The sequence below is a fragment of the Enterovibrio gelatinilyticus genome, from assembly GCF_028683095.1.
GTDB classification, from domain to species: Bacteria; Pseudomonadota; Gammaproteobacteria; order Enterobacterales; family Vibrionaceae; genus Enterovibrio; species Enterovibrio gelatinilyticus.
The window spans coordinates 115344-155909 of sequence record NZ_JAJUBC010000014.1 but is presented as its reverse complement, the minus strand read 5'-3'; the positions used below and the strand labels follow the sequence as shown (position 1 = coordinate 155909).

Here is a 40566-nt window from a genome sequence, read left to right as displayed (position 1 = left end):
TACGGTCAGGGCTTTTTTGCGTTTGCGTGAAAATAGATCACCATAAATGAATGGTTTGAATATCATGTATTCGCAAGGTCAATGCCACTAATTATTATTACTACTGTACTTCGTAAAGTTGCTTGCACTGTGATCATTCAGACAGTCAACTATTGAGTAGCGTGAAATGATATTGATGAAATTATTCTTGAGGGGGTTACATGAAGAAACTGTTTAGTATCTTGCTAGTTTCGCTTTTCGTAACTGCTTGCAGTTCATCACTACCACATCAGTATGCATGTGAAGGAGAGCAAACCTTTGATGCAATGGTGACGTCAGATTCGGCAGTTGTGCGTTTTAATGACGAAGAGTTATTTCTTCCGCGGATTCGATCTGCATCCGGTGCACAATGGGAGTCTGAAGATAAGCTGTTTGGGCTTTATACCAAAGCTGATGAAGCTATGTTGGTGTGGGGTGACAGTACGTTACGAGAGTGCGTATTGGTTAAATGAGTATTTTCATTAGCCCAAATAGTATTTTGGGGCGGTGAGCGGGAGTGATCACCGCGAAATATTAAACATTTAGAATGTATGCCTAGTTTTATTTTGGTTTAAAGCCCTAATCATATGACTAGGGCTTTATAAGCTCGATTGTTGCCTATTTGACCATCGATGCTCGGCTAGATCTTTCACCGGATACGGTGCGGATAAGCGCATTTGAGGTTGAAGGTGCTTGCGCAGCGTCATAAGCATGCCAGCTTTGACCATTGTCTACAGAGTATTCGATCGCAAGGCCAGGGAAGGCACTGTTTGCTTTCAGTACGCCAGCTTCAATGATCCCGCCAGGAACTGGCAGGTTAAAAGCAATGCCATTGGCTTCAAGGTTAGGCATGACGTTTTGAGCAACTAAGTTAGCAAACTTGTTATAGTCTGATGTTCGGGCTGCGTCATCAACTACCTTATCTCCTGTATCATGCGCTTCCCAAGATGCGGTGTGCCAAGCACGCTCAGCCAACGCAATAGCTCGTGGGAATGTCATTCCTTCAAATTGTGCTTCCGTTCGAATGGTTTCAGTCCATACCGAGCCTTGAAGGCCAAGTACGTTTTCAGGACGTTCTAGCGTTTTTACACCCGCGGCATTTAACACTTCTTCTTTGGTGATTGGCGCTCCTGCACGGGTAAAGTCTGCATTGGCGTACAGGTCATCAGGCATGAAGCCAAATGACTTACGTGTATCGGTAAAGCGGGGAGCCCAGTAGTAGCCACGCTCTTCTGGATCGGGCTCGTAAGGGTGGTCAAAGTAGAAATGCGTAGCTTGGTTGTAAATGACGCCATAGCCATTGTTCGCAAGGTTATAGGCTCGATCAGCTACGCCCCATTCCCAAATATTTTGCCACGCGTTGCCGCTGACTTTTGTATTGGCAACTTCGCCACGTGGGTAAACGACGTTGTTATGCATCAGGCCGTCTTCCCAGCCACCGAGGTCAAGGTTGTGATTGGCGGTGATGACAGAGATTCGCTCAACGAAGTACTGGCTGAGTTCATCGACCGTTTTAATACCGGCGCTATTGTTTGCTAGGAAAGCCTTACAAATCGGCGAGTCTGTCCATGCACCTGCAATTTCATCACCACCGAAATGAAATGTTTTTAGTGGCTGAATGTCTTGGTGTAGTTGAACCAGAGAGCTTACGACGGTATCAACAAAGTTGTAGGTTGAGTCCATACAAACGTTCATTGCATTGTCCGTGAACATTTGCACTGACAGGTACTCTGTCGTGTCATCTGGATCGCTCAACAGGTATTCGTTGGCTGCAACCATATCGCCTTGTGCTGCGAGCTTTTCATATCGCGCTTCCATGGCTTTAATAGCGGCATGTGCATGACCGGGCATGTCCACTTCAGGGATCACTTCAATGTTCAGGGCATTTGCAGCTTCAAGAATCTCTTTGTAGTCAGCTTGGGTGTAGTAGCCGTTTGACTCAGTAGTGCCGTCAGGACCCGCACCGAGGAATGGTAATACACATGTTGTTTCGCTTAGATCATGACAACGCTGAGAGCCAATATCCGCCAATTCTGGCAAGGCCGGAATTTCGATACGCCATGCTTCATCGTCACTTAAGCGAAGGTGCAGTTTGTTGAGTTTGACGGTAGCCATTTGGTCAAGCAACTCAAGGATAGAGTCTTTCGTTCTGAAGTTTCTTGCTGCATCTATCGAAAGCCCACGATACGCAAAACGTGGTGCATCCGAGATGTTAACCTCAGGAATGACATTGCCGTCGGTTAGCTGAAGAAGCGATTGCGCGGCATACAAAGCACCGGCTGGGTCAGCGGCATTAATGTCTACTCTTTCTGCCGAAGGCGATACAGTTAGGCTGTATGCTTCGTCCCACTTTGGTTGACCATCAATGCTGACTTGTCCCCAACCTATATGAATGACTTTAGATTGATTAGGCGCCCAAGGAACGGCTGTTAACCCAAATTGCTTGGCGATAAACTCGGCCTGACTTTGGTAACCATTGTCAAAAACCACAACCCAAGATGAATCAATGGTAATGTCGCTGTCACCCAAGACAATAGAGGCTGGCGTAGGAATAACCCCCTTCGCGTTTGCTAATTCGCTTAAGTCGCTGTTTCTGGCATAGCGATCAGCTGCAGTAAACGGGTCATAAAAATCTGTAATGCTACCGCCATAACGTTTCCATTTTAGCTCGCTGTCAAAATCTGCCACGAACGGGAGTTCTTCTCCGGGTTTAGTCGGCACTTTTCCATCGATGTTATTGCTAGTGCTCGCAATCAATGCAGTCTCACCGCTGTCAGACACTAGGTACCAGTTAGGCATGATGTCTGTTTTAGCGATTTGCCAGAACTCTGATTCGAACTCAATGGTCAGTGTCTTGCCTGGCTCCAGTGCGTTAAAGCTATCAGTAGGTTCAATTTTGAAGATATCTCCATTCACGTGAGAGACAGTCAGGCCGCTGTTTGTTAGTGGCTGCATCATGCGAATATGACTGAAGTAGATAGCCCACCCAGTGGCAGGTAATGCCGTTGAACTCCCATTTTGTAGCGTGATTTCGCCTTTAAACGTACGCCATTCATTTTGTTGGTTGTCTAAAACCGCGTACGTCAGATCGATTCCGTCACCCAACTGTGATAATGCTTGGGAGGAAATAGCATAGCTTGGTGACGCCAATGCACCTGAAATGGCTGTGGCGAGTAAAACGCGTTTCAACATCTGTAGCTCCTTAAATTCACTCTTCAAAATAAATCACTTGAAGCGTAGGATCTGAGGCTGTTGATAAATTACGCATTGAAATATCGAGCTTAGTTAATGGGATGCAAATCTTGTCGGCTTGTGAAATCGTAGTGTTGTTAAGGCGATAACTTCGAGGTATCTATCGTTATTGGGTGCGTTGGTTTTGATGTGTAGGATGGATTAGGTTTACAAATCGCAGTGAAAAATTAACAAACACAACTGAATAAGTGCCTGAATAATTAGGCTAGTGACCACGGTGGATTTAATGCTTTTTGCTGGATTGTAGATACGTATCGCCGTTCTGGTTCTCATGCGGAATCTGATGACAAACAGTTCGAATTTTGTCGTTAATTCAATGAAGAGGTAGCTGGCCGAGAACAGATAATGCAAGTGCTTCTAGCCTAAATAAGTATTTGTCAGTAGCGGTCAATGAAAAAAGGGTAGCAACGCTACCCTTTTTGAACAGTAATGCCCAAATGGCTGAACTGTCATCTAATCCACTCTCATGGATTCAACTGTTCGATGTGATGGGTTATACGTATAGAAAATCTTTGATCTGTCTAACTAACGCTTCCGCGGTTTCTTTGTCTTCCCACTCTACGAAGATACGCAGGAGTGGTTCAGTGCCTGAGAATCGAGCTAGCGCCCAGCCACCGTTTTTAAAGTAGACTTTTAAGCCATCAGCGTAGCTTACTTTTTCTATTTCATAAGCAAACTCTGGTAACTCTTTGTCGACATAGATTCGGTTGTAAAGGCTATCGCGTTGAGATGCCTTGAACGTGCAATCACCCTCAGCGGTATAGGCATAGCCATATTTACCGTAGATCTCATCAAGCATTTCAGACAATTTCTTGCCAGTGACACTGATCATCTCAACCAATAGGCTTGACGCGAATACGCCATCTTTGCCTTTGATATGACCGCGGATAGTTAGACCACCAGAGCTTTCACCGCCGATTAGAGAGTCATCTGCTTCCATCTGAGAACTGATGTGTTTGAAGCCAACAGGAACTTCAAAGCTATCCTCATCATGATCGGCAGCAACTTTATCAAGCAGGTGTGTAGTAGCGATGTTACGAACAACAGAGCCTTTTAAGCCCTTGTATTCCAACATGTAGTAATAGAGAAGCAGCAATACTTCGTTCGGATGAATGAAGTTGCCTTTTTCATCAATGATGCCCAGACGGTCAGCATCACCATCAGTACCGATACCAATGTCATAGCCTTCGTCAGCAACCATGTGCTTCAAGCGGTAAAGTGTTGCAGCGTTTGGTGAAGGCATGGTGCCACCAAACCCTGGGTTTTCGCCATCGTTGATCACGTCAACGTCACAACGGCCAGAAATCAGCACAGTTTGCAGAGCGTTTTTTGCAACACCGAACATTGGGTCGATCAGTACGCGAAGATTCGCTGCTTTAATCGCTTCCATATCAATGAAATCAATGATCGAATCTACGAATTCGTTCATAGGATTGATGATTTTAACCAGCCCTTGATTTTGCGCGTCTTCGAAATCTATCGATTTCACATCAGTCGCTTTTAGCTTGCTGACTTGCTCTTCGATTTTTGCAGTAATGATCTCATCTGCGTCACGACCGCCTTGGATAAAGACTTTAATGCCGTTGTAATCCGCTGGGTTGTGGGAGGCAGTGATACACGCTGAGTAATGCGTTTCCATCTGCTTCGCTTTGAACATGACGATAGGCGTTGGCACGTATTTGTCGATGAAGCTGACGGTGATGCCATTTGCAGCTAGCACTTCTGCAAACCATGCAGCTGCTTTATCTGATAGAAAACGACGGTCGTAACCAATCACAAAGCCTGGCTCACAAGCGTTTTCGTTGATCATTATATTGGCAAGAGATTGTGCCACTAAGCGTACGTTGTCTTTGGTGAACTCTTCACCAATGAAGGCTCGCCATCCGCCAGTACCGAATTGAATCATGGTAGAGCTCCTTTCTAAACAGCAATAAAAAGGGAGGGCAAAGTGCCCTCCCTTTTTTTATTAACCCATTACAACGTTAACAACGTTCACTGAGCCTTCAGCTTGCGCTGGAATCGCACCAGTGATGACTTCACCGTTCAAGGTGATAGTTTTCACGCCTTTGCTTACGCTATTCGGGTTTTCTACCTTGATTTGGTAAGTCGCACCACGCCATTCGCGGTTCACTTCAAATCCTGGCCATTCAGTAGGAATACATGGGTTAACAGTCAGGCCATCGAAGCCCACTTGTACGCCTAGAATGAAGTTGGTTACTGCGAAGTAAGCCCAACCTGATGTACCTGTTAGCCAAGGGTGGTTTGCACGACCATGGTTTTCGTGGTCACGACCCATGATGAACTGAACGTATGAATAGGGTTCAGCGACACGCTTTTCGATCATGTCGTTTTGATTGTACGGGTTTAGTGCATCATAGAACTTCATTGCACGGTCACCGCGACCTAGTTTCGCTTCGGCAACCCAAGCCCATGGGTTTGGATGCGAGAAGATTGCGCCGTTTTCTTTCACGCCTTGGTAAACGCGGGTAACGAAACCGATGTCATCGTTTGGTGTTGAGAACGACGGCGAGTTTAGGTGCAATCCGTATTCAGAGAACAAGTTCTCATCAACAGCGTCCATGGCTTTTTCGCCACGGTCTTGCGATGCCATACCAGAAAGAACTGCCAATGTGTTCGACTCAAGGTGAATACGACCTTCAGTTTGTTGAGCTGTACCGATCTTGTCGCCGTCTTTGGTTAGACCACGGATGTACCAGCCACCTTCGTCATCCCAAAGGTGTTTCTCACATGCTTCGCGTACGTTCGCTGCCATTTCAGTGTATGCCTGAACATCTGCATCCTGGCCTTTGTGCTTCGCTAGGGTAATGAATTCTTGCAGTGCCCAGAAGTGCAGGAATGAAACCATTGATGACTCACCGCCACCTAGGTTTAGACAGTCATTCCAGTCTGCGCGTAGACCTTTACAGATACCGGTTTGACCTACGTATTCTGCCGAGAAGTTCAATGCTGCTTTCATGTGCTCGTAAACGGTAGCGTTGCCGCCGTCAGCATATGGGATCACTTCATCGAGGAAGCTTTCTTCACCCGTTTCAGTCACATACTTGATGATGGTCGGCACGATCCATAGGTGATCATCTGAACAAGTGTCATCGATACCGTGGATTTTGTCTTCATCACTTGGCGTTGGAACAACGGTTGGCGATTTAGACGGTTTAACGTCAGCTTTAGCTGGATCAAACCAATCTGGATCGAATAGGTGTAGACCGTAACCTGCTTTCACTTGACCGCGCAGCAGATCGACAAGACGTTTACGTGTCATTTCAGGATTTGAGTGTGGAACAGAAATAGCATCTTGTGCCGTGTCACGGTAGCCAAGACCAGTACGACCACCCACTTCAATGAAAGAGGCAAAACGTGACCAAACCACACACGTTTCAGCTTGGTAAAGAGTCCAAGCATTGATCATGGTGTCTAGGCCTTCATTTGGTGACTTCACTTGGAACTTGTTACAACGCGATTCCCAATGACCTTTGATGTCTGCAAATGCTGCATCAACGTTGGCGAAGTCTTGGTACTTAGTACGTAGGCGCTGACCTTCACCTTTACCGATACCTAGAATGAATACGAAGCGAACTTCTTCACCTGGTTGGATAACGAACTGTTTGTGCAAAGAACCACAATGGTTGTAGCAAGTTTGAACATGGTTAGAACAGCGACCCTTTTCAACAGCAATTGGGTTTGCTTCATCGCGGTACATACCAAGGAAGCTGTCGCGTTGACCATCAAAGCTATCAGGATCGAAGCTTGATGCCATGTAATAGAAACCTTCGTAATCATTGGTGTTGTAGTACAAGTCGTACTCAAGAACGCCATCATTGTATGATGTGCCCGCTGAGTAGAGGCTCATTTGGTGGTTCTGATTATCAGACTGAATATGGCTGAAAGAGAACTCAACGAACGAGAATGCACTGATGGTGCGAGGTTTGTCGCCATCGTTCTTTAGCTTCACATCCCAAACTTGGGCGTCTTCACCTTTTGGTACAAACAGTGTTTTCTCAGCAGTGATGCCATTGTACTCACACTTGAACTTAGAGTAAGACAGGCCATGACGAACTTCGTACGACGCTTCTTCAAGGCTTTTTGCCACAGGTTGCCAAGAGATTGACCAGTAATCACCTGTTTCATCGTCACGCAGATATACGTAGTGTCCAGGACGGTCAAATGTGCCGTTTGGACGGAATTTAGTGACACGATTGTATTCAGGACTGTTGTAGAACGAATAGCCACCTGCGTTATGTGAAATCACGGTACAGAATTTTTCTGTACCTAAGTAGTTCGTCCATGGCGCCGGTACGTCAGGGCGGGTAATGACATATTCTCGGTTATCATTATCAAAATAGCCGTATTTCATGGAATGTTTCCTCTACAAATCTCAAAAAATTAAAGTTATTACCGACGATAGTTGATACCTAGACGATCTAGGTATTGCAGTTGTCCGCTAAGACGGGCTTGAAAGTCTGCCCAATCTCTTTGTTCCTTGGCGCTCCAGCACACCTCTGCAATCGCTAGAAGGCGAGGGAAGATCATGTACTCAAAGCGGCTTTGGGTGTTTGTCACTTCGCACCAAAGTGCGCATTGAATGCCTTTGATTTTTTCAAACTCACTGGGAGTGACGTCTGAGTTAGCAAAGGGTTCGTAGTGATAGGCTTTTTCAAGTGGTACTTTGCACGCCCAATCTGTTCCCGGTTCATCCGTAGAAAAGTCTTGAGCCATATCGAGATACGTTTCTTGTCCTGGTTGTAGAACGACGTTGTAGCCATTGCGAATACATTCAATGCCTGACTGTTCACTAACCCAAGAGAAGATGACGGTGTCCTTGCTGACCTTGTCGCCAAATACCGCTTCTTCCCAACCAAACATTTGTTTCCCTTTGGTGCTTAAGAAGTTTTCGGCATGGCGCAATATGTGGCCTTGCAGTTCTTTGGTATCGGTGTAGCCACATGCTTTCATCAATGCTTGGCATGAAGGACTGTCCGTCCAGACATTTTCGGGAACTTCATCGGCACCGATATGAACAAATGGGCCAGGGAATAGCTCGCAAACTTCCGCTAATACGGTTTCTAGGAAGGTGTAAGTCCCTTTTAGCCCAGGGTTCAATACGTTATCTGTGTAGTTTTGAATACTGCGATAAGCTGAAGCATCTGCATCTTCTACCAACATATGAGGTAGCGACTTGATGGCAGCACGGCAGTGACCTGGAATATCGATTTCAGGGATCACTGTGATGCCACGCTGAGCGGCATACGCTACAACGTCTCGGATTTCATCTTTGGTGTAGAACCCACCATGGATTTTTGACAGCGATGTGTATTGCGGTTCCAATGTTTCAAAAGGTCCACGCCAAGCACCGATCTCCGTAAGCTCAGGAAATGCATCAATTTGGATACGCCAGCCTTCGTCGTCGGTCAAGTGCCAATGGAAGTGGTTAAACTTGTAACGAGCCAATTGATTGATGAGATCTTTGACTCGGCGCACTGGGTGGAAGTGGCGAGCACAATCCAACATCATGCTGCGATAGCCAAAACGCGGGTGATCTTCAATCTCAACACACGGCAAGGTATAGGCCGCGTGGTGGCGATGGGACACTTGGGTTGGAATCAATTGCAGTACTGTTGCGACACCATGTGAAAAACCACACTCATCCGATGCACTGATAGTGATACCTTGTGGCTTCACACTTACTCTGTAGTGGGAGGGTGCTAGCTTTGTGTCCTGTTTAAGACGAATTTCCCCGTTCTTTTTCACGGTAACATCACTGCGTAAATGAGCAGAGAGCTCTTGAGCTAGCCATGTTGCGGCGAGCTGGCTGGCATCACTGTCACTAACAACAGCACACTCGTCGGTAAGCGCGAATTGTCCCTGCGTCACGACTAATGCTTTTGGCTGGGGGATCAAGTTGATCGCTTTTGGCTCTGGCAGTGTTAGCGGCGTGCGTTCTGGCGATTGCACCCCTAAGTTGATGAGTGTTGTTTCCACCGGTGTTGCTGTGATGCCTTGATCTGTGGTGATCATCAAACACGCGTCGCCAATCCCTTCATCGTGCATAGTAAAAGGTTTAGTGGTGTGGCTGAACTCGAGATACAAATGGTCATTCGCATTAAGTGGAGCGCCCGTTTCAAAGACGCATAGGCTACCCACCTGCTTCAATGTGCCATGAGAGACACTCGTAGGAATGACGTATCGGCTGACACTAAAAGTGAGTTGCCAATTTTCAATGTTATATTCAGACAAATTGTGCAGTACGAGCGCAAAGCGGCTCTCGTTTGGCTGAACGTCGATAACATTGAGATCTAAGCGAAAGTTCATGGCTTACCTCGGAAACGGATAAAGATTGTGGTCGCCGTAGGCCATCAAAATGGCTCCGGTCATGGCATCCGCCTTGGGTTGAACCAACAAAGCTTGAGTAGCAGGTGTTAACCAGGGAACGATACGTTCACCGATGCTGCCCATGAGTGCGACTTGTGAGGCGCCTTTTCGGTTTAGACCGAGAATCAAGCGTTCAACATCGTCGGCAGAGCCTTGCAGTAACTCCATGGCAAGTTCATCTCGCTGCATTGCCATTTCGAAAATGGTAGGGCAGAACTGTCCGTAGTCACGCGGTTTAGCTGTCTTAGACCAGCTAACAATGGCATCGAGATTGTGGTCAAAGTGAGCGAGCACATGCTGAGACAAAGCAGACGTTGGTCGCAGCCCATCATGCGCAAGCAATGTTTGTTGAATAAGGCGAAGACCCATGACGGCACCACCACCTTGATCGGAAATAGGAAACTCGCGGCCACCCAGAACATGCTGTTGACCGTTTTCAATATAGATTCCCACCGAGCCTGTACCGGCAATGACAATGGCACCGTTTTCACCGCTAAACGCACCCATACAAGCCCCGTAACCGTCAGTGTTCAGGGTGACGTGCTGATAAGGATGAGGGAGCGCCATAAAGGCCAGCCATGCAGACTTTTGCTCTGCAGCCGCCAACGCCATCCCAACTGATAGGGTTGATAAATCAGCAATGCCAGCTTGTTCAGCAGCCAAAGCTATCGCGGTTTGGATGTTTTCCATAGCAAGTTCAACACCCAAAAGGATGTTGGCAGAACCTGTTTTGGCCTCACCCAGAAGTTGACCATTTTCATCGACGATGCGGGCACGACAAGAAGTACCACCCCCATCGACACCACAGAAATACTTAGGCATCAACGAGGTCCTTCTTTTGCATAGCGATGGCGAGTAGGTACCAAGCGGCATGTGGGATCCACTGTTCTCCCCAACGCCAGTTTTGTAGCATGTCATCCTTTTGGCCTTGAGGATTGAACGCGATATCTCGCTCATTCTCGAAGCCTGCAGTAATGCCATTACAAACGCCGCCTTTTGCGTTGATGAAGCCAAGGTGAGGCAAATAGTCAGGGTTGTTTCGGCCGTGGCCATCAAGCATGCACATATCGTATGGGTTGAGACCCAAAATCCAGTTAAGTGCTTGCTGACCATACTGACGTAGTTGTTTTTTTAGTTCGGTATCAGAGACCACGTTAGTCGCCATATATGCCATGGTCGCAAGAGAGCCTAAACGGGCATTCTCTCCCTGCCACCAATAACCAGTTTCATTGCGCTGAGCGATGAAAAAGCTTGTTCGCTTATCAGCATCAATGTTCTTAATGTATTGGCGCGGATAGCCGAAAGGGTTGTTGACCTCATTGGTAATGCTTAATTCGAAATTAATTGCATTAACAAGCACTTGTTGAAATTTGTCTTTTAGAACGATATCCGACTCAATGGTCAAATATTGCATTAGCGCGATCGCAGGTAATCCGGCTTCTGCAGCATGAAAGTAAGGGCGAGAACCATCACCATTTGCAGACCAATAATTGGAAACTTGCTCATCACTCTGTTGCTGCTCGGATAGGCGAGCAGCCCAATAACGCGCTTCTTCAAGGTAGGTTGCGTTCTTGGTCAGCTTAAATAGCTCAGTCGCTGCGAGCAATGCGCAGTAGAAATCGATGGTGTTCTCACATCCATCATCCAAATAGGCTGCATTGTTTTCTTTAAGGTGCAGGTAACCTGCCTCTGCTGTTGATTGGTAGGTGGCAACATCAAAATCACCACTAATACCTAAACGTGCTGCTGCAGCTAGCGATGCGATAGCAACGCCCGCGCCTTGGCGAAAACCTGCTTGATACGCTGAAGTTTTGTTACCTAGCTGTGTTTCATAAGCGCAAATTTCGCGCTGTGCTGTGTCTTTGCTCCATTTGTCGAACACGGTGAGATAAAAATATCCGTCGGCATCGTGCATGCGAACAAGAAAATCTGCGCCGAATAAGGCTTCATCATGCAATCGTGTTTGAGTAAATGGGATTATTTCGGAAGACAATGTGTCGATAGATGTCAGCATATTCCAAACAACCATGGGAATTTGCTGCGGGTTTAGGTAGTTACCATATGAAAGGTGGCTGAAGTATTTACTGACGTCACCGGACGCATCATACCATCCGCCACGAACATCAACACGACGCTCAGAGCCTAAGATAGGAGCTTGACGATCGTATTGATCAAAAGTGCCTGTACAACGCTGGGATTTAAAGTAGTGGATCACATCGGAAAACGTACGATCGAAAAGAATACCGTCCGCGATCGTGAAGGCAGGAGATTGAGTATCTCCGACCTTGATGTGGAATTCACCGCTCTGTTCCAGAGCGGTAAAATCCAACTGATAAACGTCGCCGGTATGCCATTGGTCTACAGAACCACAAGCACAAACAGGCAGCTGCATCACGGATTGACCTGTTTGGTCATCCACAATATCGGCATGTGTCGTGATGACATCCTGCGTTGCAAGAATAAGCGCTACTTTATTGCCTAAGCGCTCATAGCCGATATGGTTGGTCAACAGCTGCATTTTACCTCCTAAAACGTGTACTCGAATAAATTATTCGTACAGATAACAGCGCACATAGTGGTTGTCTGCCAGCTTAGTAACGCTTGGCAATTTCTCACGGCATTTTTCTGTCGCATGTAGGCATCGACCTGCAAACGGACAGCCAGCGGAGTCAGGCGTCCAAAGTGGGATTTCCCCTTTGTTACCTTCCAGTTGCTGGTGGATCGACTTAGATGGATCTGGCACCGCTGAGACAAGAAGTCTTGTGTAAGGGTGTTGAGGACGGTGAATGATCTCTTCACAGTCGCCCCACTCAACCATGTGGCCCACGTACATAACAGCAAGATCTTCCGCGATGTAACGTGCGGTGGCGATGTCGTGTGTGATGTAAAGCAGTGCCATCTCTTTCTCGAACTTCATTTCTTCCATCAGGTTAAGTACACCTGCACGGATAGAAACGTCGAGCATGGAGGTTGGTTCGTCAGCCAATACCACTTCTGCGCCAACCGCTAGGTTACGTGCAAGGTTTACACGCTGACGCTGACCACCAGAAAGCTGGTGAGGGTATTTTTGTGCCGTTTCTTTTGGCGGTGTTAGACCAACTTGATTAAGCAGGTCATACACTTGTTCTTCTAGTTCTTTCGGATTGCTGCTCGCTTTTTTGTGGATCTTTAGCGGGCGTTCAATATGGTGAAAGATATTCTGCGTTGGGTTCAAAGAACCAAACGGGTCTTGCCAAACCATCTGGATGCCTTCGCGATAGGTCATCAGATCGCGGCTTTTTGTAATGGTGCTGATGTCGCGACCTTTGTACTCAATGCTTCCTGATGTTGGCGCATACATCTTCGCTATCATTTTTGCTGTGGTCGATTTACCGGAACCGGATTCACCAACCACAGATAGACCGCGGCTTTTATACAGTTTGAATGACACATCATTCAGTGCGCGCATCAAAGGCTTGTTTAGCGCGTTGCTGCTAATCGGGAAATCCTTTACTAGGTTTTTCCCTTCAACAATTGGTTGGCCTAATTCTTTAGTCATGCTCACTCCTACAAGTCGCAAATAGCCGAATTACTTACCTGTGAACAGGTGGCAGTTGGTGTAACGGGTCGGCTCGATTTGAGTCAAAGTGTTTGCTACGTTGAAACACTTGTCCGTCGCTTTGCTACAGCGAGCTTGGAAGCGACAACCTTGCGGTATTTCTAGCAGGTTCAATGGATTACCTGGAATACCTTTTAGGTGAGTTTTCGGACCGGTAAGTGCAGGGAAGGAGCTAGCCAGACCCTCGGTATATGGATGATATGGCGTTTTTAGGATCTCTTTTGACGGAGCCACTTCAATCAACTGACCGGCATACATGATGCCGATACGGTCGGTGAACTCGACCATCAATGATAAGTCATGCGTGATGAACAGAATCGAGAAGCCAAACTCTTCTTTCAGTGCGTGGATCTTTTGAAGGATCTCGCGCTGTACCACCACGTCTAGAGCTGTTGTTGGCTCATCCATGATGATCATTTTAGGGTTCAGTGCCAAAGCAATTGCTATAACCAAACGCTGGCGCATACCACCAGAGAATTGGTGTGGGTAATCGCTTAAACGGCTCGGGTGAATATCAACGATTTCCAGCAGACCCTCTGCGCGGTTTTTTGCTTGAGTGCGGGTCATGTTGGTGTGGCGCATAATCACGTCACAAAATTGCTCTTCCATTGTAAGAACAGGGTTCAAGGCATTCATTGCAGACTGGAACACCATTGATACTTCTTTCCAGCGGAAGCGGCTCATGCGCTCGTCGCTGTATTTCATGATGTCTTCGCCGTTGAAGTAGACCTGGCCACCGCTGATATAGGCAGGCGGCTTATGAAGGCGCATCAGAGAGAATGCTACGGTCGACTTACCACAGCCTGACTCACCAGCCAGACCAAATACTTCGCCTTTACCAATATCGAAACTTACATCGTTTACCGCGCGGACATCGCCCGCATCGGTAATATAGTCAACACAAAGGTTGCGGATTGATAGTTGTGCATCACTCATTATTTTTCTCCGCTCAATACTGCAGTTTGTGGAACAACGTCAGCCTGTTCGCGGGCTTTCTTTTCGTCTTCCTGCACTTTCTTCCAACGCTTCATGCCTTTTTGTGCACGTAGCTGTGGGTTGGCAATTTCATCAACCGCGAAGTTAACCAAAGCCAGTGACAATGAAAGTAGTGTTAGAGCAATACATGGTGCTAATACTTCCCACCAAATACCGAGCTGCATGGCTGATGAAGTACGTACGTTGTAGAGCATGCTGCCCCAGCTGACGGTACTAGCACTACCCATACCAATGAAAGACAGTACGGATTCGGCAAGGATTGCATACATCACTGAGCCGATGAAGCTTGCGCCTACAAGTGGAATCAGGTTTGGTAAAATCTCAACAAACAGGATACGTAGCTTGGATTCGCCAAGTACTTCTGCTGCTTTCACAAATTCTTTTTCACGAATGGCTAAGGTTTGGGAGCGGATTACCCTGGCGCCCCATGCCCAGGAGGTAAACGCGATGACCAAGGCGATGGTCAGTGGGCCTGCCTGTCCCACAAATGCTGCGATAACCATGATGACGGGAAGCTGTGGTACAACGAGCATGACGTTCATCGCACCTGACAAGATGTTGTCGACTCTGCCGCCAAAGTAGCCTGCCGAGATACCCATGATGGTTGCAACGACACAGACGAAAATACCTGCAGTGAAGCCAACCATTAGAGAAGTACGTGCACCATATGCAACTTGTGCCCAGATATCACGACCCAAACGTGTAGTACCCAGTACGTGGTCCGCATCTTTTGAGATACGAAGACGACGTGCGTTGTCAGTGACGTTTTCAGCAATCCAGCCATCTGGGCTAGCTTGTGCCATTTTCACAAGCGCTGATGGATACTCATGCGGGTTACCTGTTCTTTTTTGAGGTTCATGTTTCGAAAGAACAGGAGCAAATAGTGCCATTAGAATGAAAGTCACAATCAGGATGACACCAAAGAGTGCTTTCGTGTTTCCGCGAATAATTTTGAAGATATCTTTCATGATTATTTGCCTCCCTTACGCAGACGTGGGTCAAGCAAAACAATGAGAATGTCAGCCAAGAAGTTAAAGAACAGCATGACTAGGGTCAGGATGATCAATAGCCCTTGAAGAACTTGGTAGTCACGTCCGTTTACGGCATTTAGCATCGTTGTGCCAAGGCCTGGATACTGGAAAATCATTTCTACAACTAGCTGACCACCAACGGCCATACCTAGCGCCATTGAAAGTGCAGTAACGGTTGGCAGCATTGCGTTGCGAGCTGCGTAGTTGAAGACAACACGGTTTTCTGAGAGGCCTTTGCCTTTTGCCATAGTGATGTAGTCTTCACTTAGCAAGTTGATCATGTTGTTACGCATGTTGATAAGGAAACCACCGATTTGAGCGACGGTTGCACAAATCAATGGGAGCACGGCATGGTAAAGAATGCCGGTGTATGTATCCCAGCTTGTCCAATCTAGAATTGCGCCTTCTGGCATACCGTATGATGTTGGGAACCATTTAAGGCTGATACCAAAAATAAACAGAACCATCATACCGATAACTACAGGGGGGACTGCTTGGAGTGCCATGAACCCTGGAGATACGAATGAATCGAATCGGCTGCCACGTCGCCAAGCTGCAAAGATACCGAGCACTGAGCCGATACAGAAAGCAAGAACAACAGAACTACCTGCCAAAAAGAGTGTCCAACCAAGAGATTTGGCGATCAGCTCGTTGACTGTCATGGGATAGAACGTGGTAGAAATCCCTAGTTCCCATGTGAAGATACTTTTCACATAAGTCAGGAACTGTATGTACATTGGACCGTCAACAAAGCCCAGTAGTTCGCGCATTGCGGCAATACGCTCTGGTGTTACTTGGACGCTCGCATTTGCGAACATCATGGTCACTGGGTCGCCAGGCATCGCTCGCGGTAAAATAAAGTTCAGCGTGATTGCGATAAGCAATGCGCCAAAATAAAACATTAATCTATTAAGAAAAAATCCCATAACTCACACCTTAAGTGGCACGACAAAGCCGTGACCAAAGAAATAGAAACTCCGAGGTCAAAAGTACTGATAGCCTATCTTTGGAAAGAGGCGGTGCGAACGCACCGCCAGATTTTGAATGTTGTTACTTAGTTTCTAGGTCAAGGATATGCAGCAGACGCTCAGGGATACCTTGCCAAACCATTGGACGACCTTTAGCGTTGTCCGCACTCCACCAACCAGTAAAGCGGGTTTCGTTGAACTGGTACATTGACGCTGCAGACAGAACTGGGATTACCACTTGATTGTCAGAAAGGATCTTTTCAATCTTGTGTGCAACTTCCAATTGCTCTGACTTGTCAGCCGTTGCGTAGAAGCTTTCTAGCAACTGGTCAACTTCAGCACTTTGGAAACGGTGCATCGCGAAACGTGGGTTACCTTGTTTACCCATGAAACGTGAGTGGAAACCAGTGTCCCAAGTTTGGTGTGGATCTGGACCAGTGAAGTAGTTCGTTAGAGCTACATCAAAAGTACCACCAGCCATTTGCTCGTTGTATACAGAGAAGTCTGGAGTAACAGCTTTCACTTTGATACCAGCATCAGCCAAGTTCTCTGCTGCTAGTTGTGCTGTGTTGTTCCAGTCAGTCCAACCAGAAGGAGTTTGAACTTCTAGCTCAAAGCTCTTACCTGATGGAGTCTCAACGAAGCCGTCGCCGTTGGTATCTTTAAAGCCAGCTTTTTTCAGCAATGCTTTTGATTTTTCAACGCTGTAAGTGTTGTAAACTTTAGCGTTAGCGAAAGTGTCAACATCTGACCAGCTTTGGTAAAGCGCAGCAATACCAGCCGCTGAATGGTTAGGGCTACCTGCACCATAGAACGCGATATCGATGATTGATTGACGGTCGATAGCAGCAGACATTGCACGACGGAAGTCGATGTTAGTCAGAGCTTCGTTTTTCGCTGCATCTGGGTGTTCAAAGTTAACCAAAAGGTTTACTGAACTACCTACTGGCGCTGGCCAGTATTTGTGGTTCTTGTTTACAGAAGCATAAACAGCGTCGATGTCAGGAATGAACGATGAAGTCCAATCTAGCTCTGAAGCAACAATTTTAGACAGAAGACCGTCATTGTTAGTGATCAGAGGCATACGTAGACAGTCAATTTCTAGGTTTGCTGCATCCCAGTAGTTAGGGTTTTGGCACTGCACGTACAAGTTGCTAGTGAACGTATCAACTTCAGTGAAAGGACCAGTACCTACAGGGTTTTCGTTTGCAAACGCTTCTGGCTTATCAATCTTGCTCCAGATGTGTTTAGCAACGATTGGCGTTTGAACCAGTTTGAAAGGAGCTGAAGAGTTAGCTTCATTCAACGTGATTGCTACGCTGTTGCCTTTAACAGCAACGTCAGCGATTAGTGCTGCGTTACCTGCAAGGTCAATTGCTGCGTTTTCACGGATAAGGTTGTAAGTAAATGCAACATCTTGAGCAGTGAAAGGCGTGCCGTCAGACCACTTAACACCTTCACGGATATCAAAAGTAACCGTTTTCAGGTCATCCGAAATGGAGTAGTCCTTCGCTAGACGCATCACTGGAGTGTTACCGTCTAATTGGTTAAAGATAACCAATGGCTCGTACACGAAATCAAGAGTGGTCTTCAAGTTGTTCTGTAGGAACGGGTTGAAGTTACGAGTAAGTTGTTGGTAGAAGTCAGGTACGATAGTCAGTTCCGTTCTGTCAGCAGCGCTGACAGTTGGTACTGTCAATACAGACGCTGCGGCCGCGACGATGGCAACTGCTAGATGTTTCTTCTTTAGATTGGCAAGCATAGCTGTTCCTTACTAGTTGCTTTGTTTCACTTTATTCTGACCCTTTCAGTGTGGTCAGGCCGGACCCCGCTATGAATAACCAAACAAGTGAACTTAGTTATTCACATGGCCGTGCAGGCTCAGTGCAACGTTAGGAAACTCCGGTTCCAGTTTTGGGTCAATCGCAATGCCCGTTAAAAACGTTAAAAGACAAAGGTGGCGCGTCAAAAACGTTAAAATTAACGTTTTTGACGGCGAGAATTTACGTTTGACGCAGGTCAATTAATATCCTTTCTGTCCCAATTTATTATTCAACTGTTAGTGTTTACTAACCATGTGTGGCTTGTTTAAGAAGGGGTGTTCTGTCTGTTTGGATTGGCGTGATCCCGATCTCCATTTCTTTGGTAGGTTAATTTTTTGCTGAAATTTTCATTGCTTGGTTTGTTGTGATTATCTTCTCAGAAACAGAAATTACGTGGTTGCCTTTTTTGTTGCGACCGAATAATGACCACTTGTATGCGTCATTAATGGGGCGAGTGACAGATTTTTAAGTCCGTCATATTTGTGAGTTTCGCGTCATGAAATAAGTAAATAAAGAGCATGTTGTAAGGTTATGGCGAAGGGAGGGAGTGCCTAATCAACCTGAAAGGCGACTAACATGGGTATATCGACGTTTGATGTGAATAACGGTATTTGACTGCGATATTGGAGTGCAGTGACACTGGCTACAGAGCAGAGCAGAGCAGAGCAGAGCAGAGCAGACAAGGTATGAACGTCGGTCGAGAAGAAAGGTGTAAAGAGACTACTGAGACGGTGCCTTTTCAGTATCCGGAGAAGGTACGATATAGCCATAGGACAAATGATGAAAAAAGCCTCGTTTCCGAGGCTTTCTTAGGGGTTAGCGCGTGATAAGTGATTGCAACCTATCTCGTAACTGTATGACCTCATGCCTTTCTTTTGTTTCATCACCACAGCGTTCAAGCACAAAGTCGATAGTATTAATTACCGTACGCCAACGTGGTGACTTGGGTACGGTTTCTGCGTGTAGATATTTGTCTAACGTTCGTGTTTGCAACGTGCTGCGGTCTAGATATACGCGCCAGAGTCCACTTTCTTCCGCAAGGTCAAATTTGGTTTTTCCTGTCACGTTGTTCCAGTAGTTGAGCGTGACAAGCATGACTTTCACTAACGTGTCACGCAGTACATCGCTTTTGTCAGGTTTATCGCCAGAGAACTTGTCCGCCATTCTAGTGAACTCGCCACCTAATTCACGAAGCTGCTGTAATTGGTTTTGGTCGCCGTCAAAAGCATACTCAGACAAAGCTTCAACCGCACTTTCTAGCAATTGAACGCGATGAGAGGAGGCCTTCTCTCCCGAGTTCAAAATGAGCATCATTTGCAACCCAGATGTTTCGGGTAAGGTGAACACATCGGTATCAATGCTTACCAGATTGCCATCAATGTTAAACCGAAGTTGCCCACTGTAATGGCCACGACCTGTTTCAACGTCAGGTAACGCCATGGCTAGGAAATCGTCGAGATGGTGGCGCTCAAGTTGTTCCGCACTAAGTTTGAAAACGGAGCTGCAAGCATCATTGGCATAGCTAATCTTGCCGTTCTCTTGCACGCAAACAATGGCTTCTTGCGCAGAATCGAGCAAGCCTAACAAACGGTTTTGAACTTCACGTAACCCTGCTTCGACTTGCTCTCGGAAGTGGATTTCAGAGACCAACTTCCGATTGTTTTCACGCTCTTGCTCTGTGAGAGATGCGTTAATATAGGCACGGATACGCGCGCTGAGTTCGTCTTTGTTAAATGGTTTTGTTAGGTAGTCATTCGCACCTGCATCAAACCCCTTCACTTTGTCTTGAACCTGACCTAAGGCCGATAACATGATGATAGGAAGGTCTGCTCGTGAATAGCGTTCACGAAGGTGAGTACACACTTCGTAGCCACTGAGTTCGGGCATCATTACATCGAGTAGCATGAGAACAGGTTTTTCTTGTGTAACAGATTCAATGGCTTGACGCCCATTCTCGACAGCTTTAACGCGATACCCTTCAAGGCGTAGGAAGTTTTTTAATACCTGCAGGTTAACGGGTTCATCATCGACAACAAGTACCAATGGACCATTCGGGTTTTCGGGAGCTTGTGCCAACTCGTTGTGCACCAATTCCACGTTAGGTACTGCAAAATGGACGCTATTAGACAGGCGAGTCTTTGCTTTGTCTTCTTCTGTTGCAATTGGAAGTGTAAAGCTAAAGGTTGTACCTACCATTGGCTGGCTGCTGACGTAGAGTTGCCCACCCATAATGTCAATGAGCTGGCGGCTGATTGATAAGCCTAGGCCAGCACCTTGTCGATAGACAGCCGTTCCTGATCTCGCTTGTGTTAATGGTTCAAAGATATATTCCAGTTGATCTGAGGGGATACCTTGCCCGGTATCAACCACTTGGATGCGCAACTGTCCCTCTAAGACTGTTGCTGAGATGATGATTTTCCCTTCATCGGTATACTTGATGGCATTACCAATTAAGTTATATAGCACCTGCTCTAGGCGCTGCTCGTCTGCGCGAACCAATGGCAAGTCGATAGGTACCTGATTGATGATTCGCACGGGTTTACCGCCAAGAAGATGGCTTGAAAGTTCAATAACTAAACGCAGCGCGTTGGCGGTGTCTACGGCTTGAGGAGATATCTCAAGGCTGCCATAACGCATTTTGTGGTAGTCGAGAAGGTCGTCCACCAAATTTGAAAGACGTTCTCCACTGTTGATAATCATCTCGAGTTGATGCTTTTGGCGATCAGGGATAGGGCCTTCAGCACCTGCCAGCATTGATTCAGCAAGGCCAACCATTCCGTGAAGCGGCGTACGGAGCTCGTGAGACGTTGTTGCCAAAAAGTCATCTTTCATGCGATCGGCTTGTTGAAGCTCTTCGTTCTTTTGCTGAATCAACTTAATGTTTTGTTCTAATTCTTTGTTCTGCTCTCGAATCAGTGCCAACTTGTCACGGACAGATCGTTGCATTCGCGCGAAACTGACTGCAAGGCGCCCAATTTCGTCTTCGCGATCTGTACTGTTTATCTTCTGATCTAAATCGCCGGCTGAAACTTGTTCTGCTGCCCAGGTAAGGCGCAGAAGCGGAGCTGTAATGGAGTTTGAGAGTAAATGTGAGGCGAGCACAACTAAGAGTATGGCCACGACCATCACTACGATGAATATCTTCTCTAGCTGATAAATGCGTGCGAATGCTTCCTCTTCAGGCAACTCTAAAATAATGGCCCAAGTTTTATCCTGAATATGAACGGGTGCGTATGCACCAAGGACGCGTTGTTGGCTTGTACCAATAAAGTTCCCTACATCTCGTGCACCAGAAAGCGCCGTTTCTATTGCAGGGCTATTAATTGCAATAAGCGGTTCGCTGGACTCAATATTACGTGCGATATGGTCTGGGCCGACGAGTAGGGTACTGATATATCCCTTCTCATTGGGCGCTTTGGTAAGCATATCGACCAAGGCTTTGTTAGGCAGCTTCATCAACACATAGCTATGTAAATAGCCTTGCTGGGTGATGGGAGCTGCAAACCATGCGGCGATTTCACCATTGGATTGCTGGCTAAAGTCGGTAAATACGACAGGGTTTTTGTCTGTGTCAGCGATGGATGCTGTGACCTGACTTTTGATGTCTGAAAACGTCTTCCCCACAGGTGTATCGTGCCAGTGCTCTTCGAGTAAGTTGGCGCCAAAGGCTTCATCTTTTAACGCGGAATAGACGACGTTTCCGTCAATATCGACAAGAAGCAGGTCAGAAAAATCTGATCGTTTAAGGTGTTCTTTGTAAGCCCAATCATAACGTTTATGGAGTAACCGGTAGCGCTCACTGCCCACAAAATTACTGTCATCAACGCCTGAGGATGAAGACTTGTCGGGGGTGTCGACGTAGCGCAGCCGTGCGGTTTCGCGCGCTTCCTCTTTGGTTTTCCCTAGCTGGTGGAATGCGGCGACTAAGCCGTAAAATCGTCCACCACTAGCGGTGGCAAGTTCGGATCGTGAGAAGGAGTTAACTTCAGAGTAACGTGCATCAAAGTAACTGATGATTTGCTCTTTCTTGTTATCTCTAAGAAACGAAAGGTGAGTTGTGCTTTGCTGTTCTAAATCGCTGCTGTGTGATTCAAGAAAGAACATCGCCAGTAGGGTGAGAGGCGTAATACTTAGCACAAGAAAAGCTAACATCAGCGTATGCTGAAGCCGCTTGAACTTCTGTTTTTTTTGCATGTCTCTGCCTGACAAAATAGAAAATCAAAAAATGCTATATGACCTCGGTTTTGTCGAAATTGACGTTGTTTCACCCGAGTGCATATTAGTAAGTTCTACTGTCAGCCCTTATACGGACTTAATTATCGTTGGCAAGTAAGTTATCAATGAAGTTCGTGTTAAGACACAAATTTAACGTTTTTAACGAGGGGTTGAGAGCCAACCCCTAACAGAATTAAGCGGTTTTGACAGCGTGGTAAATGGCGAATTTGTTGTTTTTTGCCGGCGTGTCACAGTGACCAAAAGCGGTCTCAATAAATGGGGGGTAACGTAAGAAACTATTCGCCACGACGGTCAATTGACCTTGGCGATTCAAAAACTCGGGTGCGCGTTGTAAGAAGGTTTCCGTCGCGGCATAGTGCGTTTTCAGCCCAGCATGAAATGGAGGGTTACTCACAATGTGGTCGAACTTGGATGTCACTTCGCTATAAACATCAGAGGCATATACATTCCCTTCTAACTGGTTAAAGCGCAACGTCTCTCGAGCTGAAGCAACTGCCAAGGCACTAATATCGACCATGGTGATGCTTGCTTTTGGATATAGAAGCTTAATTGCCGCACCAATAACCCCTGCGCCACAGCCAAAATCGAATATTTCGCCGTTTAGGGAGGGCAGTGTTTCTAATAACAACTTACTGCCAACATCTAGCTCACCATGGCTAAATACGCCGGGCAATGAGCGGATAGTCAGTGTGTGCTCACCAAGGTGTAGAGGGTAACTTTTGTACCAGTCATCGAGAGTAAATGGTGCGGGCTCGTTGATACATTGACCCCAGTAGAATCCGCATCTTCTTGCTGAGTCAAACTTTGTCACTTTGCCATAAGGGGTAAACATCTTCTCGATGCTTCTAACACCGCTTCGGTTTTCGCCAACCACAACAATTTCAGTGCCTTGACCGAGTGAGGCCATGAGCATTGATAGTAAAAACTCAGCTTCTGCTTTGGCTTTTGGCCAGTACAGCAGAACCATGTCGACGTTAGGCATAGCAGTATAACTTTCGCCAAACTGCACTGTGATTGAGTCATAACGGCGCATTTGATTGGCGTATGCAAGGTTTGTGGTAAAGATGCTGACGCTCTTAGCTGTGCCTAACAGTTCTGTTGCGAAGGTGTCTTCTAGCTCTCCAGCAAGCAAAATATGTTTGCCTTCGAAGTAGGCAAGTTGACGAGCCACTACTTGGCTTGGGGTGCTGTATGACATGGCAGCCTCAGGGGTTACAACAAAATAGAGCGCGGATTCTCCCACAAAGCGCGGCTCGTGAAAATAACCGCGCAATATGGTGATGTTTAAATGTCTTAAGCCTGTGCCTCATTGTGCCCAAATGAGTTACAAACTAGGCGAGCAGGTGTCCACAACCATTGCATAGCCAAAGCTATGAGTTATCCTGCTTTTCGAGAAAATTGTGAAATTCTGCTTCGTACATGCGAAATAGTACCAATGTCAGAGAGAAAATGATTGGGCCATAAACAAGTCCCATTAAACCGTAAACTTGTAGACCACCGATGAGCGAGAAGAAGATGAGAAGGGTATTCATCCCAGAGTTACCTTGCATCAACAACGGTCGAAGTATGTTATCGACAGAGCCTACTACGATAACGCCCCAACCGACGAGAAATGCTGCCCACTCCCATTGCCCAATAATAAGCAGATAGCCGGCTGCGGGTAGCCATATCAGAGCGGTGCCTACCACCGGGATGAACGACGCAAAGCCCATCATTGTGCCCCAAAATAGACCCGCAAATCCGGCCATCCACATGGCAAAACCACCGACTAAGCCTTGCGCTAGTGCGGTGAGAAACGAGCCCATTACGGCAGACTTGGCCACTTTTTCGACTTCATCAAGCAAGGTGTCTTCTTGGCTACGAGAAAGAGGGCTGACATGGCGAAGCAATTGTATGATTTTGTCGTGGTCGCGTAATAAGAAAAACAGCACGAACAACATCAATAAGAAATTAACAAACATACCAGTAACATCGCCAAGAATTTGCGAGCTCATGCCAATCATCTCGGAACTCAACGTTGAGACGGTCGATGCTACACGAGAAATGATGTCTTGTGGGTCGATGGAATCAAACGGTAGCCATTTATCCACGGATTGCAGACTTGTTTGCACGATTGGCATTGAAAGTATGTCTTTTGCTCCGCCTGCACTTAGCCATTCATAGGCACCCGTAAAGAAGGTAATGCCTTGGCGTAAGATCGCACCAATAACAAAGATCATTGGAATGATGATCATTACCGTAAGAATGGTGCAAGACAGTGCTGCTGAAAGGTTTGGGTAAGATTTGAGCTTGTGATCAATGCGGTCATGCAAGGGGAAAAAAAGAAGCGATACAATGAAGGCGAGAACGATTGAGCCAATATAAGGAGCGATGAGTACGTAACACGCATACGCGGCAAGAGCCAGTGCGCCAATGAGTGTCCAATGTCTAGGTTCTATCTTGAAAGATGATGCCACTTGTAGGCTCCTTTGTATCGCGCCAGTCTGTCTGGTGAACAGTGTAGTGTGAACCCTATGATACGTTGTGACTAATTAACGAAAAAGCGTTAAATATTAATTAGGCATATTGTTAAGATTTTTGCGATAAATCGGTGTTTTCGACGGGAATGGGTTGCAACGTTAAAATGCGTATATAGACGAAGAAAGGAGACGATATGGGGTGCTGTGACCAGGAAAAACAATCAAAAAAGAAGCGAAAGGTTAGTCTTCCTATGATTTGTTGCGTTTTGCTCGTGCTATTGGTCTTTGTGTATTGGCAATAAAAAAGCGAAGCACTGAAGCTTCGCTTTTGAGCGGTCAATTGCTTTGCTGATTATTCAGCGGCAAGTTTTGCAAACGCGCGATCTGCTGCTTCTAAAGTTGCTTCGAGCTCTTTCTCGCCATGTGCCAAAGAAGTAAAGCTAGCTTCAAATGCTGATGGCGCCAAATAGATACCTTCTTCTAGCATCAGATGGAAGAAGCGCTTAAATTTCTCAATATCACATTGCTGAACGTCAGCGAAACAAGTGATACTTTCCTGCTCAGTAAAGAAGAAACCGAACATACCACCGACTTGGTTGGTGGTAAGAGCAACACCATGTTTTTGTGCTGCTGCTCTGAAGCCTTCCGCTAGACGTTGAGTGACGTCAGCCAGTTGTGCTTCATTGCCTTCTTGGCGCAATGCTGACAATGCCGCTTCACCTGCGGCCATCGCCACTGGATTACCTGAAAGTGTACCTGCTTGATACACAGGGCCTGTTGGCGCTATGTATTCCATCACGTCACGACGACCACCGAATGCGCCCACTGGCATACCACCACCAATCACTTTACCTAGGGTTGTTAGGTCAGGTTTGATGTTGTAATGCGCTTGCGCACCGCCAAGTGCAACACGGAATCCTGTCATCACTTCATCAAAAATCAACAATGCGCCAAATTCATCACATAAAGTGCGAAGGCCTTCTAGGAAACCAGCTTGCGGCGGAATGCAGTTCATATTCCCAGCCACAGGCTCGACAATGATGCAGGAAATATCTTCAGGATATTGCTCGAACGCCGCGCGTACTGAGTCAAGATCGTTAAATGTACAAGTCAGTGTGTGTTTGGCGAAATCAGCTGGAACACCGGGTGATGTTGGCTCACCCAGTGTCAGTGCACCTGAGCCAGCTTTAACGAGTAAGCAGTCAGCATGGCCATGGTAGCAGCCTTCGAATTTGATGAATTTGTCACGACGGGTGAAACCGCGCGCTAGACGAATAGCGCTCATGGTGGCTTCAGTTCCCGAGCTCACCATACGCACCATTTCCATAGAAGGAACGAGTTGGCTGACCAGTTCAGCAAGCGTAATTTCTCGCGCTGTAGGGGCACCAAAACTCAGGCCGTATTGCGCCGCTTCAATCACAGCGTCGCGAATGGCAGGGTGGTTGTGGCCTAAGATCATAGGGCCCCATGAGCCGACATAATCGATATATGCTTTGCCATCAGCATCATAGATATACGCACCGTCAGCGCGTTCGATGAAAATGGGGTCACCGCCCACGCCTGCGAATGCGCGTACAGGTGAATTGACACCACCAGGAATGGTTTTACGTGCTTGTTGGAACAACTCGGCTGATTTGGTCATGGGTTCTTTCCTAGGCCATATGATCGTTTGGTTTTACTTGCGCCGTATTGTAAGGGATGTGTGAAAAACTGGCGAGCCTGATGATGAGGTAAGCATCACATACAGATTAAACTTGGTGTATATTGCTGCATATAGGTTATCGCTGCGACGAATACTTGAACGAATTAGTCAGGTATTAGATAATGCGTTCAATATAAAAGAAGTAATGTGAGGTCGAAATGAGCGATACCAATTTGCCGCTGCAATTTACTGACACAGCGGCGACTAAGGTAAAGACGCTGATTCAGGAAGAAGAAAACCCGAACCTGAAACTGCGTGTGTATATTACTGGCGGCGGTTGTAGCGGCTTCCAGTACGGTTTCACGTTTGATGAAAACGTCAATGATGGCGACATGACGATTGAAAAATGTGGCGTTACTTTGGTAGTTGATCCCATGAGTTTGCAATATCTTATTGGTGGAGAAGTCGATTACACAGAAGGGTTAGAAGGATCACGTTTCTTCATCAACAACCCGAATGCCACTACAACATGTGGTTGCGGTGCCTCGTTCAGTGTATAAACTATGAGACACTCTCAGGGCTCGGGTTCTACTTAGCTAGAGAGACGACAAATCATTAGTTCAAAGACAGCCTGCACTCCCAGGCTGTTTTTGTCTTCGGACCGGAAGGATCAGTGTCCGATTTCTTTTACTGCAGTAACCACGTCGGGAAGGACTATTATGGCGAATGCAGGCGTAAAAGCGTCTTACTTATCACAGCGACCTTGGATCATCTCTTTGGTTCTTCTTATCGCATTAGTGTTCTGGGTCGGCAGTGGCTCAAGCAGTGCGAGTCCCTCTCCTGAACAAAGTGAACAACCCAAAGCGCCGCTGACCAAAGTGGCGGTAGATACGTATTATTCTGAGCCAGTTACCCGCTCGATTTCTTTGTACGGTCGCACTGCACCAGATCGCGATGCAACGATTTCGGCAGAAGCTGATGGTCGAGTGACCAAAGTGAACGTCAGAAAAGGCGCGGCGGTTAAGAAAGGTGATCTGCTCGTCTTTATTGATAAAGGCGATCGCGAAGCTCAGCTTAACCGTTCTAAGTCGTTGCTGCTTGTTCGTCAAAAAGAATTCAATGCGGCTAAATCACTGAAGAAAAAAGGCCTACAAGGCGAAGTCGCTTTTTCATTGGCAGAAGCCAATCTCGTTGAAGCAAAAGCCAATGTGGAAAATATTGAGTTGGCGCTATCACATACGCAAGTGCGAGCACCATTTGACGGGATTGTTGATGATGTCATGGTGGAAGTCGGGGATTATTTAGGGGTCGGCGATCCAATGGCTACCCTGATTGATCTTGATCCGCTTATTGTCACTGCTGATGTGTCTGAAAAGCACATTAGCCATATTGATGCCTCTTTGCCAGCGAGTGTGTTGCTCGTCAATGGTGAAAAGAAAGAAGGAAGGCTGCGTTATCAATCTAGCCTCGCTTCTCCAACTACCAATACCTTCGCGATCGAACTAGAAATTTCAAACCCTCAACAAGCGCTTCCTGCAGGGATCAGTGCTGAGGTGGATCTTGCTTTGGACTTGCAGCGCGCAGTGAAACTGAGTCCATCTGTGTTGGCTTTGGATGAGCAAGGTAATCTTGGCGTCAAAACGCTTCAGGGTAACAAAGTGGCGTTCGTTGCCGCTCGCATTGTGAAAGCAGAAAAAGACGGTGTTTGGTTGTCTGGGCTCGGTGAGCAAGTGGATGTGATCACCAAAGGTCAAGGTTTTGTGCGTGACGGTGATGTGGTTGATGCTGTGCGTCAAACACAACCTCAATAAGGAGAGCGCCGCATGAAAACCTTGATTGATGCGTCGCTAGCGCGAACGCGTACCATGGTCACACTGCTACTTTTTCTCTTTGTAGCAGGTGTTTATACCTATCAAACGATTCCTAAAGAATCTGATCCTGACATCACCATACCTGTCATCTACGTGTCCGTCAGTCATGAAGGGATCTCGCCAGAAGATGCAGAGCGTCTTCTTGTTCGCCCAATAGAGCAAGAGTTACGCTCTATTGAAGGCATTAAAGAGATGACTGCAATTGCGTCCGAAGGCCATGCGTCAGTGACGATGGAGTTCAATGTCGGTGTCGATCTTGATTTGGCAATGACGGATGTGCGAGAAGCGGTTGATTTGGTCAAACCTCGCTTGCCTGATGACAGTGATGAACCCACAGTGAACGAAGTCACGTTCGCTAATCAGCAACCTGTTTTATCTGTTGCCTTATATGGTGATGTCTCTGAACGTGCCATCGTTAAGATAGCGCGTGAATTGCAAGAAACGCTTGAAGGCTTTAAACAAGTCCTTGAAGTGGATGTGGCAGGCGATCGTGATGATGTGGTGGAGATCATCGTCGAACCTTTGCTGCTAGAAAGCTATGGTCTTGATCAGGCGGATATTTTCGACTTGGTTACTAAAAGTAATCGAGTGGTAGCGGCAGGCTATGTTGATACGGGTTATGGGCGTTTTTCGGTGAAGGTGCCGTCGGTCTTTGAATCGGTACAAGATGTGTTGCAACTCCCTATCAAGATTGATGGCTCTCAGGTGGTGACTGTCGCTGACGTCGCAACGGTACGTCGTAGTTTTAAAGACCCAGAAAGCTTTGCCCGTCTCGATGGCAAGCCCGCTGTTGTACTGGATGTCAAAAAGCGCGCTGGCGAGAACATTATTGAAACTGTGGAGCTGGTGAAAGCTGTACTTGCTCAGGCACAAACCTCTTCTCAGTGGCCCGCTGCATTACAAGTCAAATATACATGGGACGGCTCTGAAGATGTCCGTTCAATGCTTACCGACCTGCAAAATAACATCCTTTCTGCGGTTTTGCTGGTGGTGATTGTGATTATCGCCATTCTCGGTGCGCGTACCGCTTTCTTGGTAGGTGTCTCCATCCCAGGTTCGTTTTTGACTGGGCTAGTCGTGCTTGCTCTGAGTGGCTTAACCATCAACATTGTTGTGCTTTTTGCCTTGATTATGGCCGTTGGTTTGCTGGTGGATGGTGCGATTGTTGTAACCGAATATGCCGATCGACGTATGCGTGAAGGCATTAGCCGCAAGCAAGCATATCGTGAAGCAGCTCATCGTATGGCATGGCCGATTATTGCATCAACAGCCACGACGTTGGCGGCGTTTGCACCTCTCTTATTCTGGCCGGGTATCACGGGCGAGTTTATGAAGTTCATGCCATTAACCTTGATTGCGACGCTATCCGCTTCGCTCGTGATGGCATTGCTGTTTGTTCCTGTTCTTGGCAGTTTGATGGGCAAACCGTTGCCTCTGACGACCGAACAGAAAGACAGAATGCAGTCACTCGAAAATGGTGACTTCTCGAAAGCGAGAGGGTTAACTCGTGCCTATATTTCCACGCTCTCTGTTGCTATTAAGCATCCGATAAAGATTTTATGTGCGGCATTTGTTGTCGCGTTTGCTGTTGGTTTTGCCTACAACAAGTCTGGACTCGGAACAGAATTCTTCCCTGATGTGGATCCTGCTTTCTTCAATATCAAAGTGCGGTCACACGGTGATTTGTCGATTTATGAGCAAGATGCGTTGATGAAAGAAGTCGAGCAACGCGTGCTTGGCATGGATGAAATAGACAGCGTCTACACTCGAACCGGTGGGCAAGACGAAATAGGCATCATTCAGATGAAGCCTGTGGAGTGGCAAAACCGTCGTAAAGTGAAAGAGATCATTGAAGAGTTACGCGAGAAGACAGACGATTTGTCTGGCTTGGAGCTTGAGTTCAAAAAGCCTGACGCAGGGCCGCCGAGTGAACACGATCTTTCGATTGAGGTGACGGCCACTAACAGTGCTGATATCGAATCTGCAGCAAAGCAGGTTAGAGATTTACTGGCACAAAACACCGCGTTCACCAACTTTAGCGATACCCTGACGAAGCCAGGTATTGATTGGTCAATAGATATCAATCGAACGGATGCGGCGCGCTTTGGCGCAGATGCCACTGTGGTAGGGAACACGGTTCAGTTTGTTACTAATGGTTTGAAAATTGGTGATTATTTACCCGACGATTCGACCGATGAAGTGGATATATTGGTGCGTTACCCAGAAGACAAACGGGATATTGGCCGCTTCGATGAGCTAAGAGTTAAAACGCCGTATGGCTTAGTGCCTATTACTAACTTCGCAAGAATTACACCGGAGCAAAAACAAGGCAATATCGATCGGGTGGATGGCAAGCGGGTGATTAAAGTGATGGCTGACATGGCTGAAGGTTATAACCTCAGTTTGGAATTGCCTGGTTTGACGGAACAACTCGATGCCATGACTTTGCCTGATGGTGTGAGCGTTTCGTTGCGTGGACAAAACGAAGAGCAAGATGAAAGCCAAGCGTTTTTGATGATGGCGTTTCTCGCAGCGCTTGGCGCAATGGCCATTATTCTTATCACGCAGTTCAATAGCTTCTATCAAGCATTTTTGATTTTAAGTGCAGTGCTGTTTTCAACTGTCGGTGTTTTCCTTGGGTTGCTTATTTTCCAGCGACCGTTCGGCATTATTATGTCGGGTGTAGGGGTGATCACCTTGGCGGGTATTGTGGTGAACAACAATATTGTATTGATTGATACTTACAACGTCCTCCGTCGACGCGGGTTGGCGAAAGTGGATGCCATCTTACAAACGGGTGCGCAACGCTTACGTCCTGTCATGCTAACCACGGTGACGACCATTCTTGGCTTGATGCCGATGGTGTTAGAAATGAATGTGGACTTGGTGAATCAGGGTGTCGAGTTTGGGGCGCCGAGTACTCAGTGGTGGTCTCAATTGGCAACGGCTGTTGCTGGTGGCTTGGCGTTTTCGACCCTACTGACGTTGGTACTAACACCGTGCTTATTGATGTTGGCGCGTGAGCCGAAGGTGGCAAAGTTAGCGTTGGATTTTGATAATCAACTAGCTGATGAGCAACAAAAGAAGGAAGCTACCCCCCTCCCAAAGCCACAATCTAGTGTTGAACCTCAATATTGATGTTTGATCTCGCAAAGAAAAAGCAGCGCCAAGGCGCTGCTTTTTTATGTCTCACAGACTGTGGTAGTGAACCATTAAGAGGCGTTATTGCGCTCCAGGGTACCTATTGATGCTAGCAGTTGGCTGAACTTGTTGAGTTGAGCTAATCGTTGCTGAGCCAGAGAAATAAACTCAGTCTTTGCTTTACCTGAGAGTGATTTCGCTTGTGGCAGTTTTACAGTACGTGGGTTTTTGTGTACGCCATGTACCAAAAATTCATAGTGCAGGTGCGGGCCCGTAACTCGACCAGTTCCGCCCAATGTACCTATGGTTTGCCCTTGTTTGACGCGTTGCCCTGTTTTGACCCTGCGCTTTGTGAGGTGCAGATACTTGGTGATGTAAGTAGAGCTGTGCTTGATGAAGACATAGTTACCATTGAACTGGTTGTATGCCGACTTCATGACGATGCCATCACCAGCGGCCCATATTGGCGTACCCACGGGGGCAACGTAGTCGGTCCCTCGATGAGATTTTACTTTTCCTGTTACGGGGTGCAGACGACGCGGATTGAAATTAGAGCTGACGTAGCGGAAGTTTACTGGCGAGCGCAAGAATGCTTTTTTCATTGCGCGTCCTTTTTCGTCGTAGTACTTCCCAGTCTTCGAGCGAATGGCTGTGAATGTTTCGCCGCGGTTGGTAAAGGTTGCCGCAAGAATGTCGCCACGGCCTATCATCTCACCTTCGACAAGCTGTTCTTCATACAACACAGAGAAGTGATCGCCTTGGCGAATATCTAACGCGAAGTCGATATCCCAGCCAAAAAGACCAGCAAGTTCCATGATTTGATTGGGAGTGAGTCCGCCGCTTACACCCGCATTCCAGAAACTGGATGTGATGGTTGCCGATGCATAATTGATTTGTGTGTCGATTTGCTTCGCTTCTACCTTGGAAACGAAATCATTTCCGATGCGATTAACGATAAGCGTTTCATTTGCATTTTTAGGCTGAACCAACTGTGTAAACAGGCCATTCTCATCAAAGCCCAAGCGAATCTCATCACCCACTTTGAGTGAGGCGAGGGACTTGGTGCCTTTGTCGCTGTTTATGAGTCGGTAAAGTGTGGTTGGGCTGATACCCACACGGTCAAAAATTCCTGCAAGGCTATCACCAGCCTGAACGCTGAATTTGTGCCATTCGAGTGGAACAAATGACAGGTTCGGTTGCGGTTCACCTTCAGGGGGTAATAAAGAGGAGGTTTCAAGAGGGATAGGATAGAGTTTACCCACCTCAAACTTGGCATCGGGATGTTGAGCCGGTGATTCTGAAGGAATCGCAACCAGTAGCACAATGAAGGCACTGAGAGCCATGATCAACAATTGATGAAACTTTGGTAACGCAGCAATTTTATTAACAGGCATTAAGAAACAATCATAAGAAAAAGGGATTTATTCGAATGCACCATGTTTATGCCAAATCCCTTTGTGAATACAGAATGGCCAGTGAATCCGTTTTAGCGTGCTTTAAGTTTAACTGGTTTCAAAAACCATCGCTATTCAAGTAGTATGTCGGCTGACGAAAAAATGCCGATTCTGTGGGAGCGATAAAATATGGCGAGCATTGAAGCCGCGCTAGCCGAAATTAAGCGTGGTGTTGAGGAATTAATTCCTGAAGCGGAACTGATTGCGAAACTAAAAGAAAACCGTCCTCTTCGTATCAAGTTGGGTGCGGATCCAACGGCACCAGATATTCACCTTGGTCACACTGTGATCATGAATAAATTGCGTGCGTTTCAAGAGCTGGGCCATGAAGTTATCTTCTTGATCGGTGATTATACCGCGATGGTGGGTGATCCGAGTGGCAAGAATGCAACGCGTCCGCCGCTGACTCGTGAGCAAGTGCTTAGCAATGCTGAAACGTACAAAGAGCAGATCTTCAAAATTTTGGATCCGGCTAAAACTCGCATTGAGTTTAACTCAAGCTGGTTGAGTGAGCTGGGTACAGACGGAATGATTCGTTTGGCTGCAAGCTCGACCGTTGCGCGCATGCTTGAGCGTGATGATTTTAAAAAGCGTTACACCAACAACCAACCTATCGCTATCCATGAATTCATTTACCCGCTTCTGCAAGGTTATGACTCTGTAGCGCTTGAGGCGGATGTTGAGCTGGGTGGTACGGATCAGAAATTCAACCTGTTGATGGGTCGTGAGCTACAAAAGCAAAATGGTCAGTCTCAACAAGTTGTGATCACTATGCCTTTGCTAGTGGGTCTGGACGGCGTGAAGAAGATGTCAAAGTCTGCTCACAACTACATTGGTATCAGCGATGTGCCAAATGAGATGTTCGGCAAAATCATGTCTATCTCTGATGATTTGATGTGGAGCTACTTCGAATTGCTGTCATTCCGTCCATTGGAAGAAATTGCACAATTTAAAGCGGATATTGACGGCGGCAAGAACCCACGTGATGTGAAGATCTTGCTAGCAAAAGAAATTATTGCTCGTTTCCACTCTGAAGCGGATGCAGAATCTGCTGAAGCTGAATTCATCAATCGTTTCCAAAAAGGTGCGATGCCAGAAGAAATGGACGAATTTTCTTTTGAGCAAGGCGTAGCCATTGCGAATCTTTTAAAAGACGCTGACTTGGTAGGTTCTACCTCAGATGCTATGCGTATGATACGCCAAGGTGCAGTAAAGATTGACGGCGAAAAGGTCGAAGATACTAAACTGGTCCCTGCGGCTGGCACAGCGGTTTACCAAGTGGGTAAACGTAAATTCGCGCGTATCACGTTAGCGTAATTTATCTCTGAACTTTACCGATGAGTCATCCAAAATAAAAAGGCGCTGAAAAGCGCCTTTTTTTACGTTCTCTGAACCAGTTCTGCCACACGAGTACCAAGACGCATCGCCGTTTTTATATCGATACCATCTAACTGCCCTTCGTCGTCTACCATGCCGATGACACCAAGCGATGAATTTAGGCGATTAAACGTTTTGGATGAGGTGCCCTCTGGCGCATCAATGCCAACCCACAGCATACTGTGCTGCGTGGCGAGTATGTAAAAGTTCTCAATAGTGCTTTGCACTTCACCGCACGGGCTGCCGCCTACCGTAAACCCTGCCGCTAGTTTGTTGTGCCACAACTGCTTCGACCATGTCTCGCTACTCGCATCGACAAAGGCTTTAAACTGTGCCGCAGGGCCGCCCATATAGGTTGGTGATCCAAAGATAATGGCATCCATATTTTCGAGTTTTTCAAACAAGGCATCGTTTTTAAAGCGCCCTTCAATGATCTCTGTGCCGGCAATCGCATGGGTCAATACTTTTGCGCCGTGTTGTTTTGCTCCTTCAGCAATGGCCAGCGCCATGTTCTCGGTACTTCCTGTTTTGGAAAAATAGACGATAGCAATGTTTTTCATGATGAGGTCTCCAGTCTGTATTTTATGGCGGATATGGCTTCAGGGAGGCGCAGATGATCATATAGGCGAGCGCAGCTGTAAGTGAGTTTGATGGTGTGGTCATCTTCAGTTTCTAACGCGCGTTCGAACCAATATGACCAATCAAGAATATCTCTGGGTGCGTGTTCCTGAATTTGGTGCTGAAAGGGTTTTCGGTACGCAGCAGTACATGATGCAGCGACATAGGCTTGCCAGAAATAGTGAAGCGCAAGATCGTGATTTTCAATAAAAGGAAAAAGAGAGACGAGCGCTTGGAAACCCGTGACACCGTGTAGCAAGGTAAAATCGTTGCTCGCGGAATATTGCGATAACACGATACGTGCAACCTCATTTAGTGACAGCGAATCGGGCTGGCTCGCAATGGTCGAATAGGTCGGTAAAGTGATCAGTTCTTCGACATGATCGATGATGATCCCTTCGCGGTAAGTTTGATCATGAAATATCGAAAGCGCTTGGTTTAAATCCTCTTCCGTGCTGAGATTTTGTTGAAACGAAAGGTCGCCTAACGGCGTGTAGCCTGAAGACCAGTAGGCAAGCGCGTGACTAGTTTCGTCAATATCTCCTAGCTCAACGGCATAGGCGAGGCGGATGACACCATGAAAGGCGCCTGCAGAAACTCCTGGCAGCAAAGTGGGGAGTACTGTCTTTAGGGTTTGCTCCGTACCGATCTCACTTAGCATAGTGCGATAATATTCTACGAAATCAGCATTGTGTGCTTTTTCCCCTAGCATGGGATGCTCGATTCCCAATGCGTCTCCGAGAGGAGACAAGTGACCGGATGCCCGCAGATATTCTGCGTTTAATTGATCCGTGGACGCGCCCAGTCTTTGCATTGCCGACAGAGCCATCGGTAGATGGTTAGATAGACGCGCGCCAAAAGTAGGCCCGAAGCGATGACTTCGCTTTATCAGCTCAAAGCCTATTGATGTGAATGATTGGTACATGGCGGCATTCCTTTGCATTTGTCGTTACAAGACGTAGTCGTTTCTGCTTCCAAAATCTTCGGTGAGGTATTCAATGAATTCCCATTCAATACCATCGTTATCGTAGAAATAAGCGCGTTTTCGACTAGGGTGGCTTTTATCGAAAGAGACCTGTTCAAAGCCTGCGGTTTTCAGGTTCTCGGCTACTCGTGTCGCATCTTCAACGACAAAACCGATGTGATTAACGCCCAAATGATAATTCGGAATGCGTTCAATTGGCTTATCAATCCCCTCTTGCTGAAGTGCAATATAGGAGATGTCTGTTCCAATATGACACCAAGCTCTATCCTCGTCTTTTCCTTCGCCACGTACAGAAAAATCCGGCATTGCTGTTTGTAAGAAGGCGATGGTGCGACTGATATCATTGACCGTGATGTTGGCATGTTCGACATAGCTACTCATGATTTTCTCCTGCTGCTTCTTTGTTTAAGTAAAGTTATTTGTTTATATAATAGCCAGCAAGAGAATTAAGTAAAGTTTTAACCTTACTTAATTGCGAGTGATGTAAAAAAACGCACGTCGGTTAACGTGCGTTTTTTGAACGTTTCTTTGTGTTTAGAGCGGAGGATTTATTTGCTGATGGCGAACGTCGGCAGTGATAGGTGCCAGCGAATGGCGGCAAGGCGGATCAGTAACGTGGTCATCATGCCGGATATGGAGGCCACCTCAACATCGGCATTGGCGGCTAATGCGACGGTATGGATAAATCCGCCTGCAATACATGCGGTTGCGTAGACTTCAGTTCGCAACACCATGGGGACTTCTCTCGCTAATACGTCGCGGATAATGCCGCCACCACAACCTGTGATCACGCCCATGATCACGGCGACTAAAGGAGATGCACCGTAACTTAATGCTTTATCGACACCAATCGCGACAAAAACCGCAAGACCAATGGCATCGGCGACGGGTAAAAAATACCAAGGAAGACGACGAGGATGACGGATCAACAATAACGACAAAATACAGGTGACTAGGATGATCCAAAGATATTCGGGGCTATTGACCCAAAACACGGGTGTTGCGCCTAATGCCATGTCTCGAATGGTGCCACCACCAATGGCTGTCACCATGGCGAGTACCACCACGCCAAAGGGGTCCATTCGAAGCTTGCCTGCCAATAGTACGCCAGAAATCGCAAACACTGCGGTTCCAAACATGTCCAAGATATATAAAAGCATGGTACGCAGTTCCATTCCCAAAAAGAGGCACATCGCATTGCGCGATTTGCCTGTTATTTATGGCGTCTAGCCAACAAAGCGTGCGCGATTGTACGTGAAATCCGTTATCGAGCAATCCGATGTTTATAGGGCTTGGCAGCCATCTTTGAATTAGTGATCGAGATCGCTTCTTACTTTATCAAAGGCAGTGCAAATCTGTTTTACAGCTTTCAAAGCGCGGGGTGTTGGCCGATTTAGCCAATCGCCACTTATCGCAAAAATATCTTTGTTTTTAATCGCAGGAATAAACTCAGCCCACTTAGCCCATTCCTTGGATGGTGTCGCTTTTGTTGAAGGATAGAAGATAGCCTGAGGCGCTCTTACGATCACTTGCTCCATGCTCACTTGTGGATAGGGCGCGACACTATTAGAAAAAATATTTTCTCCCCCACACAATGAAAATAGCGGTTGAGGCCAATGTTCGCCGTTATTTGTCATCAGTGGTGATTCACTCAACTGATAGAAATAAGGGATTCTGTTTTTGCCATCTTGCGCCGTTTCAATGGCGGCTAACTCCTGACGAACTGCATCGGCGCGTGCTTTGGCTTTGGCGGGGTCGGCTGACCATTGGCCGAGCTTTTCGATGTTATCAGCAGCGTCATAGAGCGAGTGTGGGTTGGAATAAAATATCTCTATGCCTAAACGCTCAAGCTTTGCCAGTTCGCGATCGGGGTTGCCGCCTTTCCATGCAAGCACGAGATCGGGCTTTAGCGTGACAACACGTTCGATGTTAATGCCTCTAAAGTTCGCGACTTGTTCTAGTGCTAACGCTTCTGGCGGGTAGTCACTGTGCGCGCTGACGGCGATAAGGTTGTCACCAAGGCCAGCTTCAAAGGCTAGCTCTGTGGTATGAGGCGATAGGCTGATAACACGAAGAGGCTCCGCAAGCACCATGCTTGGTAGGCAGACAAAAACAAGTAGGTATAGATACTTCATAGTAATCCGTGTGCAAACCACATTAAGAAGCTTTGGAGCAGGATCCAAAGTAAGGCTTTTTGCCGCAATTGTTGATTGAGTAGAGCTAGGTGCAAGGGTGATGGCGAAATTTCACCGCCAATACGTGGACGGGAGATTTTTCTATCATCGTAGAGGGCCGGGCCACCCAAAGCGAGTTGAAATTTAGCGCCTGACGCAGCGAGTATCCACCCTGCGCCGTTGAAAGACCACTCACGGCCTTGTTCCCTGATGGCACTAAGGGCTGGTTCAAAGCGGTGTCCAGTTGCGATAAGTAGGGCAAACAATTGCGAGGGTAGGGCGTCAACAATGCTCAATAGAACAGATGTGGGGCGGCCAAATTCTACGAACTCTTCACGCCGTGTTGGCCAGCAGCGCGACAGCTGAACAATAAGGGTGTAGAGGAAGGCTGCGATGCCACCACCAATTGCGTACCAGAAAAGAATGCTTATCAGACCGCGGGCATACCCTATTAAGAGTGTTTCGCATCCCGCTTTCGCTATGCCAACAGGCGAGAGGGAGTAAGTATCGCGATTGAGTGATTGTGCCAAAAGAGTTCGCGCTGCAGGTTTGTCTTCACGCAGTAAGAAAGCTTCTAGAGCCAGCATGCTTTGCGTTAGCGGTTTCCAGCTTAATGAGAACCAAAGCAGTAGAAGATCAAATAGCCAGGGAACCCAAACTATTTGGCTGAGAGCGATAAGCAATACGGCTAAAGTTAGCCACATAACGCTCAGTGCGAGGCCTCCTGCTAAACGTTGCTGGGAAGGTGCATCTTCCACATGATTGACTTTTTCTGCGATGGCGTAAGCGACTTGACGCCATAAGGAGAGCGGATTGAGCTCGCTTGGAATGGGGAAGAACCAGTGCAATAGCAAAGCCCCCCACATCGCGAGCAAGGTAGAATAGCCTAGCAATGCGTCTAGTGGTGTGAGGAGCTCGTTCATTATGCTTTCAGCAGTTCGACCATTTTCTCAACCATGGCGCTAGAGCTTTTTGCTGCCAGTGGAAGGAACTCGTCAAACGTCATCGGTGATTCTTTGTCTGCAACATCAGAGATGGCGCGAACAACAACGAATGGCACATTGAATTGATGGCATGCTTGAGCAATCGCAGCCGCTTCCATTTCTACTGCAATCACGTTCGGGAAATGTTCACGGATGTAGTTTTGGCGCTCTGCTGTACAAACAAATGCGTCACCGGTACAAATCAGACCGCGAACTGCATGAGGTGCAGGATCCATCGCTGCTAGCGCTTGCTCTGCAACATCCATCAGTTTTTCATTTGATGTAAAAGTTGCAGGCTGGCCTGCCATCTGGCCCATGGCGTAACCAAATGCCGTTACGTCAGCATCGTGGTATGCCACATCAGTAGAAATGATCACATCACCAAGGTTTAGCGAAGGGTCAAAACCGCCCGCAGAGCCAGTATTGATGACTTCAGTGACCTTAAAGCGATCAAGCAAGATAGATGTGCTCAGTGCTGCAGCCACTTTACCAATGCCTGATTGAAGAAGGACAACGTCAACACCGTTCATGTCGCCCGTGTAGAATTTGCTGCCTGCAATTTCTTGTAATTGGCAGTTATTGATCTTGTTTTTGAGCAGGGCAACTTCCTGCTCCATCGCACCGATAATACCGATTTTCATGTTAGTTCTCATACGATTTTCGTTAATGAAAATAAGTGTATCATGGAGGAAAATTCGAGCGAAAAAAAAGTGCCCTTGCGGGCACTTAATTTCGTGATGCTTGAAGTATGCAGAGTGGTTTACACCTCGAGGTAATCCATAATGCCTTCCGCCGCTTTTCGGCCTTCATCGATGGCGGTCACCACCAAGTCCGAGCCTCGTACCGCATCACCGCCGGCGAAGATTTTGGCATTGGTGGTTTGAAACGCGAACGCACCTTGTTCTGGCGCTTGGATGCGTCCCCATTGGTCCAAATCTACACCAAAGGGTTCAAGCCATGCCATTTGATGCGGTTGGAAACCAAAGGCCATGATCACGGCGTCTGCTGGCAAGACATGTTCACTGCCTTTGACGGGCTCAGGACGGCGACGACCCGCTTCGTCAGGTTCACCCAACTGGGTTTTCACCACAGTGACGCCTGTGACGTTGCCGTTGCTGTCTACTTCAAGGCCAAGAGGTTGAAGGTTGAACATGAAGTTCACGCCTTCCTCTTTGGCATTTTTTACCTCACGGCGAGAGCCTGGCATGTTGGCTTCATCGCGACGGTAAGCACACACAACGTTTTTCGCACCATGGCGAATCGAGGTGCGAACACAGTCCATCGCGGTATCACCACCGCCCAAGACAACAACTTGCTTGCCTGCCATATCGATAAACTCAGGGGCATCGCCTTCCAGTTCCATCACACGGTAGGTGTTGGCAATCAAAAACGGCAAGGCGTCGTAAACACCTGGCGCGTCTTCGTTATCAAGGCCTGCTCGCATGGATTTGTACGTGCCGACGCCGAGGAAGACAGCATCATAATCCTTGATAAGCGTTTCCAAGGTGATGTCTGAACCGACCTCTGTATTCAACTGGAATTCCACGCCCATC

At 47.1% G+C, this 40566-nt stretch carries 29 protein-coding genes (1 of these 29 cut by a window edge); 5 read left to right on the top strand and 24 right to left on the bottom strand.

Annotation, left to right across the window (positions count from 1 at the left end):
- The first annotated feature begins 200 nt into the window (after positions 1–200).
- Positions 201–491 carry an MliC family protein gene (locus LRP50_RS13745; protein ID WP_274165030.1) on the top strand — a complete coding sequence of 97 codons (291 nt, stop codon included), beginning with the start codon at positions 201–203 and terminating at the stop codon, positions 489–491.
- A 145-nt stretch (positions 492–636) separates the two neighbouring features.
- On the opposite strand, the gene LRP50_RS13740 is transcribed toward LRP50_RS13745, so the two are convergent.
- The 15 genes from LRP50_RS13740 to hemL form a co-directional block, all read right to left on the bottom strand.
- Positions 637–3210: a family 20 glycosylhydrolase gene (locus LRP50_RS13740; RefSeq protein WP_274165029.1), complete on the bottom strand. Its 2574-nt coding sequence runs from the start codon at positions 3208–3210 to the stop codon at positions 637–639.
- Between the two features lie 553 nt (positions 3211–3763).
- Positions 3764–5176, bottom strand: a complete 1413-nt coding sequence (locus LRP50_RS13735; RefSeq protein ID WP_274165028.1) for a phosphoglucomutase/phosphomannomutase family protein — start codon at positions 5174–5176, stop codon at positions 3764–3766.
- Between the two features lie 60 nt (positions 5177–5236).
- Entirely contained in the window at positions 5237–7642 is a 2406-nt protein-coding gene (locus tag LRP50_RS13730) for a glycoside hydrolase family 94 protein (RefSeq protein WP_274165027.1), read from the bottom strand.
- Positions 7643–7680: 38 nt separating this feature from the next.
- The gene (locus tag LRP50_RS13725) at positions 7681–9597 is read right to left on the bottom strand and encodes a beta-N-acetylhexosaminidase (protein ID WP_274165026.1); all 1917 of its coding nucleotides are present in this window, start codon (positions 9595–9597) and stop codon (positions 7681–7683) included.
- A gap of 3 nt (positions 9598–9600) precedes the next feature.
- A complete protein-coding gene (locus tag LRP50_RS13720; RefSeq protein ID WP_274165025.1) occupies positions 9601–10479 on the bottom strand; it encodes a glucosamine kinase nucleotide-binding domain-containing protein in 879 nt (292 codons plus the stop codon).
- Positions 10472–12175, bottom strand: coding sequence for a glycoside hydrolase family 9 protein (locus LRP50_RS13715; protein WP_274165024.1), 1704 nt, complete (start codon positions 12173–12175; stop codon positions 10472–10474). The genes LRP50_RS13720 and LRP50_RS13715 overlap by 8 nt, the downstream gene beginning before the upstream one ends.
- Before the next feature lie 30 nt (positions 12176–12205).
- Positions 12206–13195 carry an ABC transporter ATP-binding protein gene (locus LRP50_RS13710; RefSeq protein WP_274165023.1) on the bottom strand — a complete coding sequence of 330 codons (990 nt, stop codon included), beginning with the start codon at positions 13193–13195 and terminating at the stop codon, positions 12206–12208.
- Between the two features lie 30 nt (positions 13196–13225).
- Positions 13226–14191: an ABC transporter ATP-binding protein gene (locus tag LRP50_RS13705; RefSeq protein WP_274165022.1), complete on the bottom strand. Its 966-nt coding sequence runs from the start codon at positions 14189–14191 to the stop codon at positions 13226–13228.
- Positions 14191–15219 (bottom strand): ABC transporter permease, encoded by a 1029-nt coding sequence (locus LRP50_RS13700; protein WP_274165021.1) that lies wholly within the window; start codon positions 15217–15219, stop codon positions 14191–14193. Before LRP50_RS13700 ends, LRP50_RS13705 begins: the two co-directional genes overlap by 1 nt.
- A 2-nt stretch (positions 15220–15221) precedes the next feature.
- A complete protein-coding gene (locus LRP50_RS13695; protein WP_274165020.1) occupies positions 15222–16208 on the bottom strand; it encodes an ABC transporter permease in 987 nt (328 codons plus the stop codon).
- A gap of 124 nt (positions 16209–16332) precedes the next feature.
- Positions 16333–18012, bottom strand: a complete 1680-nt coding sequence (locus tag LRP50_RS13690; RefSeq protein ID WP_274165019.1) for an ABC transporter substrate-binding protein — start codon at positions 18010–18012, stop codon at positions 16333–16335.
- 877 nt (positions 18013–18889) lie between these two features.
- Positions 18890–22267, bottom strand: coding sequence for a hybrid sensor histidine kinase/response regulator (locus LRP50_RS13685; RefSeq protein ID WP_274165018.1), 3378 nt, complete (start codon positions 22265–22267; stop codon positions 18890–18892).
- Positions 22268–22481: 214 nt separating this feature from the next.
- Entirely contained in the window at positions 22482–23507 is a 1026-nt protein-coding gene (gene rsmC, locus LRP50_RS13680) for a 16S rRNA (guanine(1207)-N(2))-methyltransferase RsmC (RefSeq protein WP_274165017.1), read from the bottom strand.
- 172 nt (positions 23508–23679) lie between these two features.
- On the bottom strand, positions 23680–24765 hold the full coding sequence (locus LRP50_RS13675; RefSeq protein WP_274165016.1) for an AI-2E family transporter: 1086 nt from the start codon (positions 24763–24765) through the stop codon (positions 23680–23682).
- A 355-nt stretch (positions 24766–25120) separates the two neighbouring features.
- Positions 25121–26410, bottom strand: coding sequence for a glutamate-1-semialdehyde 2,1-aminomutase (gene hemL / locus LRP50_RS13670; RefSeq protein WP_274165015.1), 1290 nt, complete (start codon positions 26408–26410; stop codon positions 25121–25123).
- Between the two features lie 218 nt (positions 26411–26628).
- Here hemL and erpA point away from each other — a divergent pair, with 218 nt between their 5' ends.
- The 3 genes from erpA (at position 26629) to LRP50_RS13655 (ending at position 31419) form a co-directional block, all read left to right on the top strand.
- A complete protein-coding gene (erpA, locus tag LRP50_RS13665; protein ID WP_028023904.1) occupies positions 26629–26970 on the top strand; it encodes an iron-sulfur cluster insertion protein ErpA in 342 nt (113 codons plus the stop codon).
- Positions 26971–27129: 159 nt separating this feature from the next.
- Positions 27130–28221 (top strand): efflux RND transporter periplasmic adaptor subunit, encoded by a 1092-nt coding sequence (locus LRP50_RS13660; protein WP_274165014.1) that lies wholly within the window; start codon positions 27130–27132, stop codon positions 28219–28221.
- A gap of 12 nt (positions 28222–28233) precedes the next feature.
- Entirely contained in the window at positions 28234–31419 is a 3186-nt protein-coding gene (locus LRP50_RS13655) for an efflux RND transporter permease subunit (protein ID WP_274165013.1), read from the top strand.
- 74 nt (positions 31420–31493) lie between these two features.
- Here LRP50_RS13655 and LRP50_RS13650 read toward each other — a convergent pair whose 3' ends face one another.
- Positions 31494–32816 carry a peptidoglycan DD-metalloendopeptidase family protein gene (locus LRP50_RS13650; protein WP_274165012.1) on the bottom strand — a complete coding sequence of 441 codons (1323 nt, stop codon included), beginning with the start codon at positions 32814–32816 and terminating at the stop codon, positions 31494–31496.
- A 189-nt stretch (positions 32817–33005) separates the two neighbouring features.
- On the opposite strand from LRP50_RS13650, the gene tyrS reads away from it, so the two are divergent.
- Positions 33006–34193 carry a tyrosine--tRNA ligase gene (gene tyrS, locus LRP50_RS13645; RefSeq protein WP_274165011.1) on the top strand — a complete coding sequence of 396 codons (1188 nt, stop codon included), beginning with the start codon at positions 33006–33008 and terminating at the stop codon, positions 34191–34193.
- A gap of 62 nt (positions 34194–34255) precedes the next feature.
- On the opposite strand, the gene LRP50_RS13640 is transcribed toward tyrS, so the two are convergent.
- The 8 genes from LRP50_RS13640 to LRP50_RS13605 form a co-directional block, all read right to left on the bottom strand.
- Positions 34256–34813, bottom strand: coding sequence for a flavodoxin family protein (locus LRP50_RS13640; RefSeq protein ID WP_274165010.1), 558 nt, complete (start codon positions 34811–34813; stop codon positions 34256–34258).
- The gene (locus tag LRP50_RS13635) at positions 34810–35796 is read right to left on the bottom strand and encodes a questin oxidase family protein (protein ID WP_274165009.1); all 987 of its coding nucleotides are present in this window, start codon (positions 35794–35796) and stop codon (positions 34810–34812) included. The genes LRP50_RS13640 and LRP50_RS13635 overlap by 4 nt, the downstream gene beginning before the upstream one ends.
- A 24-nt stretch (positions 35797–35820) precedes the next feature.
- Complete coding sequence (locus tag LRP50_RS13630; protein WP_274165008.1) at positions 35821–36237, bottom strand: VOC family protein; 417 nt, start codon at positions 36235–36237, stop codon at positions 35821–35823.
- Between the two features lie 167 nt (positions 36238–36404).
- Positions 36405–37016, bottom strand: coding sequence for a TRIC cation channel family protein (locus tag LRP50_RS13625; RefSeq protein WP_274165007.1), 612 nt, complete (start codon positions 37014–37016; stop codon positions 36405–36407).
- A gap of 150 nt (positions 37017–37166) precedes the next feature.
- Positions 37167–37991, bottom strand: a complete 825-nt coding sequence (gene btuF, locus LRP50_RS13620; protein ID WP_274165006.1) for a vitamin B12 ABC transporter substrate-binding protein BtuF — start codon at positions 37989–37991, stop codon at positions 37167–37169.
- The gene (locus LRP50_RS13615; RefSeq protein ID WP_274165005.1) at positions 37988–38953 is read right to left on the bottom strand and encodes a cobalamin biosynthesis family protein; all 966 of its coding nucleotides are present in this window, start codon (positions 38951–38953) and stop codon (positions 37988–37990) included. The genes btuF and LRP50_RS13615 overlap by 4 nt, the downstream gene beginning before the upstream one ends.
- Complete coding sequence (gene mtnN, locus LRP50_RS13610) at positions 38953–39654, bottom strand: 5'-methylthioadenosine/S-adenosylhomocysteine nucleosidase (RefSeq protein ID WP_274165035.1); 702 nt, start codon at positions 39652–39654, stop codon at positions 38953–38955. The genes LRP50_RS13615 and mtnN overlap by 1 nt, the downstream gene beginning before the upstream one ends.
- A 119-nt stretch (positions 39655–39773) precedes the next feature.
- On the bottom strand, positions 39774–40566 hold the 3' portion of the coding sequence (locus LRP50_RS13605; protein ID WP_274165004.1) for an FAD-dependent oxidoreductase. The gene runs 623 nt beyond the window's last position; only the last 793 of its 1416 coding nucleotides appear in the window; its start codon lies off the right edge, out of view; it ends in the stop codon at positions 39774–39776.

Coding starts and splice junctions, on each gene's coding strand:
- LRP50_RS13745 (WP_274165030.1), top strand. CDS start 201: ATGAAGAAACTGTTTAGTATCTTGCTAGTTTCGCTTTTCGTAACTGCT.
- LRP50_RS13740 (WP_274165029.1), bottom strand. CDS start 3,210: ATGTTGAAACGCGTTTTACTCGCCACAGCCATTTCAGGTGCATTGGCG.
- LRP50_RS13735 (WP_274165028.1), bottom strand. CDS start 5,176: ATGATTCAATTCGGTACTGGCGGATGGCGAGCCTTCATTGGTGAAGAG.
- LRP50_RS13730 (WP_274165027.1), bottom strand. CDS start 7,642: ATGAAATACGGCTATTTTGATAATGATAACCGAGAATATGTCATTACC.
- LRP50_RS13725 (WP_274165026.1), bottom strand. CDS start 9,597: ATGAACTTTCGCTTAGATCTCAATGTTATCGACGTTCAGCCAAACGAG.
- LRP50_RS13720 (WP_274165025.1), bottom strand. CDS start 10,479: ATGCCTAAGTATTTCTGTGGTGTCGATGGGGGTGGTACTTCTTGTCGT.
- LRP50_RS13715 (WP_274165024.1), bottom strand. CDS start 12,175: ATGCAGCTGTTGACCAACCATATCGGCTATGAGCGCTTAGGCAATAAA.
- LRP50_RS13710 (WP_274165023.1), bottom strand. CDS start 13,195: ATGACTAAAGAATTAGGCCAACCAATTGTTGAAGGGAAAAACCTAGTA.
- LRP50_RS13705 (WP_274165022.1), bottom strand. CDS start 14,191: ATGAGTGATGCACAACTATCAATCCGCAACCTTTGTGTTGACTATATT.
- LRP50_RS13700 (WP_274165021.1), bottom strand. CDS start 15,219: ATGAAAGATATCTTCAAAATTATTCGCGGAAACACGAAAGCACTCTTT.
- LRP50_RS13695 (WP_274165020.1), bottom strand. CDS start 16,208: ATGGGATTTTTTCTTAATAGATTAATGTTTTATTTTGGCGCATTGCTT.
- LRP50_RS13690 (WP_274165019.1), bottom strand. CDS start 18,012: ATGCTTGCCAATCTAAAGAAGAAACATCTAGCAGTTGCCATCGTCGCG.
- LRP50_RS13685 (WP_274165018.1), bottom strand. CDS start 22,267: ATGCAAAAAAAACAGAAGTTCAAGCGGCTTCAGCATACGCTGATGTTA.
- rsmC (WP_274165017.1), bottom strand. CDS start 23,507: ATGTCATACAGCACCCCAAGCCAAGTAGTGGCTCGTCAACTTGCCTAC.
- hemL (WP_274165015.1), bottom strand. CDS start 26,410: ATGACCAAATCAGCCGAGTTGTTCCAACAAGCACGTAAAACCATTCCT.
- erpA (WP_028023904.1), top strand. CDS start 26,629: ATGAGCGATACCAATTTGCCGCTGCAATTTACTGACACAGCGGCGACT.
- LRP50_RS13660 (WP_274165014.1), top strand. CDS start 27,130: ATGGCGAATGCAGGCGTAAAAGCGTCTTACTTATCACAGCGACCTTGG.
- LRP50_RS13655 (WP_274165013.1), top strand. CDS start 28,234: ATGAAAACCTTGATTGATGCGTCGCTAGCGCGAACGCGTACCATGGTC.
- LRP50_RS13650 (WP_274165012.1), bottom strand. CDS start 32,816: ATGCCTGTTAATAAAATTGCTGCGTTACCAAAGTTTCATCAATTGTTG.
- tyrS (WP_274165011.1), top strand. CDS start 33,006: ATGGCGAGCATTGAAGCCGCGCTAGCCGAAATTAAGCGTGGTGTTGAG.
- LRP50_RS13640 (WP_274165010.1), bottom strand. CDS start 34,813: ATGAAAAACATTGCTATCGTCTATTTTTCCAAAACAGGAAGTACCGAG.
- LRP50_RS13635 (WP_274165009.1), bottom strand. CDS start 35,796: ATGTACCAATCATTCACATCAATAGGCTTTGAGCTGATAAAGCGAAGT.
- LRP50_RS13630 (WP_274165008.1), bottom strand. CDS start 36,237: ATGAGTAGCTATGTCGAACATGCCAACATCACGGTCAATGATATCAGT.
- LRP50_RS13625 (WP_274165007.1), bottom strand. CDS start 37,016: ATGCTTTTATATATCTTGGACATGTTTGGAACCGCAGTGTTTGCGATT.
- btuF (WP_274165006.1), bottom strand. CDS start 37,991: ATGAAGTATCTATACCTACTTGTTTTTGTCTGCCTACCAAGCATGGTG.
- LRP50_RS13615 (WP_274165005.1), bottom strand. CDS start 38,953: ATGAACGAGCTCCTCACACCACTAGACGCATTGCTAGGCTATTCTACC.
- mtnN (WP_274165035.1), bottom strand. CDS start 39,654: ATGAAAATCGGTATTATCGGTGCGATGGAGCAGGAAGTTGCCCTGCTC.